General features: G+C 61.1%; 50 protein-coding genes (1 of these 50 cut by a window edge). 25 read left to right on the top strand and 25 right to left on the bottom strand.

From position 1 onward, the window contains the following. The 6 genes in view from B1722_RS11400 to B1722_RS11375 are tightly spaced (at most 3 nt apart) and all read right to left on the bottom strand, a layout consistent with a single transcriptional unit that may run on beyond the window. Positions 1-589 carry the 5' end (the start) of a glycosyltransferase family 1 protein gene (locus B1722_RS11400; RefSeq protein ID WP_086792543.1) on the bottom strand. Its footprint begins 788 nt before the window's first position, so the window shows 589 of its 1377 coding nt (coding positions 1-589); it begins with the start codon at positions 587-589; its stop codon lies beyond the left edge, outside the window. Continuing rightward, a complete protein-coding gene (locus B1722_RS11395; protein ID WP_086792541.1) occupies positions 586-1851 on the bottom strand; it encodes an ABC transporter ATP-binding protein in 1266 nt (421 codons plus the stop codon). The genes B1722_RS11400 and B1722_RS11395 overlap by 4 nt, the downstream gene beginning before the upstream one ends. Next, a complete protein-coding gene (locus B1722_RS11390) occupies positions 1851-2648 on the bottom strand; it encodes an ABC transporter permease (RefSeq protein ID WP_047596956.1) in 798 nt (265 codons plus the stop codon). Before B1722_RS11390 ends, B1722_RS11395 begins: the two co-directional genes overlap by 1 nt. Continuing rightward, positions 2648-4090 carry a mannose-1-phosphate guanylyltransferase/mannose-6-phosphate isomerase gene (locus B1722_RS11385; protein ID WP_086792539.1) on the bottom strand — a complete coding sequence of 481 codons (1443 nt, stop codon included), beginning with the start codon at positions 4088-4090 and terminating at the stop codon, positions 2648-2650. Before B1722_RS11385 ends, B1722_RS11390 begins: the two co-directional genes overlap by 1 nt. Positions 4091-4093: 3 nt before the next feature. Continuing rightward, positions 4094-5062: a GDP-mannose 4,6-dehydratase gene (gmd, locus tag B1722_RS11380; RefSeq protein WP_041073800.1), complete on the bottom strand. Its 969-nt coding sequence runs from the start codon at positions 5060-5062 to the stop codon at positions 4094-4096. Continuing rightward, positions 5059-5973, bottom strand: coding sequence for a GDP-mannose 4,6-dehydratase (locus B1722_RS11375; RefSeq protein ID WP_086792537.1), 915 nt, complete (start codon positions 5971-5973; stop codon positions 5059-5061). The genes gmd and B1722_RS11375 overlap by 4 nt, the downstream gene beginning before the upstream one ends. Before the next feature lie 427 nt (positions 5974-6400). Here B1722_RS11375 and B1722_RS11370 point away from each other — a divergent pair, with 427 nt between their 5' ends. The 7 genes from B1722_RS11370 to B1722_RS11340 are packed head-to-tail and all read left to right on the top strand — an operon-like array spanning position 6401 to position 15538. Continuing rightward, positions 6401-8011, top strand: a complete 1611-nt coding sequence (locus B1722_RS11370; RefSeq protein ID WP_086792567.1) for a glycosyltransferase — start codon at positions 6401-6403, stop codon at positions 8009-8011. Further along, a complete protein-coding gene (locus B1722_RS11365) occupies positions 8005-9309 on the top strand; it encodes a glycosyltransferase (RefSeq protein ID WP_086792535.1) in 1305 nt (434 codons plus the stop codon). Before B1722_RS11370 ends, B1722_RS11365 begins: the two co-directional genes overlap by 7 nt. After that, positions 9306-10196 (top strand): bifunctional 2-polyprenyl-6-hydroxyphenol methylase/3-demethylubiquinol 3-O-methyltransferase UbiG, encoded by an 891-nt coding sequence (locus tag B1722_RS11360; RefSeq protein ID WP_086792533.1) that lies wholly within the window; start codon positions 9306-9308, stop codon positions 10194-10196. Before B1722_RS11365 ends, B1722_RS11360 begins: the two co-directional genes overlap by 4 nt. Beyond that, positions 10193-11347 carry an acyltransferase gene (locus B1722_RS11355; protein ID WP_041073808.1) on the top strand — a complete coding sequence of 385 codons (1155 nt, stop codon included), beginning with the start codon at positions 10193-10195 and terminating at the stop codon, positions 11345-11347. The genes B1722_RS11360 and B1722_RS11355 overlap by 4 nt, the downstream gene beginning before the upstream one ends. Continuing rightward, positions 11341-12168: a class I SAM-dependent methyltransferase gene (locus B1722_RS11350; protein ID WP_086792531.1), complete on the top strand. Its 828-nt coding sequence runs from the start codon at positions 11341-11343 to the stop codon at positions 12166-12168. Before B1722_RS11355 ends, B1722_RS11350 begins: the two co-directional genes overlap by 7 nt. Before the next feature lie 60 nt (positions 12169-12228). Further along, positions 12229-13419, top strand: a complete 1191-nt coding sequence (locus tag B1722_RS11345) for a DUF3142 domain-containing protein (protein WP_086792529.1) — start codon at positions 12229-12231, stop codon at positions 13417-13419. Then, positions 13406-15538 carry a hypothetical protein gene (locus B1722_RS11340; RefSeq protein WP_086792527.1) on the top strand — a complete coding sequence of 711 codons (2133 nt, stop codon included), beginning with the start codon at positions 13406-13408 and terminating at the stop codon, positions 15536-15538. The genes B1722_RS11345 and B1722_RS11340 overlap by 14 nt, the downstream gene beginning before the upstream one ends. On the opposite strand, the gene B1722_RS11335 is transcribed toward B1722_RS11340, so the two are convergent. Further along, positions 15535-16164, bottom strand: a complete 630-nt coding sequence (locus B1722_RS11335; RefSeq protein WP_086792525.1) for a LysE family translocator — start codon at positions 16162-16164, stop codon at positions 15535-15537. The genes B1722_RS11340 and B1722_RS11335 overlap by 4 nt on opposite strands. A gap of 144 nt (positions 16165-16308) precedes the next feature. Between B1722_RS11335 and B1722_RS11330 the strand changes: the two genes are divergently transcribed. Next, a complete protein-coding gene (locus tag B1722_RS11330) occupies positions 16309-16782 on the top strand; it encodes an Lrp/AsnC family transcriptional regulator (RefSeq protein WP_041073817.1) in 474 nt (157 codons plus the stop codon). Between the two features lie 157 nt (positions 16783-16939). Here B1722_RS11330 and lpdA read toward each other — a convergent pair whose 3' ends face one another. Beyond that, a complete protein-coding gene (gene lpdA, locus B1722_RS11325) occupies positions 16940-18340 on the bottom strand; it encodes a dihydrolipoyl dehydrogenase (RefSeq protein ID WP_041073819.1) in 1401 nt (466 codons plus the stop codon). Between the two features lie 210 nt (positions 18341-18550). Here lpdA and hflK (B1722_RS11320) point away from each other — a divergent pair, with 210 nt between their 5' ends. From hflK (B1722_RS11320) to cfaB, 5 genes are all read left to right on the top strand, one after another. After that, a complete protein-coding gene (gene hflK / locus B1722_RS11320; RefSeq protein ID WP_086792566.1) occupies positions 18551-20512 on the top strand; it encodes a protease modulator HflK in 1962 nt (653 codons plus the stop codon). After that, a complete protein-coding gene (hflC, locus tag B1722_RS11315) occupies positions 20509-21555 on the top strand; it encodes a protease modulator HflC (protein ID WP_041073820.1) in 1047 nt (348 codons plus the stop codon). The genes hflK (B1722_RS11320) and hflC overlap by 4 nt, the downstream gene beginning before the upstream one ends. After that, positions 21552-22613 carry a protease modulator HflK gene (gene hflK / locus B1722_RS11310; protein WP_041073822.1) on the top strand — a complete coding sequence of 354 codons (1062 nt, stop codon included), beginning with the start codon at positions 21552-21554 and terminating at the stop codon, positions 22611-22613. Before hflC ends, hflK (B1722_RS11310) begins: the two co-directional genes overlap by 4 nt. Further along, positions 22610-24517, top strand: a complete 1908-nt coding sequence (locus tag B1722_RS11305) for a heavy metal translocating P-type ATPase (RefSeq protein ID WP_086792523.1) — start codon at positions 22610-22612, stop codon at positions 24515-24517. Before hflK (B1722_RS11310) ends, B1722_RS11305 begins: the two co-directional genes overlap by 4 nt. Positions 24518-24728: 211 nt before the next feature. Further along, on the top strand, positions 24729-25916 hold the full coding sequence (gene cfaB, locus B1722_RS11300) for a C17 cyclopropane fatty acid synthase CfaB (protein WP_041073826.1): 1188 nt from the start codon (positions 24729-24731) through the stop codon (positions 25914-25916). 42 nt (positions 25917-25958) lie between these two features. On the opposite strand, the gene cls is transcribed toward cfaB, so the two are convergent. After that, positions 25959-27398, bottom strand: a complete 1440-nt coding sequence (gene cls, locus B1722_RS11295) for a cardiolipin synthase (RefSeq protein ID WP_041073828.1) — start codon at positions 27396-27398, stop codon at positions 25959-25961. Positions 27399-27530: 132 nt separating this feature from the next. Between cls and B1722_RS11290 the strand changes: the two genes are divergently transcribed. Beyond that, entirely contained in the window at positions 27531-28049 is a 519-nt protein-coding gene (locus tag B1722_RS11290; RefSeq protein WP_027610324.1) for a DUF3617 domain-containing protein, read from the top strand. A gap of 94 nt (positions 28050-28143) precedes the next feature. On the opposite strand, the gene B1722_RS11285 is transcribed toward B1722_RS11290, so the two are convergent. From B1722_RS11285 to folE2, 6 genes are read right to left on the bottom strand one after another with little or no spacing between them, the layout of a single operon-like run. Further along, the gene (locus tag B1722_RS11285; protein ID WP_086792521.1) at positions 28144-29463 is read right to left on the bottom strand and encodes a dihydroorotase; all 1320 of its coding nucleotides are present in this window, start codon (positions 29461-29463) and stop codon (positions 28144-28146) included. A 3-nt stretch (positions 29464-29466) separates the two neighbouring features. Continuing rightward, on the bottom strand, positions 29467-30027 hold the full coding sequence (locus B1722_RS11280; RefSeq protein ID WP_086792519.1) for a DapH/DapD/GlmU-related protein: 561 nt from the start codon (positions 30025-30027) through the stop codon (positions 29467-29469). Further along, positions 30024-30899, bottom strand: a complete 876-nt coding sequence (locus B1722_RS11275; RefSeq protein WP_086792518.1) for a metal ABC transporter substrate-binding protein — start codon at positions 30897-30899, stop codon at positions 30024-30026. Before B1722_RS11275 ends, B1722_RS11280 begins: the two co-directional genes overlap by 4 nt. Positions 30900-30910: 11 nt before the next feature. Continuing rightward, on the bottom strand, positions 30911-31777 hold the full coding sequence (locus tag B1722_RS11270) for a metal ABC transporter permease (RefSeq protein ID WP_041073836.1): 867 nt from the start codon (positions 31775-31777) through the stop codon (positions 30911-30913). Next, entirely contained in the window at positions 31777-32445 is a 669-nt protein-coding gene (locus B1722_RS11265) for a metal ABC transporter ATP-binding protein (protein WP_086792516.1), read from the bottom strand. Before B1722_RS11265 ends, B1722_RS11270 begins: the two co-directional genes overlap by 1 nt. Next, complete coding sequence (folE2, locus tag B1722_RS11260) at positions 32442-33338, bottom strand: GTP cyclohydrolase FolE2 (protein ID WP_086792513.1); 897 nt, start codon at positions 33336-33338, stop codon at positions 32442-32444. The genes B1722_RS11265 and folE2 overlap by 4 nt, the downstream gene beginning before the upstream one ends. Positions 33339-33422: 84 nt before the next feature. Here folE2 and B1722_RS11255 point away from each other — a divergent pair, with 84 nt between their 5' ends. After that, a complete protein-coding gene (locus B1722_RS11255) occupies positions 33423-34625 on the top strand; it encodes an N-acetylmuramoyl-L-alanine amidase (RefSeq protein WP_086792511.1) in 1203 nt (400 codons plus the stop codon). On the opposite strand, the gene B1722_RS11250 is transcribed toward B1722_RS11255, so the two are convergent. After that, positions 34622-34999 (bottom strand): glutamine synthetase, encoded by a 378-nt coding sequence (locus B1722_RS11250; RefSeq protein ID WP_086792565.1) that lies wholly within the window; start codon positions 34997-34999, stop codon positions 34622-34624. The genes B1722_RS11255 and B1722_RS11250 overlap by 4 nt on opposite strands. A 234-nt stretch (positions 35000-35233) precedes the next feature. Between B1722_RS11250 and zigA the strand changes: the two genes are divergently transcribed. Both zigA and B1722_RS11240 read left to right on the top strand, forming a co-directional pair. Continuing rightward, positions 35234-36439, top strand: a complete 1206-nt coding sequence (gene zigA, locus B1722_RS11245) for a zinc metallochaperone GTPase ZigA (RefSeq protein ID WP_041073843.1) — start codon at positions 35234-35236, stop codon at positions 36437-36439. Next, positions 36439-37089 carry a DUF1826 domain-containing protein gene (locus B1722_RS11240; RefSeq protein WP_041073845.1) on the top strand — a complete coding sequence of 217 codons (651 nt, stop codon included), beginning with the start codon at positions 36439-36441 and terminating at the stop codon, positions 37087-37089. Before zigA ends, B1722_RS11240 begins: the two co-directional genes overlap by 1 nt. Before the next feature lie 4 nt (positions 37090-37093). Here B1722_RS11240 and B1722_RS11235 read toward each other — a convergent pair whose 3' ends face one another. After that, on the bottom strand, positions 37094-37450 hold the full coding sequence (locus B1722_RS11235) for a hypothetical protein (protein WP_041073847.1): 357 nt from the start codon (positions 37448-37450) through the stop codon (positions 37094-37096). A gap of 28 nt (positions 37451-37478) precedes the next feature. Here B1722_RS11235 and B1722_RS11230 point away from each other — a divergent pair, with 28 nt between their 5' ends. Then, positions 37479-38450: a GTP-binding protein gene (locus tag B1722_RS11230; RefSeq protein WP_086792508.1), complete on the top strand. Its 972-nt coding sequence runs from the start codon at positions 37479-37481 to the stop codon at positions 38448-38450. 1 nt (position 38451) lies between these two features. Here the strand turns inward: B1722_RS11230 and B1722_RS11225 are convergent, their stop codons facing one another. Next, the gene (locus B1722_RS11225; RefSeq protein ID WP_086792506.1) at positions 38452-38865 is read right to left on the bottom strand and encodes a DUF3301 domain-containing protein; all 414 of its coding nucleotides are present in this window, start codon (positions 38863-38865) and stop codon (positions 38452-38454) included. Between the two features lie 117 nt (positions 38866-38982). Here B1722_RS11225 and pdxY point away from each other — a divergent pair, with 117 nt between their 5' ends. Next, positions 38983-39855: a pyridoxal kinase PdxY gene (pdxY, locus tag B1722_RS11220; RefSeq protein ID WP_086792504.1), complete on the top strand. Its 873-nt coding sequence runs from the start codon at positions 38983-38985 to the stop codon at positions 39853-39855. Positions 39856-39950: 95 nt separating this feature from the next. Here the strand turns inward: pdxY and B1722_RS11215 are convergent, their stop codons facing one another. Next, positions 39951-40433, bottom strand: a complete 483-nt coding sequence (locus tag B1722_RS11215) for an acyl-CoA thioesterase (RefSeq protein WP_041073853.1) — start codon at positions 40431-40433, stop codon at positions 39951-39953. Between the two features lie 282 nt (positions 40434-40715). Here B1722_RS11215 and B1722_RS11210 point away from each other — a divergent pair, with 282 nt between their 5' ends. Beyond that, positions 40716-42479, top strand: coding sequence for a cation:proton antiporter (locus B1722_RS11210; RefSeq protein WP_041073855.1), 1764 nt, complete (start codon positions 40716-40718; stop codon positions 42477-42479). Positions 42480-42500: 21 nt separating this feature from the next. Here the strand turns inward: B1722_RS11210 and B1722_RS11205 are convergent, their stop codons facing one another. The 4 genes from B1722_RS11205 to uvrD form a co-directional block, all read right to left on the bottom strand. After that, on the bottom strand, positions 42501-42908 hold the full coding sequence (locus B1722_RS11205) for an SMI1/KNR4 family protein (RefSeq protein WP_024164487.1): 408 nt from the start codon (positions 42906-42908) through the stop codon (positions 42501-42503). Positions 42909-43045: 137 nt separating this feature from the next. Next, complete coding sequence (locus B1722_RS11200) at positions 43046-43921, bottom strand: Tim44 domain-containing protein (RefSeq protein WP_041073858.1); 876 nt, start codon at positions 43919-43921, stop codon at positions 43046-43048. Positions 43922-44097: 176 nt separating this feature from the next. Then, positions 44098-44538, bottom strand: coding sequence for an EamA family transporter (locus B1722_RS11195; protein ID WP_027610340.1), 441 nt, complete (start codon positions 44536-44538; stop codon positions 44098-44100). A gap of 114 nt (positions 44539-44652) precedes the next feature. Beyond that, positions 44653-46836, bottom strand: a complete 2184-nt coding sequence (uvrD, locus tag B1722_RS11190; RefSeq protein ID WP_041073860.1) for a DNA helicase II — start codon at positions 46834-46836, stop codon at positions 44653-44655. A gap of 225 nt (positions 46837-47061) precedes the next feature. Between uvrD and B1722_RS11185 the strand changes: the two genes are divergently transcribed. The 3 genes from B1722_RS11185 (at position 47062) to B1722_RS11170 (ending at position 51386) form a co-directional block, all read left to right on the top strand. Further along, a complete protein-coding gene (locus tag B1722_RS11185; protein ID WP_086792502.1) occupies positions 47062-49968 on the top strand; it encodes a GGDEF domain-containing phosphodiesterase in 2907 nt (968 codons plus the stop codon). A gap of 127 nt (positions 49969-50095) precedes the next feature. Then, positions 50096-50962 (top strand): transcriptional regulator HexR, encoded by an 867-nt coding sequence (gene hexR / locus B1722_RS11180; RefSeq protein ID WP_007962240.1) that lies wholly within the window; start codon positions 50096-50098, stop codon positions 50960-50962. 211 nt (positions 50963-51173) lie between these two features. Next, positions 51174-51386, top strand: a complete 213-nt coding sequence (locus tag B1722_RS11170; RefSeq protein ID WP_025112635.1) for a PA3496 family putative envelope integrity protein — start codon at positions 51174-51176, stop codon at positions 51384-51386. Here B1722_RS11170 and B1722_RS11165 read toward each other — a convergent pair. Beyond that, a complete protein-coding gene (locus B1722_RS11165) occupies positions 51328-52290 on the bottom strand; it encodes a LysR family transcriptional regulator (protein WP_041073865.1) in 963 nt (320 codons plus the stop codon). The two genes, B1722_RS11170 and B1722_RS11165, sit on opposite strands and share 59 nt — an antisense overlap. A 190-nt stretch (positions 52291-52480) precedes the next feature. On the opposite strand from B1722_RS11165, the gene B1722_RS11160 reads away from it, so the two are divergent. Together B1722_RS11160 and oadA are read left to right on the top strand one after the other, a co-directional pair. Next, a complete protein-coding gene (locus tag B1722_RS11160; RefSeq protein ID WP_086792498.1) occupies positions 52481-53896 on the top strand; it encodes an acetyl-CoA carboxylase biotin carboxylase subunit in 1416 nt (471 codons plus the stop codon). An 11-nt stretch (positions 53897-53907) separates the two neighbouring features. After that, entirely contained in the window at positions 53908-55716 is a 1809-nt protein-coding gene (gene oadA / locus B1722_RS11155) for a sodium-extruding oxaloacetate decarboxylase subunit alpha (protein WP_086792496.1), read from the top strand. Positions 55717-55849: 133 nt separating this feature from the next. Here oadA and B1722_RS11150 read toward each other — a convergent pair. Then, positions 55850-57027, bottom strand: a 1178-nt coding sequence (locus tag B1722_RS11150; protein WP_256578846.1) for an autotransporter domain-containing protein, incomplete at its 5' end; no start/stop codon positions are given.

Below are 57027 nucleotides of genomic sequence, written 5' to 3'. Positions count from 1 at the left end.
TGAACACCTTGACCAGACCCGCGTCGCAAAACTGCGGATGGGTCAGCGGGATCAGGTCGTAGATCACCGAAACGATACCCACGCCATCGCGTTTGAGTTGTTCGGCCAAGGGGAAAAAGTTGGCGTGCCAGGAGGAATCGAGCAACACCAGTTGATCGCCGGCCCGATGTTGCAGCGGCACGCAACGTTCCGGAATCGGTTTGCCCTTGAGCAGGCGCCCGAGTACGCGCATCGGCAGGCTGAAACAGGCAAACGCCGTGAGCCGGCAGAGCACATACAACACCCGCCGGGCGAAATGCGACTGGCTGAAAGGCCGGCGTCGTTCCAGAGCGCGATGGCGCAACCAGAAGCTGTTGGCCCACTGTTCCAGCTTCACCCGCAGGCTGGTCAGATTGATTCTCGGGGTTTTGATCGGCGCCAGGCTTTTCACCTCATACAGGGCACCGTCGAGCATCACCACCGGGATGCATTCGCGCTCGGCATTGGCTTCTGGCAACTGTTGAATAACGTTGCGCACCACGCGTTGAATGCCCGAATTGGCGGACGGGTGTTCGAAAACGTAGGTGCACTCCATCAACAGTCGTGTCATCGCGAGATCTCCCTGTCTGGCTGCGGCGTTGCGTGTTCGCTGGAGCGGCTGATCTCGGTCCGGGCTTGCAGCCATGAGCAACCGACAAAGTCTTCCTGACGGTTGTTGATGACGTGGAAGACCAGACCGTAATCGCGCCATTCGAAATTGCGATCCAGATGCGAATCCAGACGCGACAGGCTCAGCGCCACCGAATAGCTGCCCTTGCCCAGGCGCATATCGAAGGCGAAGCGGAACGTCACCTGTTCACCGGCGCTCAGGTCGCTGATTGCCTGGTCCTGGCGATGGGTATTGATGCCGTAGATCGCCTGGCCGAGGCGATCCTTGATCAGAAAGCCCAACACCAGACGCTCGATGTCTTCACGCACCTCGGTCTGCACTTCCAGCACCACTGGCTGGCCGACTTCCGCCACTTCCAGGCTGCGCCCTTGAGCGTCGAGCAGGCGCACGCTGACGATTCCTGCTTCACCGGTCCCGGAAATGGTCTGCACCTGGCCGTTGGCGAGCATTTCCTGGCGCACGATCTGCCCTTCGCGCTGGGCGAGCATGGCGTTGTAGTAGTCCATGACCTCTTCGGGTTTGCCGCGCATGGCCAGGCGGCCGTTCTCCAGCAGGATCGCTGTGTCGCAGATCGACTGAATCGCCGAACGGTCGTGGGACACGATCAACAGCGTGGTGCCAGCCTTGCGAAAGTTGCGGATGCGCTCGAAGCTTTTGTGCTGGAAGTAGGCATCGCCCACCGACAGCGCTTCATCGACGATCAGGATGTCCGGACGGCGCGCGGTGGCGACACTGAAGGCCAGGCGCATCTGCATGCCGCTGGAATAAGTGCGCACCGGGTGATCGATGGCTTCGCCGATTTCGGCAAAGCTTTCGATCTGCGGCATCAACGCTTCGATCTCTTCGACCTGCATGCCCAGCAACTGGCCGGCCATGAACGCGTTCTGACGCCCGGTGAAATCCGGGTGGAAACCCATGCCCAGCTCCAGCAGCGCGGCCACGCGACCTTGCAGTTGAATCTGCCCGCAGCTGGGTTGCGTGGTGCCGGTGATCATCTTCAGCAGCGTACTTTTGCCCGCGCCATTGACCCCGACGATGCCGACGGCTTCGCCGGGCTGAATCTCGAAATTGATGTCCTGCAGGATCCAGTGCAAGTGGTGCCGGGTGCCGGAAAACGGCACCAGCCACTCGAACAACCGGCTCCAGCGATTGGGGTATTGCTTGTAGGCCTTGCCCAGGCCGCTGACGCGTATATGTCCCATCAGAGTTCATCCACCATTTCGCCGACACGTTGCCGGAACAGGCGCAGCGCCATGGCGCAGAACAGCAGGCCGAGGATCAGCAACGGCAGCAGCGACGGCCAGTTTGGCCACTGGTTGTAGAGGAACACGTTCTGGTAACTGGTCATCAACGCCGTCATCGGGTTGAGGCTGATCAGGTGCTGGATGCCCGGCGGCAGGATCGATAGCGGGTAAACGATGGGGGTCAGCCAGAACCAGAATTGCAGGCAGATGCCGAACATCTGTCCGACATCGCGGAAGAATACGTTGAGGATGCCGAGGATCATCCCCAGCCCGGCGGCGAAGATCACCTGCACCAGCAACAGTGGAATCAGCGCCAGCAAGGCCATGCCGGGCAGGCGCCCGCTGATCAGCAGAAAACCGAAGAACAGCGCGAGAATGATCGCGAAGTTGATCCCGGCGTTGAGCAGCGCAATCACCGGCAGGCAGATCCGCGGGAAGCTGATTTTCTTCAGCAGGTTGGCGTTTTCCAGAAACATGCTCTGGCTGCGCGAGGTGATTTCCGCGAACAGTCCCCAGGTCAGCAGGCCCGCGCACAGGTACACACTGTAGGCCAGGCCGTCATCCACACCCGGCAGGCGCGCGCGCATGATCTGGGAAAAGATCACCGTGTACACGACGATCATCGACAACGGGTTGAGCACGGTCCACAGCGCGCCGAACAGCGAATTGCGATAACGCGCCTGAAACTCCCGCTTGACGCTGCCGAGGATGAATCCGCGATAGCTGCGCAGCGAGCGATACAGGGAAAGCAGCATCAAACCGTCCTGCCGTATTGGTCTTCGAAGCGCACGATATCGTCTTCACCCAGGTATTCGCCGCTTTGCACCTCGATGATCACCAGGTCGATCACGCCGGGGTTTTCCAGGCGATGGCGGTGCCCGGCGGCAATGAACGTTGATTCGTTCTTCGCCACCAGATGCGTGCCGCTGCCGTTGTTGGTGACCTTGGCCATGCCTTCGACCACCACCCAGTGTTCGTTGCGGTGATGGTGCATTTGCAGCGACAGCTTGCCGCCGGGCTTGACCACGATGCGCTTGATCTTGAAGCGCGGGCCTTCCTCGAGCACGGTGTAGGTGCCCCACGGACGGCTGACCGTGCGATGCAGGCGGTAGGCTTCGTGGGACTTGTCCTTGAGCTGCTTGGCGACGCGCCGCACATCCTGGGCGCGATCGGCGTGGGCCACCAGCACGGCGTCGGCGGTGTCGACGATGATCAGGTTATCCACACCCACGGCAGCCACTAGCCGGCCTTCGCTCTGCACGAAGTTGTTGTGACTGTCGATGAACACCGCTTCGCCGCTGGCGCGATTGTTGTCGGCATCGGCCGGTACCAGTGCGGCCACGGCGCCCCATGAACCAATGTCGCTCCAGTCGAAACCGGCGGGCACCACCACGACTTTGTCCGAGCGTTCCATCAACGCGTAATCGATGGAGATGTCGGTGATTTCAGCGAACAGCGCTGCTGACAGTTCCTGTTGCAGACAGCCGACGGTTTCCACCGGGGCGCTGGCCTCCATGCAGGCGCGGGTCTGTTCCAGCAACTCCGGCGCGTACAATTGCAGCTCGTTGATCAGGGTCGCGGTGGTGAAGCAGAACATGCCCGAGTTCCACAGGAAGTTGCCGCTTTCCAGGTAATGCGCGGCGGTTTGCAGGTCGGGCTTTTCCACGAAACGCTGCACTTTTGCCGCGCCTTTGGCATCCAGTGGCGCGCCGGTTTCGATGTAGCCGAAGCCGGTTTCCGGGGCGGTCGGCAGCACGCCGAAGGTCACCAGATAACCGTCCTTCGCCAGGTTGACCGCGTGTTCGACGGCGCTCTTGAGGGCTTGCTGATTAACGATCAAATGGTCGGCGGGCATCACCACCATGATCGCGTCGTCACCGTGCAACGCTTGCAGTGACAAGGCCGCCGCAGCAATCGCCGGGGCGGTGTTGCGCCCGGTCGGCTCCAGCAGGAAGTGTCCGCGATGGCGCGACACGTGGGCGGCGCAATAGTGATCCTTGCTCTGGAAGTAGTATTCGCGGTTGGTCACCGTAACGATGTCGCCCCAGCCGTCCAGCAATGCGGCGGCACGCTGATAGGTCTTGCCCAGCAGCGACTGGCCGTCGGGCAGGGTCATGAACGGCTTGGGATGGCCCTCGCGGGACACCGGCCACAGACGAGTGCCGGCGCCGCCGGACAGAATCACGGGGATCAGCATGGCCTACTCCTTGGCGACGCGTTTCATGTCCGCATCCATCATCATGCGGATCAGGGTGTCGAGGTCGGTTTTCGGTTTCCAGCCCAGCACGCGCTGCGCCTTGGCCGGGTTGCCAAGCAGCACTTCGACTTCGGCGGGGCGGAAGAACGCCGGGTCGATCTTCACGTAATCGCGGTAGTTCAAACCGACGTGATCGAAAGCGATGCGGCACATCTCGCGCACGGTGGTGGTGATGCCGGTGGCGACCACGAAATCGTCAGGTTTGTCCTGCTGCAGCATCAGCCACATGGCTTCGACGTAGTCACCGGCAAAGCCCCAGTCGCGTTTGGCGTCGATGTTGCCCAGGGCCAGTTCCTGCTGCTTGCCCTGTTTGATGCGGGCAGCGGCGTCGGTCACCTTGCGGGTGACGAATTCAATGCCGCGCAGCGGCGATTCATGGTTGAACAGGATGCCGCTGCTGGCGTGCAGGTCGAAACTTTCACGGTAGTTGACGGTGATCCAGTGGCCGTAGAGTTTGGCTACACCATAGGGGCTGCGCGGGTAGAACGGCGTGTTCTCGTCCTGCTGCTCAGCCTGGATCAGACCGAACATTTCGCTGGTCGAGGCCTGATAGAAACGTGTGTGCGGGCTGAACTGGCGGATCGCCTCGAGCAGGTGGGTCACGCCCAGGCCATCGACGATGCCGGTGGTCACCGGTTGATTCCAGGACGCGGCGACAAAGCTTTGCGCGGCCAGGTTGTAGACCTCGTCCGGCGCCGACTTGATCACCGCGCGCTGCACCGAGCAGGCATCGGCCATGTCACCGTCAAGGTAGACGATGTCGCTTTCGACGCCCATCTCGCGCAGGCGCCAGCGTGAATCGCTGCTGCGCCGTGCGACCAGACCGTGAACTTTGTAGCCCTTGTCGAGCAGCAGTCTGGCCAGATAAGCGCCGTCCTGGCCGGTGATCCCTGTGATCAGTGCACTTTTCATTCTTGTCGTACTCGCTGCTCCCAGTCGGACAGGATCGCCCGCAGGGATTGTTGTGTTGTAATTTTCGGCGCCCATCCCGTGACTTGGGCAAGCCTTGCATGACTGCCGCAAACGCGACGCTGATCCGCGCGGCGCATGCGCGCCGGATCCTGGACCAGTTGCAGGTCGACCTCGGCAAGGTCGGCCATTTGCTCGATCAAACTGCGGATGCTTTGCTCGCGGCCCGAGCAGATGTTGTAGACCTGCCCCGGCGTGTCTTTTTCCAGCAAGGCGAAATACGCCGCGATCACATCGCCGACATCGAGGAAATCGCGCGTGACGTCGATGTCGCCGACCTCCAGTTGCGCGGCTTGCAGGCCTTGTTTGATGCGGTTGATCTGGCGTGCTGCACTGGCGATGACAAAGTTGTCTTTCTGCCCGCTGCCGATGTGATTGAACGGCCGCGCCACCAGCACCGGCCAGCCTTCGCTCAGGCCCCACTGCAGGCTGAGAAACTCTGCCGACAGTTTGCTCACCGCGTACGGATTGCGCGGGCAGGGCGGTTGCAGTTCGGTAATGGGCAGGGCGCTCTCGTCGACTTGTCCATAGACGTCGCCGGAACTGACATACAGGAACGTCCCGCGAAAGCCACGGGCCTTGAGGGCCTGCAACAGATTGAGGGTACCGAGCAGATTGATTTCGAGCGTTCGGCCCGGGTCACGGAAAGCTTCGGGAACGAAGGTCTGACCGGCCAGGTGAATCACCGCGTCGGGCAATTGTGGCCACAGATCGGTGAGGCTGGTCGCAGCCGTGAGATCGTAGGGCGCCGCCGCAGACAGCAGTTCCCACGTCGAGCCAGGCTGTTCCAGATGCGACTGGAGATGTTGTCCCACGAACCCACTGAGGCCCGTGATGAACAGACGTTTTTTCAAACACTGACCCCTTGGTCTTTAACATTCGCCACTTTCCCATAGGCTTTGGGGGAGGAGTCGTCAGGCCGGATAAAAAAGTCTGACAGGACAATCGGCGAAGTCATTGTTGTAGTTATTTGTTACCAATCTGTGCCAAATGCTCGGCAATTTCAACACCGCAAACCGTGACCGGTCAGTTCTCGTCAGCGTAGCCCTATTTATTCTTGTCGGGCGGTTCCCGGATTCGCAAAGGATGTGTTTAGAATGGCCCTCGTCGCCATCTCCCCGGATTCGCCGGGGATGTTGCGCAACAGGGTGAAACCAGCCAATAAAACAAGAACGAAGACGAGCTCAGGACGAAGGACGAGCAGCGGTGATCCCGACTCGATTCAGCGCCTGGCCGTCATAGCGTGAAACTGCCGGGATGGTGGTGTCACCGTGGGATGCCATGAATTTCATTCTTTACTCGGACGTCAATGACCGCTCCATCAGCCAGAGTCTGGGGCGTCCGGAATACAGCTATTACTTCGTGCTCAAGGCCTACCGTCCTGTGCTGGAAAGCCTTGGACAGGTGCACGTCGTGTCGTCGGCGGCCGAAGTCGACCCGTTGTATCGGCAGTTGCAACTGGCCGGTCAGGACTGCCTTTTTCTTTCGTTTGCGCCGCCGCATAAGACCCCGACCGACCTGCAATGCCCCGTGGTCTGCGTGATCGCGTGGGAGTACGACTCGATCCCGGATGACCCTCGCGATGACGATACGCGGCACGACTGGAGCCGGCTGCTGGCCAGCCATGGTCGGGCGATCACGCTGTCCAGTCACACCGCGCAAGCCATTCGCCGGACCATGGGCGAAGATTTCCCGGTCCTGGTATTGCCGACACCGTTGTGGGAAGGCTTCGCCGGGGTGCGCCGGCAGTTCCCGCCTGCTGCGGTGAACCCGGGCGCGGTGTTGCAGATCAAGGGCTGCATCATCGACAGCCGCACGCTCGGTTTGTCCGCCGATGGGCTGATCGCACCCGCCGTCGATGTGCAGGAGCCGCAGCCCGACGCGGTGGTTACGCCCGAAGCCGCGCCATTACCGCCACTGACCTTGCGCCGACGTGCGTTCATCACCAAACACTACCTGCGCGAAAGTTATCGCGCCGCCGCGACCCCGACTGACCACGGGCCGCTGTTTTTGCTCAAGCACAATCTGTTGCTGTGGTATCGCGAAGCCGTTCGCGACTTGTTGCCACTCGCCTTGCGCCGCCAGCTCTTCCGGTTGCGTACCCCGGCCCCCGAGCCATTGCCGCCGGCCGTCATCGTCGAAACACCGCCGGTGGTCGAGCATCCGCAGGCCAGCCTGCCCGACACCACGGTCACCGTGCAGACCGAGGTCAGCGGTGTGGTCTATGTGAGCGTGTTCAACCCCGAAGACGGACGCAAGAACTGGCATCACCTGATCACGGCGTTCTGCTGGGCCATGCGCGATGTCGAAGATGCCACGCTGGTGCTGAAGATGACGCAGAACGATCTGGCGACTTATTACGTGCACCTGATCACCTTGTTGTCGCAGCTGTCGCCCTTCGCCTGCCGGGTGGTGGTCATGCACGGCTACCTGGAAGACGAAGAATTCGCCAGGCTGTACGGTGCTGCCAGTTTCTACGTCAACGCGTCCCGCTGCGAAGGTTTGTGCCTGCCACTGATGGAATTCATGTCCTGCGCTCGTCCGGTGATCGCACCGGACCACACGGCAATGCACGACTATATCGACGAGCGCGTCGGCTTCATCGTCAAGTCCAGCCGTGAGCCGACGATCTGGCCGGATGACGTGCGGATCCTCTACCGCACCCTGCGCCATCGTCCGGATTGGGGCTCGTTGAAAACCGCCTACGAAAACAGTTACGCCATGGCCAAAAACGATCCGGTGGCTTATCAGGCCATGGCCCTGGCGGCCAATGAGCGCATGCGCGATTACTGCAGTTTTGCCCCGGTGCAGCAGCGTCTGGCGCAGTTTTTTCAACTGACGCCGAGTGCAAGCCCACAGCTGATCGCCGAGGCGGGGACTGCATCATGCTGATCATCATTCATTCGGAAACCAACAAGAGCAACATCCAGCAGAACCTCGGCCGGCCCGAGTACAGCTATTACTTCGTGCTCAAGGAATTCCGCCCGGTGCTGGAACGCCTTGGGCAAGTGATTGAAGTGAGCAACCCGGACGAACTGGTTGATCGCCTGTACTTCGATTGTCTGAGCCGTGGCGAAGCGTGCGTGTTTCTGTCGTTCTCGCCGCCGCATCGCACACCGATTCATTACGCCTGCCCGACCATCCCGGTATTTGCCTGGGAATTCAGCACTATCCCCACCGAGAGCTGGCACGGCGAGCCACGTCACGACTGGCGCGTGGTATTGAACGCCTGCGGCATGGCGATTACCCATTCGAGTTTCACGGTGAACGCGGTCTGCGACGTGATGGGCGCGGACTATCCGATCTGCGCCATACCCGCGCCTGTCTGGGACCGTTTTGCCGCACGCGGTGCGCAGTTGCGCAAGCAGCCTGTGGTCGAAGCGGTGCAGTTGAAGTTGCGTGGCCTGTTGCTCGACAGCCGCACGGTGGATCTGCGCGCGTACGGTCCGCCGGGGTTGTGCGAAGGCACGCCAATGTCGTTTGCCGGGCCGCCGCAGGACTGCCAGCTGCAACTGGACGGCGTGGTCTACACCTCGGTGTTCAACCCGTACGACGGGCGCAAGAACTGGCAGGACATGATCAGTGCCTTCTGCACCACGTTCCGTGACGTCGCCGATGCCACCCTGGTGCTGAAACTCACGCACCATGACATCGCCAATGCCCTGAATGACATGCTGCATCACCTGTACAAGAACCAGTCCTACCAGTGCCGGATCGTGCTGATCCACGGTTATCTGGCGGACGCCGACTACGAAGCGCTGGTGCAGGCCACCAGCTATGTGGTCAACAGCTCCTATGGCGAAGGGCAGTGCCTGCCGCTGATGGAGTTCATGTCCTGCGGCAAACCGGCGATCGCCCCGCTGAACACGGCGATGGCCGACTACGTCGACAGCGACAACGCGTTCATCGTTGATTCCACCGACGAGCTTACGGCATGGCCCCACGACCCACGCGCGGCTTACCGTACCTTGCGCTACATGACCGATTGGGACTCGTTGTGCGCTGCGTACCGCGACAGTTATGAGGTGGCAAAAAACGACGTTGAACGCTATGCGCGAATGTCCGGGCATGCCGTTCACAACCTGCAGAAGTTCTGCAGTCAGGCGAGTGCAGAAGAACGCCTGCGGAGGTTTTTTGCGCAGCGCGCGCAGGTCCTCAAGCCGTTGTCCGTGGAAGCCTCGGGCGCATGATCCGGCGTCTGCTCGCACGCTTGCTCCCGGCTCCGTCGCCTGCTGCTCCTGCACCTGAACCCGGCGCGCAGGTCTCGCCACGGGATGTGGGGTTGCATGACGCGATTCTTGATGGCTGGTTTTTGCCGGGCAGCGGCGAGTTGATCAAGGGCTTCGCGATCACGGCTGACGACACCTTGCTCGACGTCGGTTGCGGTGAGGGCGTGGCGACGCTGTTCGCTGTGCGGCAGGGCGCCTCGGTAATTTTCACCGACAGCGAACATGACAAGGTTCGCGATCTGGCCCGGCAGGTTGAGGCGCAGAGCACCAAGCCGAATCTGGGGCTGGTCAGCAACAGCCTGCCATTGCCGCTGGCCGCTGGTTGCGCGAGCAAAGTGGTGTGCATGGAAGTGCTGGAGCACATCGATCAGCCGGAACCGTTCATGGCCGAACTGGTGCGCATGGGCCGCCCCGGTGCGCAGTATCTGCTGAGCGTGCCGGCGCCGGTGGGCGAGCACCTGCAACAAGGCATCGCCCCGGCCAGTTATTACCAGACGCCCAACCATGTGCAGATTTTCACCGAGCAGCGCTTTGCCGAACTGGTGGAGAACGCCGGGCTGGTGATCGAGCATCGGCAGGCCAGCGGCTTCTTCTGGGTGATGGGCATGATCTTCTTCTGGGCCAGCGAACGCGCTGCCGGCCGGGACCTCGGTGGCGCGGTACGCGACCGGATTCAGGCGCCGTATCCGCCGCTGATGGAAAGCTGGGCACGGACCTGGCAAGACCTGCTGGCGCAGCCCGACGGTTTGGCGATCAAGCAGATGCTCGACCGCTTCATGCCCAAGAGCCAGGTGATCATTGCCCGCAAACCGCTGGCTGGCGAAACCTGCACCGGGGGCCAGCCATGAGCACCAGGCGGATCATGGACATCGAGGTGCTGCGTGCGATTGCGGTGCTCGGCGTGCTGTTCCATCACTTGCAGGGCAGCCTGTTCACCGACACCGTGCCGCTGCTGGAAAAAATCCACGCCTGGGCGCAACCGTGGTGGGGCGTCGATCTGTTTTTCGCGATCTCAGGCTTCGTCATCGCGCGCAGCCTGATCCCCGCGCTGCAAGGCTGCACCACGCGTCAGGAGTGCTGGCAGCAGACGCGCAATTTCTGGCTGCGCCGGGTGTTTCGCCTGTTGCCGTCGGCCTGGTTGTGGCTGGCGCTGATCCTGCTGGCATGTGTGTTTCTCAACCGCTCCGGGGCCTTTGGCAGCTTGCACGCCAACCTGCAGGCGACGCTGGCGGGGGTGTTGCAGTACGCCAATTTCCGATTTGCCGACAGCTTTTTTCATTACGAATACGGCAGCAGTTTTGTCTACTGGAGCCTGGCGCTGGAGGAGCAGTTCTACCTGCTGTTCCCGCTGCTGATTGTGCTGTGCCGCAAGCATCTGGTCTGGGCCTTGCTGGCGCTGGTGGCGGTGCAACTGTTCACCCTGCGCACGCCGTTGCTGATGGTGGTGCGCACTGATGCCCTGGCGCTCGGCGTGCTGCTGGCGCTGTGGAGCGCGCAACCTTCCTGGCAGCGCTGGCAGCCGACGTTTCTGCGGCGGCCGTGGGTCGGGGTATCAGTGCTGATCGGCGTGGCACTGCTGATGAGTTTCATGGCCACCGACCGTTTCACCTTCGCGCCTTACCGCATCGGCTCGATTGCCGTGCTCGGCGCGCTGCTGGTGTGGATCGCTTCGTACAACCGCGATTACCTGCTGCCGGCGGGCCATTTGCAGCGGCTGATGGGGTGGATCGGCAGTCGTTCCTACGGCATTTACCTGATTCATATCCCGGCCTATCTGCTGGTGCGGGAGCTGATTTTCCGGCTGCAGGCTGCCGGTTTGCCGAGCCCGGCCGGGCACCCGATGCTGACTGTGCTGATCGCCTTAGGCCTGATCGTGCTGCTCAGCGAGCTGAACTACCGCTTCATCGAAATGCCGATGCGCAATCGCGGTGCCGCCCTGGTACGGCGCCTCGACACGTCCCGAACTGCCGTTTCAACCCCCGGAGCCACCTCATGCTGAGCCTATTGAAAAAACTCACGGCGGCGACGCCTGCACCGGTCCCCGCGCAACCTGTCGCCCCGGTGGCGGACAAGGTCGATCCGTACATGCTCGGCCTCTACGATGCCAAGCTCAGCGGCTGGTTCAACCAGGAGACCGGCGAGCTGTTCAAGGGCTTCCCGGTGACCGCCGATGACACCTTGCTCGATGTCGGCTGTGGTGACGGCGGCAACGTGCATTTTTGCGGCATGCGCGGGGCGAAGATCATCATCGCCGACATCGACGGCGCCAAGGTCGAGGCCACCCGCCAACGCCTGAGCGATACCCCGGCGCGCAGCGTCGAGTGCCATGTCACCGACTGTAATCCGTTGCCGATCGCCGACGGCACCGCTACCCGAGTGGTCTCCACCGAAGTCATCGAGCACGTCGACGACCCGGCGCAGTTTCTCGCCGAGCTGGTGCGGGTCGGCCAGTCGGGTGCGCTGTACCTGCTGAGCGTGCCGCACCCAAGCTCGGAAGATTTGCAGAAGGACATTGCGGCGCCGGAGTATTTCCAGAAGCCCAACCACATTCGCATCATCAGCGAAGCGCAGTTCAAGACGCTGGTCAGCGACGCCGGGCTGGAGATCATCAGCCACAGCCAGTACGGTTTTTACTGGTCGATGTGGATGCTGTTGTTCTGGGAAGCCAAGGTCGATTTCAGCAACCCGGATCACCCGTTGCTCGAGCATTGGGCCAACACCTGGCAAGCGGTGCTCGATTCGCCCCGTGGTGCGCAGATCAAGCAGGCGCTGGACGCGGTCGTGGCGAAGAGTCAGGTGATCATTGCCCGCAAGCCTTGAGTCGCTCCTCCAGGGATTTGTGTACCCTGCATTTTTGTATCGGCAGGGAATAAACATTTCATGCGGTTCGGCTTTTCGATTTTGATCGCGGCAACGCTGCTGCTCGCGGCTTGCGAGCGGCAGGATGCCCCCGCCCTCGATCAACAACTTTATATCTGGCAACGTCAATGGACGCCGGCCCATGACGCCGCCCTGCGCGAAAGCCGCGAGAGCTTCTCGACACTGCGCGTGCTGGCCTTGCAGGCATTCCCCAATGACGGCTGGCATCGGGCGCAAATCGATGCGCCGTTGCTCAAGCGCGATGGCCGACCGCTGATTGCGGTGGTTCGTCTCGACGGTCAGCTCAAGGCGCTCGATCAGCAACAGGTGAGCGCACAGATCCTTCAGATGCTGGCTGACTGGCAAGCGCAGGGCCTGACGGTAAGCGGGGTCGAGATCGATCACGACGCCGGTAATGCGCGTTTGCTGGCGTACAGCGAATTTCTCGTGCATCTGCGTGGCGCATTGCCGGCCAACTTGCCGCTGAGCATCACTGCGTTGCCGGCGTGGCTCGACAGTTCGCAACTGCCGGCACTGCTGGCCAGCGTCGACAGCAGTGTGCTGCAGGTGCACGCGGTCAGCGATCCGCGTCGTGGTCTGTTCGACCCCGAGCAGGCGCGGCGCTGGGCCAAGGCCTGGGGGCGAGTGAGCGACAAACCGTTTTATCTGGCGCTGCCGGCCTACGGCGTGGCGCTGTTGCCGGATGCCGATGGCGTTCCGGTGGTGGAAAGTGAACTGCCACTCGAGCGCGGCGGCCAGCGGCGCGAATTGCTCGCCGATCCGCAACAACTGAGCCGACTGGCCACTGACATGCGCGAGGATCGCCCGGAACATCTGGCCGGGTTGATCTGGTTTCGTCTGCCGCTGGCCAATGATCGTCGCGCCTGGAGCCTCAGTACGCTGCGCGCTGTGGCCCGTGGCGATACGTTGAGCAGCCGGCTCGGTCTGACGTTCAGCGACCACGATGGCCTGCAGGACATCGCCCTGCGCAATGTCGGTAACCTCGACAGTGCCTGGCCCACGCGCATCACCGTCAAGGCCAGCGCTTGCGAGGGCGCCGATGCGCTCGCCGGTTACGCGTTGCAACAAAGCGCGGATCTGCTTACCTTCACCCGCCTGCGCGACGGTCGTCTGCCGGCGGGCGGACAACGCGCCATTGGTTGGGCGCGCTGTGCATTTATTGATCAAGGAGGTTCGCATGTTGACCCGTAACTGGCCCCGTCATCTGCTCTGCCTGAGCCTCAGCCTGCCGCTGGGTTCGGCGCTGGCCTGCGGCCCGGACTTTCCGATGCGCCTGCTCGACAATCGTGGGCAAAGCCTGGCCGAACTGCCGGAGGGCAACTTCAACTTCGAGATCAGCCGCCTCGGCAAAACCATTGCCGGGCTGAAGAACGTCACCGCCGCGAAGCACAATCCCGACGACATGTACGGTGACGAAAGCGAGCCTGCGGCGCTTCGCGAAAAAGCCGAACAGGTGGGTCTGAGCGCCGAGCAACAAGCACTGGTCAAGCAACTGCGCGGCCTGACCGACGCGCGTCAGGTCGAGGCGCAGGGCGCCAGCCTGCCGGAGGAAATCCGCTTGTACGTGGCCGGCGCGGTGGCGTTTGCCACTGGCGATCATCCGCTGGCGATCGAATACTTCAACAAAGTGCTGGCGCTGCCGGCCGATCAGCGTCCGCTGCGCAGCACTTGGGCGGCTTACTCCCTGGGCCGCGCCTGGTTTGCCATGAGTGCCGAGGCGGGCGATGTCATTGAAGTGCTGGAGGACGCACGCGCAGCCTTTCGTCAGGCCCGCCAATTGAGCATCGATGGCTTCAGCGATCCGCTGGAACTCGGTGTCGCCAGTCTCGGTGAGGAGGCGCGAGTGCTGCGCAACGCCGGTGACTGGAACGGCGCCATCGAACTGTACGAAGCGCAGAACCTGCACGGCTCGGCCGTGGGTTATACCTCGCTGAAACAACTGATGAATGAGCTGGCCGAACTGCCCGAGCCGCAACTGGCCAAGTTGCTGGAGCGCAAGGCTGTGCAGCAATTGGTTACCGCCTCGTTGATCAGCCGGATGGGCTGGTCGTTCGACGAACAACCGCCGAACGAGAAGAAGCTGATCAAACTGCTGCAGGACAGCACCCGTGGCAGCCTGGAAAACGCCGATCGACTGGCGGCCATGAACTATCAACAAGGTGATTACGCCAGCGCCAAAGCCTTCCTTGAAAACGCCGGTGACGGCGGACTGGCGTGGTGGTTGCGGGCCAAGCTGGCGGTGCGTGACGGTGATAAAAATGCCGCGGCTGCCGCCTATGCCAAAGCTGCGCAGGCTTTCCCGCAGAGCGAGGATTGGGGCTACCGGCGCACCCCGGACTGGGACTTTGAAACCGTCCAGCCGAAATGCCGGGTCGAAGGCGAGAGCGCGATTCTCGCGCTGCAACGTGGCGAATACCTGCAAGCGTTCGTGCAGTTGTATCGCAGCAACAGCATCTACTGGTTCGACGCGGCGACGGTGGCCGAGCGCGTGCTGACGGTCGATGAGCTCAAGCGCTATGTCGATGACAACGTCCCGGCGCCGCCGGCGCTGACCCAGCAGCAGCGCGACAACTATGTGCCGCTGCCGGTCGCCGCAAGCCTGCGCAATCTGCTGGGACGGCGCTTGCTGCGTGAAGGGCATTACGAAGAAGCGGTCGGCTATTTCGACAATCCCGACCTGCAGCACAAGGCCCGGCTCTACGGCGAACAACGGATGAAGGCCGACGCTGCGTGGTGGCCGACCAAACGCGCCAGCGCCTTGTACAACGCGGCGTGGACCGCGCGTGAATGGGGCATGGACATTCTCGGTTACGAGATGGCGCCGGATTACGCCACGTTTGGCGGCAATTACAGTCTGGAAAGCACCGAGCTGAAAGTCGGGCCGCTGGTGGCCGAGGCTGAAGTCCAGCGCCAGAAGGCCAGTGAAGCGCAGCCGGATGAGCGTTATCACTACCGTTTTGTCGCCACCGCGCTGGCCAGCCGGGCCGCCGATAATTTGCCGCACACCAGTCAGGCGTTTGCTGCGGTGTTGTGCAATGCCGCCGGTTTCAACAGCAGCCTTGAAGAGCAGAGCGCGTTGTATCGACGCTACGTCAACGAAGGGCCATACGTGCCTTGGGCGGTGGACTTCGGCAATCAATGCCCGTACCCGGATTTCGAAAACGCCGACAAGCGTTACGTCACCCAGGTTACCGACGCCACACGCAAAACGTTGCGTCCGTACAAATGGCCGGTGGTCGGTGTCCTGGTGCTGTTCAGTGCGGGCGCGTTGTTGTTGCTCAGTCGTCGGCGCAAGGCGCGCAAGCTCTAAGCCTGCTGGATAAACGTCAGGCGTACGGCGAAGCCGATCAGCAGGCTGCCGAACAGCCATTGCTGAACGCGTTGGGCGGTTGGACTGTGTTGCAGCCAACGTCCCAGCGCCGCGCCGGTCAGGGCATAGGCACTGTCGAACAGCAGCCCGATGCCCACCAGCAACCCGCCGAGGGTGGCAAACTGGGTCAGCACTGCTGCGCCCTCATTGACGATGAATTGTGGCAACAGCACCGAGCAGAACAGCAAAGCCTTGGGATTGAGCAGATTGGTCAGCAGGCCACGGCGAATCGCCTCGCGCCATTGTCCTTGGGTGTCAGTCACGGCAGCCGTATTCAGGTTCGGCAGCAAGCTGCTGCGCAAGCATTGAATGCCGATCCACAGCATGTACGCCGCACCAGCCAGGCGCACCAGATCAAACGTCCATGGCGCCGCCTTGAACAGCGCGGCCAGCCCCAGCGCCGCCAATGCCACGTGACAGCCCCGGGCGATCGCCAGGCCAACGGCGGTTGCCAGCGCCGCACCGCGACCCTGGCGGGCACCGGTTTGCAGCAACAGAATCATGTCCGGGCCGGGCAACAGGAAGACCACCGCCAATGCCAGAAAAAACAGCCAGAAACTCGTCATGTCGCAGCCCTTTCGTTATCGATTCGGTGAGCAAAGTCTATGGCGCAAGGGCGGGGCAGGTGCTTGCGAAGTCAGCTTCAAAAAGCCACAGGATTGGCATAACCTGCTTTCTTTTTGCGCCTTGACCAGCAGGATCTGCCAAACATGAAACTCGACGCTTTTGATCGCAAGATTCTCGCTGCCTTGCAGCGCAACGGACGGCTGAGCAATGTCGAGCTGGCGGACGAGATCGGCCTGTCGGCGTCACCTTGCTTGCGCCGGGTGCGGATGCTGGAGGAGGCCGGGGTGATTCGTGGCTACCAGGCCAACCTCGATCGCGATGAAGTGGGACTGGGGCTGACGGTGTTTGTCGGGGTCAAGGTCGAGCGCCACAACGATGAGCAGGCCGAAGCCTTTTACGCGGCAGTCACCGCCCTGCCGGAGGTGATCTCGGCGTTTCTGGTGTCCGGGGAATCGGACTTTCTGTTGCAAGTGGTGGTGCCGGACCTGCGCGCGTATGACCGCTTTCTCAGCGGCTGCCTGCTGAAGCTGCCGGGGGTGAGTGACATTCGCAGCAACTTTGCAATTCACACGGTGAAGACGCCGGGGGCGTTGCCGTTGGGGCATCTGCCGCGGTAGAGCGGGTTGCTCCCACATTCGACCGCAGTCCTCCAGCAGGAACACGGTCAACTGTGGGAGCTGGCTTGCCAGCGATAGCGGTGTGTCAGCGACCGCAACGGTTACAGGACTGACGCCATCGCTGGCAAGCCAGCTCCCACAGGGTTTGGGTGACCACCTACATCTGCGTCGCCATCCCCTCGACATTCATCGCCGCCTGACGCAGCGCCTCGGAGCGAGTCGGGTGCGGATGGCAGGTCAGCGCGATGTCTTCGGCCGAGGCGCTGAACTCCATGGCCACGCAATATTCACCAATCATTTCGCTGACGCTCGGGCCGACCAGGTGCACACCGAGGATTTCGTCCGTGCGTTCGTCGGCGAGGACTTTGGCAAAGCCTTCGGTTTCGTGATTGATCTTCGCCCGACTGTTGGCGGTGAACGGGAATTTGCCGACTTTGTAGGCACGTCCTTCGGCCTTCAGTTGCTCTTCGGTCTTGCCGACGCTGGCCAGTTCCGGCCGGGTGTAGATGACGTTGGGAATCAAGTCGTAATTGACCTCGCCGGCCTTGCCGACGATCTGTTCGACGCAGGCCATCGCTTCGTCTTCGGCCTTGTGCGCGAGCATCGGCCCGGACGTTACGTCGCCGATTACCCAGACGCCATTGGCTTCGGTGCGGTGCTGGCGGTTAGCGAGCATGCCACGCTTGTCGGTGCTCAGGCCGACGTTCTCCAGGCCCAGGCCTTTGGTGTACGGGCGCCGGCCGATCGCGACCAGTACGTAGTCGGCTTCCAGTAGCTCGGCGCTGCCGCCCGCTGCAGGTTCGACGCTGAGCTGCACACCGTTGGCCGAGGTCGTGGCACTGGTGACCTTTGAGCTCAATTTGAAGCTGATGCCTTGCTTGCTCAGCGAACGCTGCAGGGTCTTGCCGGCCTCGGCATCGACGCCCGGACAGATGCGGTCGAGGTATTCGACCACGGTCACCTGGGCGCCGAGACGCCGCCAGACCGAGCCCAGCTCCAGGCCGATTACCCCGGCACCGATGACCACCAGATGCTTCGGTACTTCACTCAGCGACAGCGCGCCGGTGGAGTCGAGGATGCGCTGATTGTCGATCTCGACGCCGGGCAGGGGCGTGGGTTCGGAACCGGTGGCGATGATGATGTCCTTGGCGCTCAGCTCGGTCGTGTTGCCCTGATCGTCGGTCACCGTGACTTTGCCCGGACCCTCGATGTGGCCCCAGCCTTTGATCCAGTCGACCTTGTTCTTGCGAAACAGAAACTCGATGCCTTTGGTCAGGCCGCTCACGCTGTCGTCTTTCTGTTTCATCATTTGCGCGAGGTTGAGCGTGGGTTTGACCTCGATGCCGAGGTTGGCGAACTCCGCACCCATGGCCGCGTCGTACAGCTCCGAAGCATGCAGCAAGGCCTTGGACGGCATGCAACCGACGTTCAGGCATGTGCCGCCGAGGGTGGCGCGGCCTTCCACACACGCGGCTTTCAGGCCCAATTGGCCGGCGCGGATCGCCGCGTTATAACCACCGGGGCCGCCGCCCAGAATGACCACGTCGTAGTGACTCATGCTCTTGCTCCTCGTTGGGGATGCGGATCGCTAAAAGTAGTAGGCGATTAAAATTACGAACGTAATATGTGCGTTTCCGGACATTTCGGTCAAGGCTTCAGGCAAGCGACAGGTTGCGCATCTTTAGATAAGCGAATTTGTGTACGAATATTTCACGCTTTTCGTTATATCGTAACGATTGGACCGATGAATCAATGGCTTTGGGGTGATATGCAAGTCGATCTGGATGTCGATGGCACGCAAGTGACCGGGTTGCCGCGCTTTCAACAAGCGGCTGCGCAGGGGCGACGATTGCGCCGCCTGGCCTTCGGCCTCGGCGGATTGGCCGGGGCAGGGTGGGTGCTGGCGTTATTTGTCGAGCTGTTTGCCGCGCAATCGATCTGGCCGGCCTTGCTGGTGAATCTGGGCGCGGCGTTGCTGGTGCTGGTCGCCGGACTGCAGTCGGCGTGGTGGATGACGCAATGGCGCGCACGGGTCATGCACCCCGTGGCGCAGCAACCGCTGAACGAGGTCGAGCAAACCGCTCCTGACGGCTGGTACGAACGGGTGCTGGAGCGATTGAGTCAGCGCGGTCTGCACCTGCTCGGTCAGATTGGCGCGGCCACGTTGTGGCTGGGCGGCTGGTCAGTGCTGATTGTGCTGGCCATCGGGCAGGTGTGGAATCTGACGTTGCCTGCCGCTGCAGTCGGGTTATCGGCCACGGTGGGCGCCGCGCTGATGTTGCTGTTGGGTTTCGGCTTGCTGGTGCTGGAGCGGCAACTGGCTCAGGAAAACCCGGCGCAATGGCCGGAAGCCGGGTCTCTCGCGCAACTTGCGCGGTTGGCGATCATCAGTCTGGTACTGGGGGCGTTGTGCCTGCTGTTCGCCAGCGAGGCTTCGGTGTGGCCCGTGCGCCTTGCGGTATTGATCGGGATCTTGCCGGGATTGATCGCGATCGAGTTGCTATTGCGCGCAGTTCTGTCGGTATTCAGCCCTCGACGCGAGCAGCTGGAACCGACCCTGCTGGCGCGCAGTTTTGTTGCCGATATGCTGCGTTGGCCACCACAGCCGTTACTCGCTTTGCAGCACGAATTGCACAACCGTTTCGGCATCGATTTGCGCCAGATCTGGGCGTTCAGCTATATGCGCCGCGCTTTTCTGCCGGTGCTGGCGCTGGTCGCCGCCGTCGGTTGGCTGCTGACCGGGATCCACGAAATCCCGCTGCAAGGGCGCGGTATCTACGAGCGCTTCGGCAAACCGGTACAAGTCTTTGGCCCTGGCTTGCACGCCGGTTTGCCGTGGCCACTGGGCCGTGTATTGAGCGTCGAGAACGGCGTGGTGCACGAATTGGCAACCAGCGTCGGCGATGCTCCGGCGCCAACCCAGGCTGAGCCTGCCGAAGGCCCGGCGCCGATGACCGCCAACCGCTTGTGGGATGCCAGTCACGTTAACGACAAATCCCAAGTGATCGCCAGCAGCCGTGGCGATCAGCAGAGCTTTCAGATCGTCAACATGGACGTGCGCTTCGTTTATCGCATTGGTCTGAGTGATCAGGATGCTTTGGCCGCGACTTACAACAATGCCGATGTGCCGACGCTGATTCGCAGCACCGCGAGCCGGATTCTGGTGCACGATTTTGCCTCGCGTACCCTCGACGGTCTGCTCGGTGCTGACCGGGTAGGGCTGGGCGAAGAAATCGGTCGCGCGGTGCAAGGCGATCTGCAGAAGCTCAACAGCGGCGTGGAAATTCTCGCCACCGTGGTCGAAGCGATTCACCCGCCAGCCGGCGCCGCCAATGCTTATCACGGTGTGCAAGCGGCACAGATCGGCGCGCAGGCGTTGATCTCCCGTGAGCGCGGCGCTGCGGCTGAAGCCAGTAACCAGGCGTTGTTGCAGGCCAGCCTTGCCCGTGATCAGGCCAGTGCCAGCGCTCGCGAAATCAACGCCACGGCGCAGGCGGCAGACCTGAAGTTCAGCGCTGAACAGAAAGCTTATGCCAGCGCTGGTCAGGCGTTCGTGCTGGAGCAATACCTCAGCCAACTTAGCCACGGTCTGAGCAAAGCCAAACTGTTGGTACTCGACCACCGATTAGGCGGCAGCAGCAATGCGCCGACCATCGACCTGCGTACGTTCACGCTGCCGGCTGATCCGACGCCCGCGCGCACCACCGCTCAACCAGGAGTTGCCCCTTGAGCCAGTCGCACACTCACGATTCCCATGATCACAGCGGCCACGATCACGGCCACGCCGGGCATCACCATCATCATGGGCATCATCACCATCACCACGGTGCACCGGAAGACGCGGGACCGTTCCCTTGGCGGCGGATGGGCTGGGCGCTGTTGCTGGTGGGGTTTGCCATTGCGGCGGCGAGCCTGGTGCAAGTGCGCTCGGGTGAAGCCACGGTCATCACCCGTTTCGGCAATCCTTCACGGGTGCTGCTTGAACCCGGTTTGAGCTGGCGCTGGCCGGCGCCGTTCGAAGCGGCTATCCCGGTGGATCTGCGCCTGCGCACCACCTCCAGCGGTTTGCAGGATGTCGGCACTCGCGACGGTTTGCGCATCATCGTTCAGGCCTACGTGGCGTGGCAGGTGCAGGGCGATCCGGACAACGTGCAGCGTTTCATGCGCGCGGTGCAGAACCAGCCGGACGAAGCGGCGCGGCAGATCCGCACCTTTGTCGGCTCGGCGCTGGAAACCACCGCCAGCAGTTTCGACCTGGCGGATCTGGTGAATACTGATGCCGGCAAAGTGCGTATTGCCGATTTCGAGGCGCAACTGCGTCAGCAGATCGACCAGCAGTTGCTGGCCACTTACGGTGTGCGCGTGGTGCAGGTGGGCATCGAACGCCTGACCTTGCCTTCGGTCACGCTCACCGCCACGGTCGATCGGATGCGCGCCGAGCGTGAAACAATTGCCACCGAACGCACCGCCATCGGCAAGCGGGAAGCTGCACAAATTCGTTCTGCTGCCGAGCGCGATGCGCGAATTGTTCAGGCTGACGCGACAGTTAAAGCCGCAGAAATCGAAGCGCAATCCCGAGTCGAAGCGGCGCAAATTTATGGCCGTGCCTACGCTGGATCGCCGCAGTTGTACAACCTGCTGCGTTCGCTGGACACCCTGGGCACTATCGTCACGCCGGACACCAAGCTGATCCTGCGTACCGACGCCGCGCCATTCCGCGTGCTGGTGGACGGCCCGCCGAATGTCGAAAACAAATCCGGATCGCAGCCATGAGTGATGAAGTTCCACGTGGAACACATTCGCTGAGCAGTCCGTGGATTCAGGCTGGACGTTTGGCGTTTTTTGCCTTGTACGCGGTCACGGTGTTGGCCGCGTTGGCGTGGGCGTTTTCCAATGTGCGGCAGATCGATCCGCAGAATCGCGCCGTGGTTCTGCACTTTGGCGCACTGGAACGCATCCAGAATGCCGGGCTGTTACTGGCCTGGCCACAGCCGTTCGAGCAGGTGGTTTTACTACCGGCAGCGGATCGGGTGATTGAGCGTCGAGTGGAAAACCTGCTGCGCAGCAGTGAAGCGATCAGGGCTGATCGTGTAGCGACTTTCGCTACACCGCTGAGCGATGCACTGGCCGGTTCCGGTTACTTGCTGACGGGGGACGCCGGCGTGGTGCAACTGGATGTGCGGGTGTTTTACAAAGTGACCGACCCTTACGACTTCGTCCTGCAGGGTGATCATGTGCTGCCGGCACTGGATCGGCTGGTCACCCGTAGCGCTGTGGCTTTGACCGCTGCGCGGGATCTAGACACGATTCTGGTTGCCCGACCGGAGTTGATCGGTGCCGATAATCAGGCAGCCGAAAGACGTGAGCGTCTGCGCGGTGATCTGGTGCAAGGCATCAACAAGCGCTTGGCTGAGTTGAAGGCGAGCGGGCAGGGCATCGGCATTGAAGTGGCGCGGGTCGACGTGCAGTCGAGTCTGCCGGACCCTGCGGTCAGCGCTTTTAATGCGGTTCTGACCGCCAGCCAGCAAGCCGACAAAGCCGTCGCCAACGCACGCACCGAAGCAGAAAAACTCACCCAGACCGCCAACGAACAAGCCGACCGCACCCTGCAAGTGGCCCACGCGCAGGCCGGCGAACGGTTGGCAAAAGCCGCTGCAGACACCGCCACGGTACTGAGCTTGGCCAAGGCGCAACAACAGGGTACCGACCCGCAGATGCTCCTGCGGCTGTACCGTGAACGCATGCCGAAGATTCTCGGCCAGGCCGGTTCAGTGACCACGGTCGATCCGAAAGACGATTCCCGCCTGATCATTCAGGGAGCCAGCAAATGACTGCGACCACTGCCGCACCGAGCCTGTTGTCCTCGGCCGAACAGCGCCGCGCCGCACGGCAATTGACCCTGGCGATGCTCGCCCTTGGCTTGCTCGGCCTCGGTCTCCTCTGGCGCTGGCTGTTACCGGAGCAAACCGGTGTCAGTCAGTTGCTGCTGGGTTTCGCTTCTCTATTGGTGGCGGTGCCGGTGATGCGCTCGGCGTGGTACAGCCTGCGCTACCCAAGCCTGCACGGCATCACCGATCAATTGATCGCCCTGGCGATGCTCGGTGCGTGGGCGACCGGCGATCTGCTGACCGCCGCGTTGCTGCCGATCATCATGATCTTCGGCCACGTGCTGGAAGAGCGCAGCGTGATCGGCTCGCAGGAAGCGATTCACGCCCTCGGCCAGTTGACCCGCAGCCACGCGCGCAAGATTCAGACCGATGGCTCGATCATCGAGGTCGATAACGGCACGCTTAAACCTGGCGACACGGTAGAGGTGCGCGCCGGAGATCGGGTGCCAGCGGATGGTCGAGTGTTGTTCGGCCAGGCCAGCCTCGACACAGCGTCGATTACCGGTGAGTCGGTTCCGGTGGAAACGGCGGTAGGCATGACGGTGTTTGGCGGCGCGATCAACCTCGACGGCTTGCTGCGCATCGAGGTGACCCGTACCGGCGATCAATCGACGCTGGGCAAAGTCATTGCGCTGATGCAGAACGCCGAGCGCTCGAAGCCGCCCATCACGCGCCTGCTTGAGCGCTATGCCGGTAGCTACATGGTGCTGGTGTTGCTGCTGGCGGCGGTGACCTGGTTTGTCACCCATGACGCGCAGGCGATGCTCGCGGTGCTGGTGGCGGCATGTCCTTGCGCTTTGGTGCTGTCGGCACCGGCCACGGCGATTGCCGGCGTGGCGGTGGCGGCGCGCCACGGCATTCTGATTCGCAGTTCGGCGTTCCTTGAGGAGTTGGCAGATCTCACTTCACTGGTGGTCGACAAAACCGGCACGCTGACTTACGGCACTTTGCGTTTGCAATCGATCAGCAGCCCACGACTGGATCAGGCCTCGGTAATGGCACTGGCCGCCAGCCTCGGGGCGGCCAGCAGCCACCCGGTCAGCCGCGCGTTGGCTGGGCTGGTCAGTCAGGAACAGAGCCTGCCGCTGACTGATATTCATGAGCGCCAGGGTCTCGGTGTAGTCGCCACGACCGCCCAAGGCGAGGCGGCGTTGGGCCGGCCCGAGTTGTTCGCGCAACTGGGCATCGTCACCACCACCGTTCCCGAGCACGACGGGCCGATTGCCGGATTGGCACTGAACGGCGAATTTGTCGCCTGGCTGTTGCTGGCCGACAGCGTCAAACCGGAAGCCCGCTTTGCCCTCAGCGAATTGCGCGAGCTCGGTCTGGGTCGCCAGTTGCTGCTGACCGGCGACCGCCTGAGTGTCGCGCAGACCCTGGCCCGCGAGGTCGGCCTGCAAGAGCTGGAAGCGCAGGCGCTGCCCGAGGACAAACTCAACCGCGTACTGAAGGAAATCGACAACGGATTTCGGCCGATGGTGGTGGGCGACGGCATCAATGATTCGCTGGCGCTGAAGGCTGGTGTGGTCGGTGTCGCAATGGGCGCGGGCGGCGCTGACATCGCGCTGGCCTCAGCGGATATCGTCTTGATCGGCAGTGATCTGCGCCGCCTCGGTACTTGTGTGCGGCTCAGCCGCCAATGCCGACGAACCTTGCAGGTTAACGTGATCATCGGTCTGGGCTGGACCTTGGCGATTGTCATCTTTGCTGCATTTGGCTGGCTCGGCGCGGCCGGGGCGATGATCGCCGCGCTGCTGCACAACCTCAGCACGTTGCTGGTGTTGGGCAATGCCGGACGGCTGCTGCGGTTTCAGGAGCCATTGCTCAAGCTCAAGGACGGTCATTGAAATGAGTGGCAGCGAACTGTGCGCCGAATAGGCAGTCATCTATGTAGAAGGCGCACACGTCATTGCCGGTTTCCGGGTCGAAAACACGGGTTGCATTCCGGCCTGGTGGCGCGTCTGAAACGATAGTCTCGGCTAATTAAATCGATAGCCTGCTATTTTTCAAGGATGGTCTACCCTCAGATCTGACGTCTGAAACAAGGGGGGATTTTCCATGCTCGCGCAACTTCCACCGGCCTTACAGAATCTGCAGCTTCCGCTTCGCCTGCGACTCTGGGACGGCCATGAGTTCAATCTGGGGCCGACGCCCAGCGTCACCATCGTGGTCAAGGACCCGACGATGGTCACCCAGTTCACCCATCCAAGCCTCGACGCGCTGGGGGCGGCGTTTGTTGAAGGCAAGCTCGAACTGGAGGGCTCGATCAGCGAGGTCATCCGGGTCTGCGACGAATTGAGCAGCGCCTTGCTCGATGAAGATGAAGGCGCTCAGCCAGTGCGTGCAGTGCACGACAAGGAAACCGACGCCAAAGCCATTTCCTATCACTATGACCTGTCCAACGCGTTCTATCAGCTGTGGCTGGACAGCGACATGGCGTATTCCTGCGCGTATTTCGAAACGGGCAGCGAAACCCTGGAGCAGGCGCAGCAAGCCAAATTCCGCCATCTGTGTCGCAAGCTGCGTTTGCAGCCGGGCGATTACCTGCTGGATGTCGGTTGCGGCTGGGGTGGTCTGGCGCGTTACGCCGCACGTGAATTCGGCGCCAAAGTCTTCGGCATCACCCTGAGCAAGGAACAGCTGGAACTGGCCCGCGAGCGCGTCAAGGCCGAAGGCCTGGAAGACCAGATTGAACTGCAATTGCTCGACTACCGCGACCTGCCGCAGGACGGGCGTTTCGACAAGGTGGTCAGTGTCGGTATGTTCGAACACGTCGGCCACGCCAACCTCGCCGAATACTGCAAAGTCCTGTTTGGCGCGGTGAAGGAGGGCGGTCTGGTGATGAACCATGGCATCACCGCCAAGCACACCGACGGCCGCCCGGTGGGACGCGGTGCCGGCGACTTCATCGAGAAATACGTGTTCCCCAACGGCGAGTTGCCACACCTGGCGATGATCTCGGCCGAGATCAGCGAAGCCGGGCTGGAGATTGTCGATGTCGAAAGCCTGCGCCTGCATTACGCGCGCACGCTGGATCACTGGAGCGAGCGGCTGGAGGATAACCTCGAGGCCGCCGGGAAACTGGTGCCGGATCAGGCGCTGCGCATCTGGCGCCTGTATCTGGCCGGGTGTGCCTACGCGTTTGCCCGGGGCTGGATCAATCTGCATCAGATTCTGGCAGTGAAGGCTCATCCGGACGGCAGTCATGAACTGCCCTGGACCCGTGACGACATCTACAATCCTTGATGCCTGAACCCTGCCCTCTCCCTTGGAGAGGGTGATGGGCTTCTAGAGAATCGGTGAAATAAGCCGGGCGATCCGCATGCCGAGCTGTTGCAGGCGGTGGATCTCCCGGCTTTCCTCTTTGGCAACTTCATAAGCCTGCTCGAAATCATCGTTGAGCATACGTTCCACGCGGGCGGCGAATTCGCTGTCGACGGTCAGTAGCATCACTTCGAAATTCAGCCGGAACGAACGGTTGTCCAGATTGGCGCTGCCGACGGCGCTGATCTCGCTGTCGATCAACACCACTTTCTGATGCAGGAACCCCGGTTCGTAGCGGAACACCCGCACGCCGGCGCGCACCGCTTCGAATGCATACAGGCTGGACGCGGCGTAGACGATGCGGTGATCGGGGCGCGATGGCAGCAGCAGGCGCACGTCGACGCCGCGCAGCACCGCCAGACGCAACGCGGCGAACACGGCTTCATCGGGAATGAAGTACGGGCTGGTGATCCACACCCGCTCGGTTGCGGCGTGGATCGCTTCGACGAAGAACAGCGAACAGGTTTCGTAGGCGTCGGCCGGGCCGCTGGCCAGCAACTGACAGAGCACGCCGTCGTCCGGGTAAACGTCCGGCAGGATCAGCGGCGGCAATGTGCGCGCGGCCCAGAACCAATCCTCGGCAAATGACTCCTGCATGCAGGCCACGACCGGCCCGCGCACTTGCACATGGGTATCGCGCCATGGCGCCAACGGCGGCTTCTCGCCCATGTATTCATCGCCAACGTTGTGCCCGCCAACAAAGCCGAGCACGCCATCGACCACGACGATTTTGCGGTGGTTGCGGAAATTCACCTGGAAGCGATTGAGCCAGCCGCTACGTGTGGCGAAGGCTTTGACCTCGACACCGCCATCGCGCAACGCCTGTACATAACTGTGGGGCAGGGCGTGGCTGCCGATGCGGTCGTAGAGCAGATAAATCGCCACGCCTTCGGCAGCTTTCTTCAGCAACAGATCGCGCAGGCGCTGTCCGAGGCGGTCGTCATGGATGATGAAGAACTGGATCAGTACGGCTTCGCGCGCTTGATCGATGGCCTGGAAAATCGCCTCGAAGGTCGCGTGGCCATTCACCAGCAGTTGCACTTCGTTATTCGCCAGGCATGGCATCCGCCCCAGTTTGGGCATGGCCCGTAGCGAGGCATAGGCATTTGAGGCGCGGGCGGTGAGGGCTTCTTCGACCCACGGTCGCCAGTTCAACTCGGAAATTGCCTGACGCATCTGTTCGTTGGCCTGGCGCCGTGCCTTGATATAGCCGTCGAATGTGCTGCGGCCGAAAACCAGATAAGGGATGAGTGTCAGGTAAGGAATGAAAATCAGCGACAATGCCCAGGCGATCGAGCCTTGGGCGGTGCGAACGGTCAGCACCGCGTGGATCGCGGCGATCAAGCCGAGGCTATGTATGAGGGCGATCAGATAGCCAAAAATGTGCGGTCCAAAATAATCCATGGGGCAGCCTTGCTCCTGAAGACTCAATGCGTAACAGACCATGTTCCGAGGCGAATGTCGCTATTTAATTGGTGCATGAACCGAAGCAATCGGCCGACGTCTAACGGCCACTACTGATCAGGAGTTTTTTCGATGAACGTTCGTCTGCTGGGTTTGGCGCTGGGCCTGGGTTTGGCAATGCCGGTGGTTGCGCAGGCGCAAATGCTGCAGCCGGGGTTGTGGGAAATGACCTCGAGCAACGTCAAGGTCGATGACCAGCCCATGGATGTGCAATCGATCCTCGGCCAGTTGCAAGGCCAGATGACCCCGCAACAGCGTGCGGCGCTGGAAAAGAACGGAATCAACATCGGCGGCAAGGGCATTCGTGCCTGCCTGACGCCGCAGCAGGTCGCGACCAACGATATTCCGCTGGCCGATCCGCAGTCGGGCTGCAAACAGCAGATCACCGAGCGCACCGGCAACCAGTGGAAATTCCGCTTCAGCTGCCCGAAAGCGCAAGGCACGGGTGTCGCGACGTTCCTCAGTGATCGTGAGTTCACCACCGTGGCCAACGGCACGTTCAATGCGATCGGGATCAACCAGAAGGGCAGTCTGGAAACCCGTGCGGTGTGGTTGGGTCAGGATTGCGGCACTGTGAAGCCAAGAGCTTAAAAGCTTCGCGAGCAAGCTCGCTCCCACAGGGACAGCGCGTTTCCTGATGGGAGCGAGCCTGCTCGCGAAGACGTTCTGTCAGACACCTGATCATTCAGCGCATAAACCGCAGCGGCAGCCCCTGACAGCTTTCGTTGATGCGCTGCTTCCGCCAGGCAATCTGCCCCGACACCAACGTGGTATTCACCCGATAGCGAAAAGTCTTGTCAGCGAACGGCGTCCAGCCGCACTGTGACAGAATCGGTTGCCGCGACACTTCAAGAGCCGCTGGCTCAACCAGCACCAGATCCGCCCAATACCCCTCACGCAAATAACCCCGATCCGGAATCGCAAACAGATCCGCCACGCGATGGCTGGTCTTTGCCACCAACGTGGTGATCGGCAGCACGCCATCGGCCACCAGTTCCAGCAGTGCCGGCAAGGCGTGTTGCACCAGCGGTAACCCGGACGGTGCTTCGGTGTAAGGACGCTGTTTTTCCGCCCAGGTATGCGGTGCATGATCGCTGCCGATCACATCCAGCCGGTTGCTCAGCAGCGCCGCGCGCAAGGCGTCTCGGTCGGCCTGGGTCTTGATGGCCGGGTTGCATTTGATCAGGTTGCCGAGTGCTGGATAGTCGCGGTCATCGAACAGCAGGTGGTGCAGGCAGACTTCAGCGCTGATGTGCTTTTGAGTGAGAGGTTTGTCTTCGAACAGCTCCAGCTCGCGAGCGGTAGTCAGGTGCAAAACGTGCAGGCGGGTGCCGTGACGTCTGGCCAGTTCCACCGCCAACGAAGAGGATCGGTAGCAAGCTTCGGCATCGCGGATCAGTGCATGGATATTCGCCGGCAGGCGTTCACGCAGACGTGCTGCATTGGCCTCGATGCTTGGTGTGTGTTCGCAATGCGCCAGCAGAATCGTCGGCACTTCGGCGAATAAGCGTTCGAGAATCTTAGGATCATCCACCAGCATATTGCCAGTGGACGCGCCCATGAACACTTTGACCCCGGCCACTTCGCAGGGGTTGAGCGCGGCCACGGTGTCGAGGTTGTCCTGACTGACACCGAAGTGAAATCCGTAGTTGGCCACGGAGTTGATCGCCGCCCGACGCTTTTTATCCGCTAGCGCTTCGAGGGTAAGCGTGGCCGGTTGGGTGTTGGGCATGTCCATGAAACTGGTGATGCCACCCGCCACCGCTGCGCGCGACTCGGAGTGAATACTGCCCTTGGCCGGCGCTCCCGGTTCGCGAAAATGCACCTGATCATCAATCATCCCCGGCAACAGCCATTGGCCATTGGCGTCGATCTCCACACGGGCATTTTCACCGTCGATGCGGCCCGCGATCTTGACGATGCGACCATGGCTGACCAACAGATCACCGTCAAACTCGCGCCCTTCATTGACCAGTCTGGCGTTGCGAATCAGCACGCTGCTCATGGCTCAGAACTCGTTCTGCAAGGCTTTGTAGCCGCGTACCAGATCGACATTGGTGCGCGCCACGTCTTCGGAAAACTCCGAGGCGCTGACACTCACTGGCGGGAACTGCGAGAGGTCGGTGTTGGGGCCGATGCGGGTGGTGGAGGGCACGTAGAACGCGTCCGGTAAATCACGGCCATCGACCACCGAGTTGTGCCGTACCACACAGCCGTCACCGACCACGCAATTGAACAGCACGCTGTTGAATCCGATGAACACCCGGTCGCCGACTACGCACGGGCCATGCACGATCGAGCGGTGAGCGATCGAGGTGAATTCGCCGATGGTCACGGCAGCGCCGGATTTGGAATGGATCACCACGCCGTCCTGGATGTTCGAATTGGCGCGGATGGTGATCGGCTCCATCGTGCCCGAAGCGTCTACTTCGTCGGCGCGGATCACCGCGTAGGGGCCGACGAACACATTCTCGCCAATGACCACCTTGCCGCAGATGATCGCGGTTTTGTCGACGTAGGCCGACTCGGCAATTTGCGGCAAATCGCCTGAGGGATTTTTGCGGATCATGGTTGGCTCAGTGCGTCATAAAGGGTGTTGAGGTTGTATTCGAACAGTCCGGTAAAGGTGCTGGCCGGGCCACTGGCGGCGAGGGCATCGGAGTACAACGTGCCGCCGATATGCGCGCCGCTTTCATCAGCGATTTGCTTGAGCAGGCGCGCGTCCTTGATGTTTTCCATGAACACCGCTTTGACCTTGGCCTGACGGATCTGCGTGATCAGTGCGGCGACTTCGGCGGCCGATGGTTCGCGCTCGGTGGAAAGACCTTGCGGCGCCATGAAGTCAATGCCGTAGGCCTGCCCGAGATAACCGAAGGCGTCGTGGCTGGTGACGATCTTGCGATTGCCCGGTGGCAGCGAGCCGAGCTTGGTCTTGGCTTCGGCGAGCAGGGCGTAGATCTGTTTCAGGTAGGTCTTGCTGTTGCGTTGATAGTCGGCCTTGTTCGCCGGATCGGCAGCGATCAGCGCCTTGGTGATGTTGGCGATGTACAGCTCGGTGTTGGCCAGATTGTGCCAAGCGTGCGGGTCGGGAATGGTTTCACCGTCTTCATCGAGCGAGCGCGGAATCACACCGTGGCTGGCACTGATGAGCGGGGCTTGGGTGCCGGTGCTGGTCACCAGTCGATCGAGCCATGGTTCGAAACCGAGGCCGTTCTTGATGATCAGCTTGGCTTTGAGCAGCGCTTTGGCGTCGTCCGGTGTTGGCTCATAGGTATGCGCATCGGCGTCCGGGCCGACCATGTTGGTGATCTGGATATGCTCGCCGCCGACCTGATGCACCATGTCGGCGAGGATGCTGAAGCTGGTGACCACCGGCAATTTTTCCGCCGCCGATAACGACATCGACAGCAGCAAGCTGAACAACACGAGTAGAACGCGCATCGGGAAACACCTCATTGGGATGTGAGCAAAGGCGGGCGGCGCAGCAGCCCGTGAACCGGTCCGAACACCACGGACAGCAAGTAGGCGAACCCCGCGACCAGCACGATGGCCGGCCCGCTGGGCAGCGAGTAGTCGAACGACAGCAACAATCCGAGCCACACCGACAGGCAGCCAATGAGTGCGGAGATGGCAATCAGGCTCGGCAGACGACGACTCCAGAACCGTGAGGCAGCGGCAGGCAGCATCATCAGACCGACCACCATCAAGGCGCCGATGGCCTGGAAACCGATCACCAGATTGAGCACCACCAAGGTCAGGAACACGCCGTGGGCGAGAGGGCCGAGGCGGCTGACGGTTTGCAGGAATAGAGGATCGAGGGTGTCGAGCAGCAGCGGTTTGTAGATGACTGCCATGGCGATCAGGCTGAGGGCCGAGACCCATAACATGCCGTTGAGGGTCGGTCCGTCGACGGCGAGCGCCGAGCCGAACAGCAAGTGCAGCAAGTCGAGGCGTTTGCCAGCGATGCCGAGAATCAGAACGCCACTGGCGAGTGAGATCGGGTAGATCGCGGCGAGGCTGGCATCTTCGCGCAAACCGGTGCGACGGGTAATCCACGCAGCCAGCCCGGCCATGCTCAGGCCCGCACCCAGACCACCGAGCGTTAGCGCGGGCAGACTCAGGCCGGCGAACCAGAAGCCCAATGCGGCGCCGGGAAGAATGCCGTGAGCGACGGCGTCGCCGATCAGGCTCATGCGCCGCAGGATCAGAAATACGCCGAGCGGTGCTGTGCTGCAGGCCAAGACCAATCCGCCGAGCAGCGCTCGGCGCATGAACAAGAATTCGCTGAACGGTTGCCAAAGGTGGGCGACGGTGAGCATCAAGCCACCTGCGTGCCGGGTGTTTGCTGGATCAGTTCGACGCTGGCGCCAAACGCGCATTCGTGGTTTTTGATCAGCAGTGTCTGCGGGATGTGTTGGCGGACGGCGGCCAGGTCGTGGCAGACCACCAATAAAGTTCGACCTTCGGCGTGCCAGGCGTGGATGTGTTGCCAAAGCAATTGCTGACCCAGTTCGTCGAGCGCAACGTGGGGTTCGTCAAGAAGGAGTAGTGGCGCGTCAGCCAGACTCAAACGGGCGAGCAATGCGCGTTGCAGTTCGCCACCGGAGAGCGCCATCAGCGGGCGCTTCTCGAGTCCGCTCAAGTGCCAATTGTCGAGTGCGTGAGTGAGGCGCTGTGCGCGCAATTGCGTCGACAATCGACGGCCCCAGAACCCGGCAGCCACCAGTTCTTCCAGACTGATGGGAAACTGTCGGTCGAGGTGTTGCTGTTGCGGCAGGAATGACAATCCTCCTTGGCGTGGGACGCCTAGCGCAACTTTTCCGGTCAAGGGTTTCTGCAGTCCGGCGATGACTTTCAGCAGGCTGCTTTTACCGCAGCCGTTGGCGCCGACGATAGCGCTCAGACTGCCACTTTCCAGCGTGACCGTCAGTGGTGAAGTCAGCGGTTGCCCTGGCGCGCCCCAGCTCAAGGAATGGCAGCGGATCATGCGTGTTCTCGATGCCAGTGGCTTTCGGCGACGGCGTCGTGGGCGTGCAGACTTTCAGCGTGGATCACTCGCAGGTGGAATCCGCTGACACCAGGGCAGCGACGCAGGGCCAGATGGAGTCGTCGCGCGGCGTCCTCGCAGAACATCAGGTTCTGCCCGTTGGCCAGCGCGAAGGCTTGTTCGTCGGCGCGTTTCACGGCGGTTTGCACGGCGGTGCCCAGTGCGGCTTCAGCGTCATTGATGATCACGCTGAGGGGCAGCTCATCGATAAACTCGTCCAGATGCATGTGCAATTGCGCGGTGCTGCGTTGGCTGTGCGGAGTGGCAACGATGCCGTAGCTTGATCCAAGCCAAGCCAAAACTTCAGCGTGCTGCAGTGGCTTATTGGCAAAATCATCGATGAACTGCTGCTGGATCAGTTGCCTCGCTAATGCGGCTGAGCACGGGCAGGTCGAGGAGTAGGGCACATCGATCTTGAGTTCCACGTGGAACACTTTGTTTTTGAGGCTGGCAGAAATGCTCACTGGATAGCTTTTCCACCCCGCCAGTGGGCTGACCAACGCGGGTCGTTTCAGCAGCACTTCGCTGTGGATATTCAGGTAAGCATTGCTGGATAAGCCCTCGTGGCTCGCCAGAAAATCGTCCAGTACCTGATGCAAAACCCGTGGAGAAAGGTTCTGTTGCTCAAGCGTTGCCAAGGCCAGATACAACCGCGACATGTGAATGCCACGCGCCTCACCATCGTCAAGACTGACGCCTGCATCTGCCTTCGCGCTCAGACGTTGGCCATCCAATAAAACCGGCAAGGCAATGCCGCGCATTCCCACCCACTCAAGCGGTAATGCTTGTCGAGAGGCTTGAGTGGCGATATCCGGAAGTGTCAGCGAATTCATGTTCGGAACCATCGTGTTGACTGAATTGGATGTTACATTATAACAATTCAAATCACGATGCTTTTTTCATGAACGGGTTTTCATATGCACAGACGCCACTTGCTCAGTTTGTTTTTGGCCAGCGCAGCCTTGGCTCTGCCCTTCAGTGTCTCGGCAACCCAGGTGCGAAATGCGCGGCTCTGGCGTTCGCGTGAAAAGCTGCGACTGGTCTTCGATTTAAGCGGCCCGGTGCGTTACAAAACGTTCACGTTGAGCGCGCCAGAGCGTTTGATCATTGACCTGTCCGGGGCGAGTCTGAGTGGTGATTTCAGTCAATTGCCGTTAGCAGATACGGCCATTCGCTCGATCCGCGCCGGGCATTTTGGTCAAGGCGATACCCGGATCGTTCTCGATCTGAACACTCCCGTTCTATTGAACAGCTTTGTTTTGGCACCGCAGGATGGTCAAGGACACCGTTTGGTGCTCGACTTGGTGAACGCCGATAAAGTCCTGAGCACCGCAGTGGTTCCACGTGAAACATCCACGAATAACCATCACCTTAAACGCGACATCATTGTCGTGGTTGATCCCGGACACGGTGGTAAAGACCCTGGCGCCGTCGGCGCCAAGGGTGAGCGGGAAAAGGACGTGGTGTTGTCCATCGCCCAATTGCTCGCCAAACGTCTTAAAAAGGAGAAGGGCTTCGACGTGAAGTTGGTGCGCAATGACGATTTTTTCGTGCCCCTTCGCAAGCGTGTAGACATTGCCCGTCAGCACAAGGCCGACATGTTTATCTCCGTGCACGCCGATGCAGCGCCGCGACTGACGGCGTCGGGAGCTTCGGTGTATTGCCTGTCAGAAGGTGGTGCGACGTCAGCGACTGCACGCTTCATGGCACAGCGCGAGAACGGCGCGGATCTGCTCGGCGCGACCAGTCTGGTTAATCTCAAGGACAAGGATCCGATGCTCGCCGGCGTGATCCTCGACATGTCGATGAGCGCCACCATCGCCGCCAGTCTGCAACTCGGCAGCAGCATACTGGGCAGTCTGCAAGGCATCACCACATTGCATCAAAAGCGCGTGGAACAGGCGGGATTTGCGGTGCTGAAGTCGCCGGATGTGCCGTCGATCCTGGTAGAAACCGGCTTTATTTCCAACGCGCGTGACAGTCAGCGCCTGGTGACAACTCGACATCAACAGGCTATCGCTAACGGGTTGTTTGAAGGATTGCAGCGCTATTTCCAGCAGAACCCGCCAATCGACAGCTACATCGCTTGGCAGCAGGCGCAGCAAAAGGCGCAGGTTTAGCAGCCGGTGATCCGGCTGCAGGTGAACTTCGCGCTGCTGCCGCCTGAGCTGGAGAAGCGATTGATCGTCGTCCAGCCCACGCGACGGGTGTAGCCGACCCAGGCTTCGCCGTCAGAAGCGATGCCGGTGAAGAACGTCAGTTGGCCGAACCGACTGTTGGTCTGCGCCCAGTAGCGATTGCCGTCCTTTTCAAAGCCGCGCAGGTAAAACGTGCGGCCCACTGTATTTACACTGTAGGCGTTACCTTGCGCATCGACGCATGCCAGCAGGTTAGCGCTGTGTGTGCACTTGGCGAGCATTGGCGCTTGTCCCCATACGTTGGCACCCGACAGCAATGCCAGACTCATTAGCGAGCATTTCAGGACATTTTTCATCACGGTTCCCGACGGGCAGATGGCATGCAGCTTCATGCTCTTTATCGGTTTGGGCAAGAGCAGGTCTGGATAATTTGTGTTGTTATACTATAACATGAATTTTAATTGAGCCTGAGCCCGCCAATTTAAAGCGTCAGCTTCTGCCATCACGTTGTTTTGAAGCCTGAGAACGCGGTGCGTTACGCCAAATCCGGCATACACGCCCATCGGCCACCATCTGATGAGGATTATCCAATGTCATCTCCGCTCCCCGTGACCGTTCTTTCGGGCTTTCTCGGCGCTGGAAAAAGTACAGTTTTGAATTACGTACTACGTAATCGAGAAGGCTTGCGCGTTGCAGTCATCGTTAACGATATGAGCGAGATCAACATTGATGGCAGCGAAGTCCAACGTGATGTCCGCCTGAACCGTGCTGAAGAAAAACTGGTAGAGATGAGCAACGGTTGTATCTGCTGTACGTTACGCGAGGACCTGTTGGAAGAGGTCAGCAAACTTGCTCGCGAAGGCCGCTTCGATTATCTGCTCATCGAATCCACCGGTATTTCCGAGCCGCTGCCGGTCGCCGAAACCTTCACCTTCCGCGATGAGCTGGGTCAGAGCCTCGCCGACGTTGCTCGACTCGACACCATGGTCACGGTAGTCGACGGCGTGAATTTTCTCCTCGACTACCAGGCTGCCGAGAGCCTCGCGTCCCGCGGCGAGACCTTGGGCGATGAAGATGAACGCTCGATCACCGACCTGTTGATCGAACAAATCGAGTTCGCCGACGTACTGCTGATCAGCAAGATCGACCTCATCAGCCGCCAGGCGCGCGACGAACTCACGGCAATTCTCAAGCGCCTCAATGCCCAGGCGGAAATTATCCCGATGGTGATGGGCGAGGTGCCGCTGGAGAAGATCCTCAACACGCGCCGATTCGATTTTGACAAAGCCGCCCAAGCCCCGGGCTGGCTGCAGGAATTGCGCGGTGAGCATGTGCCGGAAACCACCGAGTATGGCATTGCTTCCACGGCTTATCGCGCACGCCGCCCGTTCCACCCGCAGCGCTTTTACAGCTTCATTGATCGTCCATGGATGAACGGTAAATTACTGCGCTCCAAGGGTTTTTTCTGGCTCGCCAGCAAGGTCACGGATGCGGGCAGCTGGTCGCAGGCAGGCGGCCTGATGCGCCACGGTTTCGCTGGACGCTGGTGGCGTTTCGTGCCGAAAAACCAATGGCCGCAGGATCAGGACAGTACCGCAGCAATCATGGAAAACTGGACGCCGAGTGTCGGAGATTGTCGTCAGGAGCTGGTATTCATTGGCCAGAACATCGATTTCGTACAGCTCAAGTCGGAGCTCGATGCCTGCCTGCTGACTGACGAAGAAATGGCTGCTGGTGTAGACGGTTGGCGCACGCTGCCGGATCCGTTCGGCCCTTGGCACGAAGAGGCCGCCTGATGCTTGCGCTCAAACTGCAGCAGAACCGAGTACGTCATCAGCATCAGGGGGCGACGCCGAAAACGCTGACGCGAATCCTCGAAGACGACGTCAATCTTGCGGTCTGGCAGCGCCAACTGCCGCTGCACATTGCCGATTTCGCAGCATTGTTGCTGTCGCTCAACGAGCCACTGGCGCAGTCGCTCTGCCTCGAATTGCCGGATGAAGACGGCGAGCCTGATCTCAGTGGACTGGCCGCCGGGTTCCGTGACCTGGAAGGCTATGAAGGCTTTGTCGCTGATCTGGGATGGCTGGTCAGTGCCTTCGCCTGCCTGCTGGGTGCACGGCGTATCGGCTTGCGCCTGCGGGTGCTGGACAAGGCCATGTGTCCGCGTTTCCACGTCGATCATGTGCCGGTGCGCCTGCTCACCACGTATGGCGGAATCGGCAGTCAGTGGCTCAAGGAGGGCGCAATGGACCGCGAGCAATTGGGTCAGGCGAACGCTGAGCCAAACGACATGGCAAACATCCAGCAACTGCACAGTGGCGACGTGGCGCTATTGAAAGGCGAAAAATGGCACGGCAACGAAGGCTTCGGTCTGATCCATCGTTCTCCGCAACTGCCAGCGGGTGAACGACGGCTGCTGCTGACGCTCGACTGGCTCGGTTGATGGCTCAAGGCTTGAGCCATTTACCCTGGCTCTGGCCTTCGCAATACGGCTTCAAATACGCCATGTCTGAAGCCACGCCGTAATAGTGGATATCCTGGCGATAGGGCATATTGGCGACTTGCGCGTTGCTGCACACGCCGAACGCGCCGCTCGGGCATTGATCGACGTACTGCACCTCGACTTTCTGCCCGGCCAGGGTCGGTTGGCAGAACCCGTCGCTGAACAGCTTCTCGGGAATACTGCGGTTTTGCTGGCAAACCTTGACGTCGAGTCGCTCGCCCTGACTGTGCACAACGCAGGCTTGAGCCAAGGCTTCGCTCGACAGCGACATCAACAGCAACGACCATCCCATCCAACGCATGTCCAATCCCCTCAGAAAACGCCCAGTCATGTTGCAGAACATTCCTACCCATGTCATCGCCGGCCCTTTGGGCGCCGGCAAGACCAGTCTGATTCGCCAGCTCATGGCCCAACGGCCGGCCGGTGAGCGCTGGGCGGTGCTGATCAACGAGTTCGGTCAGATCGGCCTCGATGCTGCGTTGCTGACCCGCGATGGCGATGGTATCGCACTGGGCGAAGTCGCCGGGGGCTGTTTGTGTTGCGTCAACGGCGCGCCGTTTCAAATCGGCCTCGGCCGTTTGCTGCGCAAGGCCAGACCGGATCGGCTGTTCATCGAGCCGTCCGGGCTGGGCCATCCGGCGCAATTGCTCAAGCAGTTAGGTGAGGCGCCGTGGTTGGGTGTACTGGCGCTGCAGCCTTCTGTGTCAGTGCTGGATGCCCAGGCACTGGCCGCCGGGAAAGCGTTGCCGCCCGCTCAGCAGGACGCTTTGGGCGGCGCCGGTCTGCTGTTGCTGAACAAGGCCGAAGGCCTGGATGAGGCTGTGCGGCAGACCATCGCCGAGCGTTTGCCGGCGGTCAAATTGATCTGGACGCAGCAGGCGCAACTGTCTTTACGCGAGTTGCCGGGTGTGACGGCGCAAGCAATGGCGGGTGTGGATAACCTTGTTGTGCCGCAGGGGGCGGGACCGATTCCGGCGCTCTGGAGCGACCCGGCATCGCCGATTTGCCTGAGTCAGGCACAGGAGGGCGGTTGGAGCATCGGCTGGCGTTGGCACCCGGGGCAGACGTTCGATACGCAACGTCTGAGCCAATGGCTGCAGAGCCTGAACTGGCGGCGGGCGAAACTGGTTATCCATAGCGCCGAGGGCTGGGTCTCGGCCAATGCCGTGGATAACGCTGAACTGGATTGGCAGCCCAGCGAGTGGCGACGGGATTCGCGTATAGAGCTGATCTTTGCCGATGCGCGAAGTATCGATGCTTTGCAGTCAGGCCTGACGCAATGTCGAGTTCAAGCGGATTAGCTTACGGCTTCCACTTATTGTGTTCCTGACGCCACTGGCTCAGTTCGATCACTTCGGCCCGTGGGCGGGTAACTTCGACCACTGGTGGCGTGTCGTCGAACGGCGCCGGGTAGGGCGCCAGTTCAATCTGAGCGCTGTGCGCGCCAAACTGGGTGATGATGCCGTTGTGCCGGGTTTCCCCAGTCACGGTGAACTCGAAGTTGTAGACCCGGGCCAGACGCCGCCGGCCGCTGGCATCCTTGATCAAGCCGATTTTTTTCAACGCGACGTTACCGTCCAGCAGTTCAACGCCGACGTTGATGCAATGCTGCTTGACCCGCTCCAGCGCCCGCTCGCGCAAGCCGTGGTTGTGCCAAAGCCATGCGCCGGCAGCGGCGAACAGCATCAGCACGAAGATGTTTTCAAGGGTCAGCATCAACAGGAAACTCCAAAAGATTGGTCCAGCTTAACTGCGTCGCCGGTCTGTCGTACAGGCTGTGTTTCGTCGCATACTGCGCGGCTTGAATTTCAATCGTTTTACGGAATAACCCGAATGAAACGTACGCCTCATCTGCTCGCCATTCAGTCCCATGTGGTCTTCGGCCACGCCGGCAACAGCGCTGCGGTTTTTCCGATGCAGCGGGTCGGGGTGAATGTCTGGCCGCTCAACACGGTGCAGTTCTCCAACCATACCCAGTACGGCCAATGGGCCGGTGAAGTGCTCGCGCCGCAGCAGATCCCCGAACTGGTCGACGGCATTGCCGCCATTGGCGAACTGGGCAACTGCGACGCTGTGCTCTCCGGCTATCTGGGCAGCGCGGCGCAGGGCCGGGCGATTCTCAGTGGCGTCGAGTGCATCAAATCGGTCAATCCGAAGGCGTTGTACCTGTGTGACCCGGTGATGGGCCATCCGGAGAAAGGCTGCAGTGTGCCGGCCGAAGTCAGCGACTTTCTGCTGGAAGAAGCCGCGGCGGTGGCGGACATCATGTGTCCGAACCAACTGGAGCTGGACAGTTTCTCCGGGCGCAAGCCGCAGTCGTTGTTCGATTGCCTGGCGATGGCTCGGGCGCTGCTGGCGCGCGGGCCGAAAGCGGTGCTGGTCAAGCATCTGGATTATCCGGGCAAGCCGGCGGACGGTTTCGAGATGTTGTTGGTGACCGCTGATGAAAGCTGGCACTTGCGCCGTCCGCTGCTGGCGTTTCCGCGTCAGCCGGTGGGCGTGGGCGATCTGACGTCCGGGCTGTTCCTCGCGCGGGTGCTGTTGGGCGACAGCCTGATGGCGGCGTTCGAGTTCACCGCAGCGGCGGTGCATGAAGTGCTGCTGGAGACCCAGGCGTGTGCCAGTTATGAGCTGCAACTGGTGCGGGCGCAGGACCGGATCGCGCATCCGCGGGTGAAGTTCGAGGCGACGGCGATCAGTCTGTAATCGCATAATTGGTCAAAAAATCGCAGCCTGCGGCAGCTCCTACAGGGTGAACATTAATCCTCTGTAAGAGCTGCCGCAGGCTGCGATCTTTTGCTTTAAGCGTCGCCCTTGATCTCCTGATAACGCTTCTCCAGCTCCTGGCGAATCTGCCGACGCTGCTGCGCCTGCATGTAGCGACGCTTGTCTTCGCTGTTCTGCGGTTGCAGCGGCGGCACGGGGGCCGGTTTGCGCTGGTCATCCACCGCAACCATGGTGAAGAAGCAGCTGTTGGTGTGGCGCACCGAGCGCTCGCGGATGTTCTCGGTCACCACTTTGATGCCGACTTCCATCGAGGTGTTGCCGGTGTAGTTGACCGACGCGAGGAAGGTCACCAGTTCGCCGACATGGATCGGCTCGCGGAAAATCACCTGATCCACCGACAGCGTCACCACGTAGCGGCCGGCATAGCGGCTCGCGCAGGCGTAGGCCACTTCGTCGAGGTATTTGAGCAGGGTACCGCCGTGGACATTGCCAGAGAAGTTGGCCATGTCGGGGGTCATCAATACCGTCATCGACAGTTGGGCGTTTCCGGGTTCCATAACGTTCTCACGGATCAAGGCTGGATGGCTGGACGCACCTCTGCGGGTGCCTGGTGGCTTTTTCAAAAGCACCGTTATCGGGACGCCAGACGGCTGGCTGCCGTCACGCCGCGACCGATCTGTTTCCTTATATTGCACCGCCTTTCAGCCGGAAGTCGCGGTGTTAACCTGCAAAAGGCCCTGCCCAAGGGCAATTCCTACACGAAAACTGGATTTTTACCCAACTCGCTCAGAGCTTTCTGAAGTCTGACGGCGAGTCACGTCATACAAGGAGCCCACACCATGCATGCCATCAGCTTTATTCAGGACCTGGCAGTGATCATGTTGGTCGCAGGTGTGGTCACCGTGTTGTTTCACCGTTTCAAGCAGCCGGTGGTGCTCGGCTACATCGTCGCCGGTTTCATCATCGGCCCGCACACCCCGCCATTCGGTCTGATTCACGACGAAGAAACCATCAAGACCCTCGCCGAGCTGGGGGTGATTTTCCTGATGTTCTGCCTCGGGCTGGAGTTCAGCCTGCGCAAGTTGTTCAAGGTCGGGGCCACGGCGTTTATCGCGGCGTTCCTCGAAATTGTCCTGATGATCTGGATCGGCTATGAAATCGGCCGCTGGTTCGACTGGAACACCATGGACTCGCTGTTCCTCGGCGCAATCCTCGCCATCTCCTCGACCACTATCATCGTCAAGGCGCTCAACGACCTGAAGATGAAGAACGAGCGCTTCGCGCAGCTGATCTTCGGCGTATTGATCGTCGAGGACATCCTCGGCATCGGCATCATCGCCTTGCTGTCGAGCATCGCAGTCAGCGGCACGGTCAGTTCGGGCGAAGTGTTTTCCACGGTCGGCAAGCTGTCGCTGTTCATGATCGTCGCGTTGGTGATCGGCATTCTGCTGGTGCCGCGCCTGCTGGCGTACGTCGCCAAATTCGAAAGCAACGAGATGCTACTGATCACCGTGCTCGGCCTGTGTTTCGGTTTTTGTCTGCTGGTGGTCAAGCTCGAATACAGCATGGTGCTCGGCGCCTTCCTGATCGGCGCGATCATGGCCGAGTCGCGGCAGTTGCTGAAAATCGAGCGCCTGATCGAACCGGTTCGCGACCTGTTCAGTGCAATCTTCTTCGTCGCCATCGGCCTGATGCTCGATCCGATGATCCTGCTGCAATACGCGTGGCCGATTGCAGTCATTACCGTGGCGGTGGTGCTCGGCAAGATGTTGTCCTGCGGCCTCGGGGCGTTTATCGCCGGCAATGATGGACGCACCTCACTGCGTGTGGGGATGGGGCTGTCACAGATTGGCGAATTTTCCTTCATCATCGCCGCGCTCGGGATGACGCTGCAGGTCACCAGCAACTTTCTGTATCCCGTCGCGGTGGCGGTGTCGGTGATCACCACGCTGCTGACGCCGTACCTGATCCGCGCGGCCGATCCGCTGTCGATCAAACTCTCTGCGGCGGTACCCAAGCGTCTGGGACGAGTATTCGGCATGTACGGCGAGTGGCTGCGCAGCATTCAGCCGCAAGGCGAGGGCGCGATGCTGGCGGCGATGATCCGGCGGATTCTGTTGCAGGTCGGGGTCAACCTGGCGCTGGTGATCGCGATCTTCTTCAGCGGTGCGTTCTTTGCCGGACGACTGTCGGAGTGGATGCAGGACTGGGTCGCTGATCCGAGCTGGCAGAAGGCGTTGATCTGGGGCGGGGCGCTGCTGCTGTCGCTGCCGTTTCTGATCGCGGCGTATCGCAAGCTCAAGGCGCTGTCGATGCTGCTGGCGGAGATGGGCGTGAAGCCGGAGATGGCTGGGCGGCACACGCAGCGAGTGCGGCGGGTGATCTCCGAAGTGATCCCGATCCTCTCGCTGCTGGTGATCTTCCTGCTGCTGGCAGCCTTGTCGGCCAGTATCCTGCCGACCAACAAGCTGTTGGTGCTGGTCGCCGTGGTGGCGGCCGCCGTGGCGGCGCTGCTCTGGCGCTGGTTCATCCGCGTGCACACGCGGATGCAGGTGGCTTTGCTGGAAACCCTCGACAACCACAAGGAATCGTCGGGGCACTGATTGCCCGGGGCGGCTGGTGAATCAGCTTTCCAGCCAGACGTCCCGCGCCCAGTGCCACACCGATTCCCAGGACTCTTCGGTGATCAGCTCTTCTTCGCCGGACCACAGCACCACGGTGCCGTCTTCTTCGACGCAGTAGTAGTTGTCGCCGTCCTGGCAGATCGGGATCAGGTCGCGCGGTACGCCAGCGTCCCAGGCGTTGGCCGCGACATCCGGCAGGTAAGTGTGCGATTGCGGGTCGGTGACGGTCACCGGCTCGAGGCTGCCGTACACCACGTCGCTGACGGTCAGCAGAAACTCTTTGAAGACGAACGGGATGTTGATGAAGAGTTCTTCTTCGATCTCCACCAACTGGTCTTCGTCGGGCAACTCCAGGGGAACCGGTACGGGTTCGTTGGCTTCGCGCAGTTGTTCGATGATTTCTTCCACGTCCGGGATCCTCTTGCTTGAATGGCGCGGTTTATATGGGCCGGTTTATACAGTAGCTCGCTATAGATGCAACCGCGAAATAGAAAACCCCGGCCTGAGCCGGGGTTTTTATTACCACATGCGTAACGCGATGGGGATCAGCCGTTCTGGCGGATACCGGCCACCAGCCAAGGCTGGTTCTCGCCCTGTGGACGTTCCATGTTCCAGCTCTCGCTGAACACTTCGCCCTGGTCGAAACGCGAGGTCTTCGACACGCCGCTGAAGGTCAGGGTGGCGATCGTCTTGTCGGCGCGATCATCCACGCCGTCCAACTGCACTTGCAGGTTGTCGATGTAGGTCGACTGGAAGCCGTCGCCCAGATCCGCACGCTCACGCTTGAGGAACTCGAGCATCTGCGGGGTCACGAACTCGGCGATCTTATCCATTTCGTTGGCGTCCCAGTGCTGCTGCAGCGACTGGAAGTGGCTGCGCGCGGCTTCAAGGAAGCGCTGTTCGTTGAACCAGGCTGGCGCGTTGATCACCGGACGAGCGGCAGCCGGAGCAGCCGAACCACCGAAGATCGAACCCATGGCAGCAGGCTTCTGTTCGAATACTTCACGCTGCATCGGCGCGCCGGCCGGAGCCAGGTGCTCCTGCTGCTTGCGTCGACGAGCGGCGATGAAGCGGAAGATCACGAACGCGATCACGGCCATGATCAGGATGTCGAAGATCTGCATGCCCTGGAAGCCGCCGCCCATGAACATGGACGCGAGCAGGCCACCGGCGGCGATACCGGCCAGAGGGCCGAGCCATTTCGAAGCGCCGCCAGCCTTGGCCGCGGCACCGGCAGCGCCGGCTGCACCAGCGGTCGCTGCTGCGCCGCCCATGCCTGGGGAAGAAGGAGCCATCTGGCTGGTCTGGTGCGTCGGCGCAGCGCCGGCACTTTTGCCACCACCAAAGCGCTTGGCGTTGGCGTCGAGGCTCATCGTCAGGCCGATGCACAACGCCATGGCGATGCTAAGAAAACGTTTCATAAAGGGAATTCCCGTTTGTGGAGACACGCGCGCCATGTTGCACAGCTGAAGTGTTACTGGCTAGCGAGAGAGTGTTTCGGGCTTTTGCCTGACAGGTTACGTTCAGCTCGGTCGAGGCAATCAGGCCATGTACTTTTGTCTGTAGGAAAATGGGATAGGTTCAGCGGGAAACTTGCTTATCGACGCAACGCCAACATCACCACACCCGCGGTGATCAAGCCGATACCGCCCCATTGGCGCAGGTCGAGTTTCTCGCCCAGCAGGATCACGCCGAGCACCGCCACCAGTACCACGCTGAGCTTGTCCACTGGCGCGACCAGCGAAGCCGGGCCGACTTTCAGCGCGCGGAAGTAGCACAGCCACGACGCGCCGGTACCCAGGCCGGACAACAGCAGGAACAGGTAGCTCTTGGCGGAAATTGATCCCAATGACTGATATTGGCCCGTCGCGTACAAAATCAAGGCCAGACTGACCAGTACCACGATAGTACGCAGCAGAGTGGCGAAGTCGGAATTGACGTTTTCGATGCCGATCTTGGCAAAGATCGCCGTCAGCGCGGCGAACGTCGCCGAGAGCAAGGCCCAGAATGTCCAGGAAGAGAAGAAGCCTGAGCCCATTGCACTGTCCTTTCCCGAATGGGTTGTAAATCAAAAAGATCGCAGCTTGCGGCAGCTCCTGCAGGGGGAGCGTGCTTGTGCAGGAGCTGCCGCTGGCTGCGATCTTTTGTACTTTTAGATAGCTTCCAGCTTGGCGTACCCCAGCATCAGCCACTTGCTGCCTTCGCTGAAATTCACCTGCACCCGTGCCTGCGCGCCGGAACCTTCGAAGTTGAGGATCACGCCGTCGCCGAAGATTGAATGGCGTACTGCCTGACCCAGGCTGAAGCCGGTTTCCGGAATCTCGCTGCCGCTGAACAGGTTGCTGCCGCTCATCGACTGGTTGCCGCCAAACGGTCGGCTGACGCTGTTCGACAGACGCACTTCCTGGATCAGACCCTTCGGCACCTCGCGGACGAAACGCGAAACCTTGTTGTAGGTCTCGCTGCCGTACAGGCGTCGTGTTTCAGCATAGGTCATCACCAGATTCTGCATGGCGCGGGTGATGCCGACGTAGGCCAGACGGCGTTCCTCTTCAAGGCGCCCCGGTTCTTCCAGGCTCATCTTGTGCGGGAACAGGCCTTCTTCCATGCCCACCAGGAACACGTAAGGGAATTCCAGGCCTTTGGCGCTGTGCAGGGTCATCAGTTGAATGCTGTCTTCATGCTCGTCGGCCTGAGTGTCGCCGGCTTCCAGCGACGCGTGGCCGAGGAATGCCGCCAGAGGCGTCAGCTCTTCGTCTTCTTCGGTGTTTTCGAAGTTGCGCGCGGCGCTGACCAGTTCCTCAAGGTTTTCCACCCGGGCCTGGCCTTTCTCGCCTTTTTCCGCTTCGTGATAGGCGATCAGCCCCGATTGCTCGATGACGGTCTGGGTCATCAAATGCAACGGCATCTCCATGCACTTGGCGGCGAGATTTTCGATCAGCTCGATAAACGCCCCCAAGGCGCCGGCAGCACGACCGGTCAGGCCTTTATTGGCGACCAGTTGCCGCATTGCTTCCCACATCGACACATCGCTGTGACGGGCATGGTCGCGGATCGCCTCGACGGTTTTCTCACCGATGCCACGGGCCGGGACGTTGATGACCCGCTCCAGTGCCGCATCGTTGCCGCGACCTTCCAGCAAACGCAGGTAGGCCATGGCGTTCTTGATTTCCGCGCGCTCGAAGAAGCGCTGGCCGCCATAGATGCGGTACGGAATGCGCTCGCGCAGCAAGGCTTCTTCCAAAACGCGCGATTGGGCGTTGGAGCGGTAAAGAATCGCGATATCGCTGCGAGCCAGGCCGGTTTTCAGCGCACTTTCTATGGTTTCGACAACGTAGCGTGCTTCGTCGTGTTCGTTGAACGCGGCGTACAGGTTGATCGCCTCGCCATCGCCACCGTCGGTCCACAGCTCTTTGCCGAGGCGTCCGGTGTTGTTGGCGATCAAGGCGTTGGCCGCCTTGAGGATGCCAGCGGTGGAGCGGTAGTTCTGCTCCAGGCGAATGGTTACCGAATCCGGGAAGTCGGACGAGTACTGATGAATGTTCTCGATTTTCGCCCCGCGCCAGCCGTAGATAGACTGATCGTCGTCGCCGACCACCATCAGGCTGTCACCGCCCTTGCCGAGCAGGCGCAACCAGGCGTACTGCACGGCGTTGGTGTCCTGGAACTCGTCGACGAGGATGTGGCGGAAGCGCTTTTGATAGTGCGCCAGCAGACCCGGGTGATCGCGCCACAAGTCGAGGGCGCGCAGCAGCAGTTCGGAAAAATCGATGACCCCGGCGCGCTGGCAGGCCGCCTCGTAGGCTTCATAGATGCCGCGCATGGTCGCCAGGTACAAGTCGCCGCTGGCCTGAATGTGCTGTGGGCGCAGACCTTCGTCTTTCTGCCCGTTGATGAACCACTGGGCCTGACGCGCCGGCCACCGTTGCTCGTCCAGCCCCAGCTCGCGGATCACCCGCTTGACCAGTCGCTGCTGATCGTCGCTATCGAGAATCTGGAAAGTCTGGCTCAACCCGGCTTCCTGCCAGTGCGCCCGCAACAGGCGGTGCGCCAGGCCGTGGAAGGTGCCGACCCACATGCCGGCCGGGTTGATACCCAGCAACTGCTCGATGCGGTGACGCATCTCGGCAGCGGCCTTGTTGGTGAAGGTCACCGACAGAATGGAGTGGGGCGAGGCGTTTTCGACCTGGATCAACCAGGCGATACGGTGCACCAGCACTCGGGTTTTACCGGAACCGGCACCGGCCAGGACCAACTGACGGCCAACGGGGGCTGCTACGGCCTGGCGTTGGGCATCGTTGAGGGAGTTCAGCAGAAGGGAGAGATCATCGCGCATCGGGGCATTCTAGGGTGCGCCGCAGGCCCGGGCAAACCGAGCTTTGCATTAGCCGATGAAAGCGCCGTCGATGACGACCGGTCGGTCACTGGCTACAGGCTTTGGCCCGCCTCGCTTTGCGGGTTTTGCCGGTGATCGGACGGGAAAAGTTTCCGGCAAATTATGATCTGGAGCAGTTTGGCAACGGGGTCTGCTTGTGTATGCTCCGTCCACGTTTCGGGCCCAATGCTCACTCTTATAAGAACAACAACATTGCACAAGACCCTCAGCTCAGACCTGTCGGGCCCCTCTGTGGAACCCCGGGTCATCCGCAAGCATTACGCCGTAGAAATGGCGGTCGAACGCACGCGCCTGCTGTATCAGGGCTCGCTGCTGCCGACGATGTTCATGTTGCTCAATGGTCTGGTCTGCGCCGCTTTGCTCTGGAGCCCGCAGCGCTATTTCGTGGTCAGCATCTGGCTGGTCTGGTTATTGTCGCTGGTGGCGCTGCGGGTGATTCAGGTCGCCGCGTTCGATTCGGCGATCCCGGACCGTCAGGCCCAGCCGATCTGGTTCCGCATGTTCCTGCTCGGCTCGACCATGACCGGCCTGACGCTGGCTGGCGCCGGCATCGCGCTGGTGCCCGCCGACAACTTCATGCAGCAAGCCTGGGTGTTCGGCCTGATCGGCGCCGCGACCTTGTCGGCCAGCGTTGCTTATGCCGTCAGCCTGCCGGCGTTTCTGTCCTTTACCTTACCGTGCCTGCTGCCAGCGATCGGCTACCTGTTCTGGGGCGGCGACGAACAGGCACGCGGCTGGGGCTGGCTCGGGCTGATTCTGCTCGGCTCACTGAGTGTGGTGGCATGGCAGGTCAATCGGCTGATCGACCGCGGCTTGCTGCGGCGTTTTCAGAACCAGCACCTGATCGAGCACCTGCAGCAGGCGCAGAACCGCAGCGAGCAGCTCAATCAGGCGCTGGCCAAAGAGATCGAACAGCGGCGCTGCGCCGAGGGCCAATTGCGTGAGGCGCAGGTCGAGCTGGAAGACCGGGTGGCGCAGCGCAGCCGCGAACTGGACGTGGCCAACCAGGCGCTGAGCAAAAGCGAAGCCCGGCTGGCCCTGGCGTTGAAGGCCAGTGAACTGGGGCTGTGGGACTGGAATCTGCAAACCGACGAAGTCCACCACACGCAGATTCAGGAGCTGTTCGGCCTCGCGCCTGAATATGTCACGGCGATCCTGCGCGACCTCAAGCCACGCCTGCACCCCGAGGATGTGCCCGGACTCAAGCAGGCGCTGATCGAACACCTGAAAGGGCGCTCCGAGGACTATCAGATCGAATACCGCGTACGGCACGGTGACGGCCATTGGGTATGGATCGAAGACCGCGGTCGCGCCGTGGAGCGCAGTGACAGTGGCCGGGTGATCCGCATGGTCGGTACCCGGCGCGACATCAGCGCGAGCAAAAGCCTTGAAGAACAGCAGCGACTGGCGGCCACGGTGTTCGAAGCGGCCAGCGAAGGCATCGTCATTCTCGACCCGAACTACGCGCTGATTGCGATCAATCAGGCGTTCAGCCGGGTCACCGGTTATGACATCGAAGACATGCTCGGGCGTAATGTCGTCGAGCTGCCGTGCAGTCGTGATGCGCGGCGACATTACGTTTCGATCCGCCACGCGCTGGAGCAGCACGGCAGCTGGCAGGGCGAACTGGTGGAAACCCGCAAGAACGGCGAGCTGTATCCGCAGTGGCTGCAACTCAATGCGGTGCGCGACAGTCGGGGAAATGTCAGCCATATCGTCGGCTTCTTCGCCGATCTTTCCGCGCGACGCGAATCCGAGGAGCGTATGCGCTTCCTGACGCATTACGATGAGCTGACCGGGCTGGCCAATCGTTCGCTGTTCCGCGAGCGCCTGCACGAAGCCCATCAGCGCGTGCGTCAGGGCGGCCGGCGCAGTCTGGCGCTGCTGCACATCAATCTCGATCGCTTCAAGCTGCTCAACGACAGCCTCGGTCACGAGGTCGCGGACCAACTGCTGCAGAAAATGGCCCGACGCCTGGTCAATGCATTGCCGGAGGCTGACACCATCGCGCGACTGTCCGGTGACGAGTTTGCCGTGCTGTTCGATGCTTACGGCAACCTGTCGAGCCTGGCACGGGTCGCCACGCGGCTGTCGAGCAAGCTGCGCCTGCCGTTGACGGTCGAAGGGCATGAACTGGTGGTCAGTGCCTCGATGGGCATCAGCATGCTGCCGGACAACGCCCGAGAGATTTCCGCGCTGGTCAGTCAGTCGAACATGGCCATGCAACACGCCAAGCACCTGGGCGGCAACAATTTTCAGTTCTATACCGACAGCTTGCAGGCCAGCACCCTTGAACGTCTGCAACTGGAGAACCAGTTGCGCAAAGCCATCGAAGACAAGCAACTCAAGGTGTTCTACCAGCCGAAGCTGTGCCTGCAAACCGGGCGCCTGAATGCGGCGGAAGCGCTGGTGCGCTGGGATCATCCGACCATGGGCCGGGTGCCGCCGGGGGACTTCATCGGTCTGGCCGAGGAAACCGGACTGATCGGCCCGATCGGCGAATTTGTGCTGCGCCAGGCCTGCTGGCAGGCGTGCGAATGGCAGCGTCAGGGGCTGGCGCCGATTCGGGTATCGGTGAACCTGTCGGTGCATCAACTGCGGCAGGGCAAACTGGTCAGTCTGGTGCGCCAGGTGCTGGAGGAAACCGGGCTGGCGCCGCACTACCTCGAACTGGAACTCACCGAGAGTCAGCTGCTGGACAGCGTCGAACACATCATCGCGACCTTTCAGCAATTACGCGATCTGGGGGTGAAGCTGGCAATCGACGATTTCGGCACCGGCTACTCGTCGCTGAGTTACCTCAAACGGATTCCGGTGGATTACGTGAAGATCGATCAGGCGTTCATTCGTGGGCTGGGGCAGGGCAGTGAGGATGCGGCGATCACTCGGGCGATCATCGCCATGGCTCACGGGCTGTCGTTGAAGGTGGTGGCCGAAGGTGTCGAGCGGCAAGAGCAGCTGGAGTTTCTACGCGTCGAGCGCTGCGACGAAGTGCAGGGTTATCTGATCAGTCGTCCGGTGGAGGCCGACCGTCTGGCCGGGCTGTTGCGCGAACAGGAAAAACCGCTTTAAGGGCTACATGCACTCCATCGCGCCTGATATGGGGACATGGAGTTACGCATTGAGCAGGCAAAAAGCCAATTCATGTAGTATAACTACAAGCGTGCTACATCCTTGCCCATAAGAAGAGTCCAGCCCCTTGAATCTGCTGCAACACATCGCCCAGTCACGTCACCTGTTACGCAAGTCGGAGCTCAAGGTCGCCGACCACGTGCTGCTTGACCCCGCGGCGGTGATGCACAGTTCCATGGCCGACCTGGCCCACAGCGTCGGCATCAGCGAGCCGACCATCGTGCGCTTCTGCCGGGCCATTGGCTGCTCCGGGTTTCAGGATCTCAAGCTCAAACTGGCGCAGAGCCTGGCCGCCGGTGCCAGCTTCGGCCAGTTCGCGATCCATGAAGACGACTCGGTCGCCGACTACAGCCTGAAAATTTTCGACACCACATTGCATACGCTGATGGAGGTTCGCGAGAAGCTCGATCCGGTGGAATTGCAGCGTGCCGTGACGCTGATGTCCCAGGCGCAGCGCGTCGAGTTCTACGGCTTTGGTGCGTCGGGCGCGGTGGCGGCGGATGCGCAGCACAAGTTCTTCCGTCTGCTGCTGACCGCTGCGGCGTATTCCGACCCGCACATGCAGGCGATGTCGGCGGTGACCTTGAAGCCGACCGACGTGGCGATCTGCATTTCCCAGTCCGGGCGTTCCAAGGATCTGCTGATCACTGCCAACCTGGTGCGCGAGAGCGGCGCCTCGCTGATCACTTTGTGCCCGAGTCAGACACCGTTGGCCGAGCTGTCGACGGTTAACCTGGCAATCGATGTACACGAAGACACCGAGATCTACACACCGCTGACCTCGCGCATTGCGCATCTGGTGGTGATCGACGTGCTGGCGATGGGCGTGGCGATGGCGCGTGGGCCGAGTCTGGTTAACCACCTGAAGAGCGTTAAGCGCAGCCTGCGCAGCTTGCGGCTGTCCCCCAAGGCCGTGAAAGCTCTGGACGACTGAAGCCTGCTTTTGTGGCGAGGGAGCTTGCTCCCGATGGGGCGTGCAGCGGCCCTGAAAGGCCGGGCCTGCTTCGCAGTCCAGCGGGAACAAGCTCCCTCGCCACAATGAAACGCAATTTGCAAAGTTTCATCGCACTGTCATCCCCGCGCAGCCAAACCGTCATCCCCCACGCCTATCGTGAAACTCCCGTACTCGCCTTGGGAGACTCGAAATGGCTCAGCCCTACGAAGAACGCAACAGCGCCGCGAAAACCCGTCGTCAGCAGGAAGACCAGCGTCGCATGGAATTCCGTCGCGCCATCGAAGATCGCTTCGAACTCCGTCAGCTTCAGAGCGAAATCAGCGATTTTCCCGAGGACATCGAACTCAACTACTGGCAGGCCGCACCGGCAGTTTCCCGTCGAAGCGCTCAACCAGCGCGCTGATCTGCACCCGCTCGCTGCGGATAAACGCCAGGAAGGCATGCGCCACCGGTGACAGCCGTTTGGCCTTGGCTTGCACCAGACACCAGCTGCGAAACAGCGGCAACTCTTCGACCGGCAGCTCCACCAGGCCGCCGGTCGCCAGTTCCAGGTTCAGGGCATGGCGGGTCAACAGCGCCAGGCCCAGACCCGCCACGACGCATTCACGTTGAGCTTCGGCCGAGGCCACTTCCTGAGTCTGGGTGAAGTGCACGCGTTTCTCTTTGAAATACTCTTCACAGGCCAATCGCGTACCTGAACCCGGTTCGCGGATCAGCAGCGTGTAAGGCTCAAGATCCTGCAGACGCAGCGGCCCCATGTGCGCCAGCGGATGGTCCGGGCGCGCCACGGCGACAATCGGGTTGTTCAGAAACGGCAGAAACTCCAGACCCATGTCCTGCGGCACCATCGACATGATCACCAGATCATCGCGGTTGTCCGAGAGGCGGCGAATCACCTGGCCGCGGTTGACCACAGTCAGCTGCAGGTTCACTTCCGGGTGCTGGCGCTTGAACGCGGCGAACAGGTGCGGCACGAAGTATTTGGCACTGGATTCCACGGCCAGCTTCAACTGGCCTTGCAGCGAGCCCTGCATGTCCGACAGCTGCATGTCGAGGTTTTCCAGGCGGCCGAAGATGTCCCGGCTGGCACGCTGCAGGGCTTCGGCGGCCTCGGTCATGTAGAGTTTTTTGCCGACGTAATCGAATAATGGCTGGCCGATCAGCTCTTCCAGCTGACGAATCTGTAGGCTCACGGCGGGTTGTGTCAGAGACATTTCATCGGCGGCGCGGCTGTAGGAGCGTAAATCACACACTTCGTTGAAGATCTGCAATTGGCGTAATGTCATACGCATCAAGGACTTACGCATTTTTTATAGGCTCTGGCTACAGGCTGATGGTTTAACTATAAGTCTTTGCTTATGCCTGACCCAATTTTTATTCATTTTTGTTAATCCCTTGCGAGCGCTAGTGTGGGGCTGCGACTAAATTGAAACATTTAGTCACGCGTCGACCTGGGTCTAGCAGGTCGTGGTGCCACCGGCTCAAGGGAACCTCCAAGTGATAAAAAAGATCCTGATCGCCAACCGTGGTGAGATTGCCGTACGAATCGTGCGAGCCTGCGCCGAAATGGGCATTCGCTCGGTTGCGATTTTTTCCGACGCCGACCGCCATGCCTTGCATGTGAAGCGCGCGGACGAAGCCCACAGCATTGGTGCCGAGCCTCTGGCCGGTTATCTGAACCCGCGCAAGCTGGTGAACCTGGCGGTGGAAACCGGTTGCGATGCATTGCATCCCGGTTACGGCTTCCTCTCGGAAAATGCAGAGCTGGCAGACATTTGCGCCGAACGCGGAATCAAGTTCATTGGCCCGTCGGCGGAAGTCATTCGCCGCATGGGCGACAAGACCGAAGCCCGGCGCAGCATGATCAAGGCCGGCGTCCCCGTCACCCCAGGCACCGAAGGCAACGTCTCCGGTATCGAAGAAGCCTTGGCCGAAGGCGACCGCATCGGTTATCCGGTGATGCTCAAGGCTACCTCTGGTGGTGGCGGGCGCGGCATCCGTCGCTGCAACAGCCGCGAAGAACTCGAACAGAATTTCCCTCGGGTGATTTCCGAAGCGACCAAGGCTTTCGGTTCAGCGGAAGTGTTCCTGGAAAAATGCATCGTCAACCCGAAACACATTGAAGCGCAGATCCTCGGCGACAGCTTCGGCAATGTCGTGCACTTGTTCGAGCGTGACTGCTCGATCCAGCGCCGCAACCAGAAGCTGATCGAGATCGCCCCGAGCCCGCAACTGACCCCGGAACAGCGCGCCTACATCGGCGACCTGTCAGTGCGTGCGGCCAAGGCTGTGGGTTACGAGAACGCCGGCACCGTGGAGTTTCTGCTCGCCGAGGGCGAGGTGTACTTCATGGAGATGAACACCCGGGTGCAGGTGGAGCACACCATCACCGAAGAAATCACCGGGATCGACATCGTCCGCGAACAGATCCGCATCGCCTCCGGCCTGCCGCTGTCGGTGAAACAGGAAGACATCCAGCACCGTGGTTTTGCGTTGCAGTTTCGCATCAACGCCGAAGACCCGAAAAACAACTTCCTGCCGAGCTTCGGCAAGATCACCCGCTACTACGCCCCCGGCGGCCCGGGCGTACGCACCGACACGGCGATCTATACCGGTTACACCATTCCGCCGTTCTACGACTCGATGTGCCTGAAACTGGTGGTCTGGGCGCTGACCTGGGAAGAGGCGATGGACCGTGGCCTGCGCGCGCTGGACGACATGCGCCTGCAAGGCGTGAAGACCACCGCCGCGTACTACCAGGAAATCCTGCGCAATCCGGAATTCCGTAGCGGCCAGTTCAATACCAGCTTCGTTGAAAGCCACCCTGAACTGACCAACTACTCGATCAAGCGCAAACCCGAAGAGCTGGCCCTGGCCATCGCCGCCGCCATCGCCGCCCACGCAGGCCTGTGAGGAATATAAGAATGAGCAAGAAGATCTTTGTCACCGACACCATCCTGCGCGACGCTCACCAATCGCTGCTCGCCACCCGTATGCGCACCGAAGACATGCTGCCGATCTGCGACAAACTCGACAAAGTCGGCTATTGGTCGCTGGAATGCTGGGGCGGTGCGACGTTCGACGCCTGCGTACGCTTTCTGAAAGAAGACCCGTGGGAGCGCCTGCGCCAACTGCGCGCCGCGTTGCCCAACACCCGCCTGCAAATGCTTCTGCGCGGGCAGAACCTGCTCGGCTACCGCCACTACAGCGATGACGTGGTCAAAGCCTTTGTCGCCAAGGCCGCGGTCAATGGCATCGACGTGTTCCGCATCTTCGACGCAATGAACGATGTGCGTAACCTGCGCGTGGCCATCGAAGCGGTGAAAGCTGCCGGCAAACATGCGCAAGGCACTATCGCCTACACCACCAGCCCGGTGCACACCATCGACGCGTTCGTGGCGCAGGCCAAGCAGATGGAAGCCATGGGTTGCGACTCGGTGGCGATCAAGGACATGGCCGGTCTGCTGACCCCGTACGCCACCGGTGAACTGGTCCGCGCCTTGAAGGCCGAGCAGTCGCTGCCAGTGTTCATCCACTCGCATGACACGGCTGGTCTGGCGGCGATGTGCCAATTGAAAGCCATTGAAAACGGCGCCGATCACATCGACACCGCGATCTCCAGCTTCGCCTCGGGCACCAGTCATCCGGGCACCGAGTCGATGGTTGCTGCGCTCAAAGGCACCGAGTACGACACCGGTCTGGACCTGGAGCTGCTGCAGGAAATCGGTCTGTACTTCTACGCCGTACGCAAGAAGTACCACCAGTTCGAAAGCGAATTCACCGCCGTCGATACCCGTGTGCAAGTCAATCAGGTGCCGGGCGGGATGATCTCCAACCTTGCCAACCAGTTGAAAGAGCAGGGCGCGCTGAACCGCATGGCCGAAGTGCTGGCGGAAATTCCGCGGGTACGTGAAGACCTCGGCTTCCCGCCGCTGGTAACGCCGACCTCGCAGATCGTTGGCACCCAGGCGTTTTTCAACGTGCTGGCTGGCGAGCGCTACAAGACCATCACCAATGAAGTGAAGCTGTACCTGCAAGGTGGTTACGGCAAGGCGCCGGGCGTGGTCAACGAGAAGTTGCGTCGTCAGGCCATCGGCAGCGAAGAGGTGATCGACGTGCGTCCGGCCGATCTGCTCAAGCCGGAAATGACCAAGTTGCGTGCCGACATCGGCGCACTGGCCAAGTCCGAAGAAGACGTGCTGACTTTCGCCATGTTCCCGGACATCGGGCGCAAGTTCCTCGAAGAGCGTGCCGCCGGCACCCTGGTTCCGGAAGTGCTGTTGCCGATCCCTGAGGCCGGTGGTGTGGCGAAGGCCGGCGGCGAAGGCGTGCCGACCGAGTTTGTCATCGACGTCCACGGCGAAACCTACCGCGTCGACATCACTGGTGTCGGCGTGAAGGCCGAAGGCAAGCGTCACTTCTACCTGTCCATCGACGGCATGCCGGAAGAAGTGGTGTTCGAACCGCTCAACGAATTCGTCGGCGGTGGCAGCAGCAAACGCAAGCAGGCGTCGGCACCGGGCCATGTCAGCACCACCATGCCAGGCAACATCGTCGATGTGCTGGTCAAGGAGGGCGACATCGTCAAGGCTGGCCAGGCTGTATTGATCACCGAAGCGATGAAGATGGAAACCGAAGTCCAGGCAGCGATTGCCGGCAAGGTCACCGCCATTCATGTGGCCAAGGGCGACCGGGTCAACCCGGGCGAAATCCTGATCGAGATCGAAGGCTGAGATAACCGCCGCGATCCAACGCTTTAAACCTCGGGGGGGCATGTGCTCCCCTTTTTTTCGCCTGCAATATGCTGTTCTCTGTCGGAGCTGTCGCAGGCCCGAGCCTGCGGCAGCTCCTACACGTAGCGTTGTGTCAGAACGCCATGCGCCACTGGCCTGTCACGCCGTAACTGCGGCTGTCGTTGCCGGCCTCGCCGCTGAGGCCAATGCCCAGAGTGTTACGGGCGGACAGGGTCAGATCCAGACCTGCATCCAGCGTGAAGCTGTTGCGATCCATCTCGGCGCCAGTGACTTCAAAGCTTCTGCCACCCTTGACCAGGTGCTGGCGCGTTACGTTGTCCAGATCGCCGTAGGTGTGTTTCACGCTCGCGCTCAGGCGCGGCGTCAACTGCATACCGTTGGACAGTTGGTTGGTGCTCGTCAGGCGCAGGCCGAGGGTGCTGCTCGGATTCGCCTGGGTCTGACCCTGAACCTTGAGCGCCGCATCGCCACCTTTCTCGGTGTAGCCGTCACGTTGATAGCGTTGATAACCGACGCTGGCGAACGGCTCGATGCTGACGTTGCCACGACCGAGGTTGTAGCCGACTTCGGCAAAGGCGTGCTGGGTGCTGGCGTCATAGCGGCTCTTGAGCCGATCGCTGAAACCATTGAAGGCGACGCGACGTTTGCCGCTGCCGTCATGGCTGCCGTACGAGGCGCCCAAGCGCAAGGCGAACGGGCCATCCTGACGCAGCGCGTAGGCGCCGAGGTGCCAGCTGTCGAGATCACCGTCGAACTGTTGGGCATCGAAGCGGGTTTGCGCTTTTGCACCCATCAGGCCGACATGCCATTGTTCGTCGATTCGCCAGTCGGCCCCCATGACCAGACCTTGGGTGGAATGCTTCAGAACACTGGCGGCGTCACGATCAACCTGGCCGCCATGCCCCAGTGCTTGCAGCCAGACCCGCCCGTTGCCTTCGCCACCAGCCGCTCGGCGCGGTGCATTCCCTGAGCTCTGCGCGCCATTGCCGCTGTCCAGTTGATGCATGGCCGAAAGCATGCTGGCGCTGAGTGGATTGACGCTGCTCAGTGTGGCTTTGGCGAGGTTGGCGTAACTGCCGGCGGCGAGTTGTTCGAGAGCCAGGCTGGCCGTCGGCTTGCTGGAGCCGAGCAGGGCCGTGACGGCAGTATTTTGAGGTGTGGCCGCGCTGATGGCTTTGCTTGTCTGGCGAAGTGCCTCAGGCTCTTGAGGTTGCTGAGGTTGCTGAGGTTGCTGAGGTTGCTGAGGTTGCTGAGGTTGCTGAGGTTGCTGAGGTTGCTGAGGTTGCTGAG

This window comes from Pseudomonas sp. SCPG-7 (assembly GCF_002156405.1).
Taxonomy (GTDB): domain Bacteria; phylum Pseudomonadota; class Gammaproteobacteria; order Pseudomonadales; family Pseudomonadaceae; genus Aquipseudomonas; species Aquipseudomonas parakoreensis.
Note: the sequence above shows the minus strand (reverse complement) of the source record. Positions and strands in the feature narration are given on the sequence as shown.

What these genes read in the sequence shown, in the direction of transcription:
- B1722_RS11365 (WP_086792535.1), top strand. Translation starts at nt 8,005, where the DNA reads ATGCTGATCATCATTCATTCGGAAACCAACAAGAGCAACATCCAGCAG.
- B1722_RS11370 (WP_086792567.1), top strand. Translation starts at nt 6,401, where the DNA reads ATGAATTTCATTCTTTACTCGGACGTCAATGACCGCTCCATCAGCCAG.
- pdxY (WP_086792504.1), top strand. Translation starts at nt 38,983, where the DNA reads ATGAAACGTACGCCTCATCTGCTCGCCATTCAGTCCCATGTGGTCTTC.
- B1722_RS11235 (WP_041073847.1), bottom strand. Translation starts at nt 37,450, where the DNA reads ATGCGTTGGATGGGATGGTCGTTGCTGTTGATGTCGCTGTCGAGCGAA.
- B1722_RS11265 (WP_086792516.1), bottom strand. Translation starts at nt 32,445, where the DNA reads ATGATCCGCTGCCATTCCTTGAGCTGGGGCGCGCCAGGGCAACCGCTG.
- B1722_RS11195 (WP_027610340.1), bottom strand. Translation starts at nt 44,538, where the DNA reads ATGGGCTCAGGCTTCTTCTCTTCCTGGACATTCTGGGCCTTGCTCTCG.
- B1722_RS11345 (WP_086792529.1), top strand. Translation starts at nt 12,229, where the DNA reads ATGCGGTTCGGCTTTTCGATTTTGATCGCGGCAACGCTGCTGCTCGCG.
- cfaB (WP_041073826.1), top strand. Translation starts at nt 24,729, where the DNA reads ATGCTCGCGCAACTTCCACCGGCCTTACAGAATCTGCAGCTTCCGCTT.
- cls (WP_041073828.1), bottom strand. Translation starts at nt 27,398, where the DNA reads ATGGATTATTTTGGACCGCACATTTTTGGCTATCTGATCGCCCTCATA.
- hflK (WP_086792566.1), top strand. Translation starts at nt 18,551, where the DNA reads ATGCAAGTCGATCTGGATGTCGATGGCACGCAAGTGACCGGGTTGCCG.
- B1722_RS11225 (WP_086792506.1), bottom strand. Translation starts at nt 38,865, where the DNA reads ATGCTGACCCTTGAAAACATCTTCGTGCTGATGCTGTTCGCCGCTGCC.
- B1722_RS11270 (WP_041073836.1), bottom strand. Translation starts at nt 31,777, where the DNA reads ATGCTCACCGTCGCCCACCTTTGGCAACCGTTCAGCGAATTCTTGTTC.
- uvrD (WP_041073860.1), bottom strand. Translation starts at nt 46,836, where the DNA reads ATGCGCGATGATCTCTCCCTTCTGCTGAACTCCCTCAACGATGCCCAA.
- zigA (WP_041073843.1), top strand. Translation starts at nt 35,234, where the DNA reads ATGTCATCTCCGCTCCCCGTGACCGTTCTTTCGGGCTTTCTCGGCGCT.
- B1722_RS11290 (WP_027610324.1), top strand. Translation starts at nt 27,531, where the DNA reads ATGAACGTTCGTCTGCTGGGTTTGGCGCTGGGCCTGGGTTTGGCAATG.
- gmd (WP_041073800.1), bottom strand. Translation starts at nt 5,062, where the DNA reads ATGAAAAGTGCACTGATCACAGGGATCACCGGCCAGGACGGCGCTTAT.
- B1722_RS11340 (WP_086792527.1), top strand. Translation starts at nt 13,406, where the DNA reads ATGTTGACCCGTAACTGGCCCCGTCATCTGCTCTGCCTGAGCCTCAGC.
- B1722_RS11240 (WP_041073845.1), top strand. Translation starts at nt 36,439, where the DNA reads ATGCTTGCGCTCAAACTGCAGCAGAACCGAGTACGTCATCAGCATCAG.
- B1722_RS11350 (WP_086792531.1), top strand. Translation starts at nt 11,341, where the DNA reads ATGCTGAGCCTATTGAAAAAACTCACGGCGGCGACGCCTGCACCGGTC.
- B1722_RS11355 (WP_041073808.1), top strand. Translation starts at nt 10,193, where the DNA reads ATGAGCACCAGGCGGATCATGGACATCGAGGTGCTGCGTGCGATTGCG.
- B1722_RS11170 (WP_025112635.1), top strand. Translation starts at nt 51,174, where the DNA reads ATGGCTCAGCCCTACGAAGAACGCAACAGCGCCGCGAAAACCCGTCGT.
- B1722_RS11360 (WP_086792533.1), top strand. Translation starts at nt 9,306, where the DNA reads ATGATCCGGCGTCTGCTCGCACGCTTGCTCCCGGCTCCGTCGCCTGCT.
- B1722_RS11185 (WP_086792502.1), top strand. Translation starts at nt 47,062, where the DNA reads ATGCTCACTCTTATAAGAACAACAACATTGCACAAGACCCTCAGCTCA.
- B1722_RS11335 (WP_086792525.1), bottom strand. Translation starts at nt 16,164, where the DNA reads ATGACGAGTTTCTGGCTGTTTTTTCTGGCATTGGCGGTGGTCTTCCTG.
- B1722_RS11230 (WP_086792508.1), top strand. Translation starts at nt 37,479, where the DNA reads ATGTTGCAGAACATTCCTACCCATGTCATCGCCGGCCCTTTGGGCGCC.
- B1722_RS11330 (WP_041073817.1), top strand. Translation starts at nt 16,309, where the DNA reads ATGAAACTCGACGCTTTTGATCGCAAGATTCTCGCTGCCTTGCAGCGC.
- B1722_RS11280 (WP_086792519.1), bottom strand. Translation starts at nt 30,027, where the DNA reads ATGATCCGCAAAAATCCCTCAGGCGATTTGCCGCAAATTGCCGAGTCG.
- folE2 (WP_086792513.1), bottom strand. Translation starts at nt 33,338, where the DNA reads ATGAATTCGCTGACACTTCCGGATATCGCCACTCAAGCCTCTCGACAA.
- B1722_RS11275 (WP_086792518.1), bottom strand. Translation starts at nt 30,899, where the DNA reads ATGCGCGTTCTACTCGTGTTGTTCAGCTTGCTGCTGTCGATGTCGTTA.
- B1722_RS11390 (WP_047596956.1), bottom strand. Translation starts at nt 2,648, where the DNA reads ATGCTGCTTTCCCTGTATCGCTCGCTGCGCAGCTATCGCGGATTCATC.
- lpdA (WP_041073819.1), bottom strand. Translation starts at nt 18,340, where the DNA reads ATGAGTCACTACGACGTGGTCATTCTGGGCGGCGGCCCCGGTGGTTAT.
- B1722_RS11285 (WP_086792521.1), bottom strand. Translation starts at nt 29,463, where the DNA reads ATGAGCAGCGTGCTGATTCGCAACGCCAGACTGGTCAATGAAGGGCGC.
- B1722_RS11385 (WP_086792539.1), bottom strand. Translation starts at nt 4,090, where the DNA reads ATGCTGATCCCCGTGATTCTGTCCGGCGGCGCCGGCACTCGTCTGTGG.
- B1722_RS11200 (WP_041073858.1), bottom strand. Translation starts at nt 43,921, where the DNA reads ATGAAACGTTTTCTTAGCATCGCCATGGCGTTGTGCATCGGCCTGACG.
- B1722_RS11165 (WP_041073865.1), bottom strand. Translation starts at nt 52,290, where the DNA reads ATGCGTAAGTCCTTGATGCGTATGACATTACGCCAATTGCAGATCTTC.
- B1722_RS11250 (WP_086792565.1), bottom strand. Translation starts at nt 34,999, where the DNA reads ATGAAAAATGTCCTGAAATGCTCGCTAATGAGTCTGGCATTGCTGTCG.
- B1722_RS11395 (WP_086792541.1), bottom strand. Translation starts at nt 1,851, where the DNA reads ATGGGACATATACGCGTCAGCGGCCTGGGCAAGGCCTACAAGCAATAC.
- B1722_RS11210 (WP_041073855.1), top strand. Translation starts at nt 40,716, where the DNA reads ATGCATGCCATCAGCTTTATTCAGGACCTGGCAGTGATCATGTTGGTC.
- B1722_RS11255 (WP_086792511.1), top strand. Translation starts at nt 33,423, where the DNA reads ATGCACAGACGCCACTTGCTCAGTTTGTTTTTGGCCAGCGCAGCCTTG.
- oadA (WP_086792496.1), top strand. Translation starts at nt 53,908, where the DNA reads ATGAGCAAGAAGATCTTTGTCACCGACACCATCCTGCGCGACGCTCAC.
- hflK (WP_041073822.1), top strand. Translation starts at nt 21,552, where the DNA reads ATGAGTGATGAAGTTCCACGTGGAACACATTCGCTGAGCAGTCCGTGG.
- B1722_RS11215 (WP_041073853.1), bottom strand. Translation starts at nt 40,433, where the DNA reads ATGGAACCCGGAAACGCCCAACTGTCGATGACGGTATTGATGACCCCC.
- B1722_RS11305 (WP_086792523.1), top strand. Translation starts at nt 22,610, where the DNA reads ATGACTGCGACCACTGCCGCACCGAGCCTGTTGTCCTCGGCCGAACAG.